This is a genomic window from Actinoplanes sp. NPDC049316 (assembly GCF_040677315.1).
In the GTDB taxonomy this organism is placed as follows: domain Bacteria; phylum Actinomycetota; class Actinomycetes; order Mycobacteriales; family Micromonosporaceae; genus Actinoplanes.
In genome coordinates, this window is the sequence record NZ_JBFAQM010000013.1 from 115023 (window position 1) to 172693 (window position 57671).

Consider the following 57671-nt stretch of genomic DNA (forward strand, 5'->3'; position numbering starts at 1 on the left):
CAGAGGTCATCGTCGAGCCGGTCGGCGAACGCGTCGAGCATCCGCCGGGTCAGCGCCGGCGCGATCACCGCGTCCCCGGCGGCGACGGCCCGGATGCCGGCGAGCACCTCCTCCGGGCGGATGTCCTTGAACAGGAAACCGCTCGCCCCGGCCCGCAGCGCGGCGAACGCGTACCGGTCCATGTCGACCGTCGTCAGCACCAGGATCCGCGAACGCCCACCGGCGGCGGCGATGCGCCGGGTGGCCTCGATCCCGTCGACGCCCGGCATGCGGATGTCCATCAGCACCACGTCGGGATGCAGCTCGCTGGTGCAGCGCACGGCCTCGGCGCCGTTCCCGGCCTCGCCGACGATCTCGGTGTCGGGGGTGCTCTCCAGCAGCATGCGAAACCCGAAGCGCTGCAGAGGCTGGGCGTCCACCACGAGCACGGAGATCATGAACGGCCGCCTTTCGAGGTTGCGCGGACGGTCCAGCCCTCTTCATAGCGAGCAAACCTGAGACGACCGTTAGATTGTTTGCCAGGGTCTCAGGGGCGAGTCGGGGTCTTACCTGATCCGCGGACGTGACACGTCTCCCTAGGCTGACCACCGTGAGCCTCATCGTTACCCAAGGGTTGACCAAGACGTACGGCGGGCGGGTGACCGCCCTGCACGACCTGACCGTCTCCGTCGAGCCCGGGATCATCGGACTGGTCGGCGCCAACGGCGCCGGCAAGTCGACCTTCATCAAGATCCTGCTGGGCCTGATCCCGCCGTCCGGCGGCGAGGTGCGGGTCTTCGGCATCGACCCCACGGTCGACCCGGACCGGGTACGGGCGAAGGTCGGCTACATGCCCGAGCACGACGCGCTGCCGCCGGACGTGTCCGCGGCCGAGTTCGTCACGCACCTCGGGCGGATCAGCGGCCTGCCGGCCACCGCCGCCCGCGAGCGGGCCTCCGAGGCGCTGCGCCACGTGGGCCTCTACGAGGAGCGGTACCGGCAGATCGGCGGCTACTCCACCGGCATGAAGCAGCGGGTGAAGCTGGCCCAGGCGCTGGTGCACGACCCCGACCTGCTGCTGCTGGACGAGCCGACGAACGGGCTGGACCCGGCGGGGCGGGACGCCATGCTCGCGCTCATCCACCGCATCGGCACCGAGTTCGGCATCTCGGTCGTGGTCTGTTCGCACCTGCTCGGCGAGGTCGAGCGGATCTGCGACTCGCTCGTCGCGATCGAGGGCGGCCGGCTGCTGCGCGCCGACCGGATCTCGGCCATGACGGAGGCCAGCGACGTGCTCGCGGTCGAGGTCTCGGAGGGTACGGAGGAGCTCGCCGAGGCGCTGACCCGGCTGGGCCTGACCGCGCAGTCCGACGGGCGGCTGCTGCTCGTGCCGCTGGACCACGAGGACACGTACGACCGGATCCTGCGGGCAGTCGCCGATCTCGACCTCCCGCTGCACCGCCTCGACCAGCGCCGCCACCGGGTGGCCGAACTCTTCGCACCGAGGGAGACCGCCGATGCCTGAGGCGAGCGTCATCCATGACATCGGTTACCAGCGTTACACCGGGCGCCGGCTGGGCCGCGGGGCGGTCTTCGGCGCGATCTACGTGCACGGTCTGCGGGCCGCGTTCGGCCTCGGCCGCTCCGCGAAGGCGAAGATCTTCCCCTGGCTGGTCGTCGGGATCGTCACGCTGGTCGCGGTGATCCTCGCGGCGGTCCGTTCCCAGACGGGCATCGTGCCGCTCACCTACATCGGGTTCGCCGACGCGATGAGCTGGCTGATCATCTTCTTCGCCGCCATCGTCGCGCCGGAGCTGGTCTCCCGCGACCTGCGTGCCGGGGTGCTGCCGCTGTACTTCAGCCGCCCGTTGCGCGCGGCGGACTACGTGGGGGCCAAGGTGGCCGCCATGGTGACCGCGATCTGGGCGCTGCTGGCCGTACCCCAGTTCATCATGTTCCTGGGCGCCGCCTTCACCACCAAGAAGGGCATGTCCGACGTCTGGAACGAGCTGGGCGACCTGGTGCCCGGGTGGGGCTACAGCCTGCTGTGGGCGTTGCTGTTCACCGGGATCGGCCTGCTCATCGCGTCGCTGACCGGCAAGCGGGCGTTCGCCGCCGGCGGCATCGTCGCGGTGTTCCTGATGACCACGCCGGTGGTGGGCGTGCTGTCCATCCTGCCGTCCTCGGACGCGCAGCAGCTTGCCGGGCTCGCCAGCCCGATGACGCTGATCAGCGGGATCGGCCAGTGGCTGATCCCGACCGCGAACACCGGCATGAACGTGGGCAACTTCGGCCCGGTGTACGCGATCGAGGCGGTCACGCTGATCGCGGCGTGCCTGCTGCTCCTACTGGCCCGCTACCGGAGGGTGGCCGCGCTGTGACCACAGTGGACCTGCAGAACGTGTCGCGCTGGTACGGCAACGTGGTCGCCGTCAACGACATCAGCATGAGCCTGGCCCCGGGCGTGACGGGCCTACTCGGCCCGAACGGCGCCGGCAAGACCACCGTGCTGCACATGATGGCCGGCTTCCTGGCGCCGTCGCGGGGCACGGTCACCATCGACGGCTCCCCCACCTGGCGCAACCCGGAGATCTACCGCCGGCTGGGCCTGGTGGCCGAACGCGAGGCCGTGCACGGCTTCCTGACCGCCCGCGAGTTCGTCATGGCCTCGGCCAAGATGCAGAAGCTGCCCGATCCGAAGGCGGCCACCGACTGGGCGCTGGAGATGGTCGAGATGGTCCCGGCCGCCGACCGCCGCATCGAGACGTACTCCAAGGGCATGCGGCAGCGCACCCGGGTCGCGGCCGCGCTGGTGCACAACCCGCAGGTGCTGCTGCTGGACGAGCCGTTCAACGGCATGGACCCGCGCCAGCGGATGCACATGATGGCGCTGCTGCACGACCTGGGCGACCGAGGCCACACGATCCTGTTCAGCTCGCACATCCTCGAGGAGGTCGAACAGGTCTCCGGCACGGTCCAGGTGATCGTCGCGGGCCGCCTCGCGGCGTCCGGCGACTACCGCAGGATCCGCCGGCTGATGACCAACCGGCCGCACGTCTTCGCGGTCCAGTCGTCCGACGACCGCCGGCTGGCGGTGGCGCTGATCGCGGAGAAGTCGGTCAGCGGCGTGGAGATCGACGCCACCGGCATGACGGTACGGGCCTCCGACTACGGCAGCTTCACCCGAGCCCTGCCCCGCATCGCCCTGGACTCGGGCATCCGCCTGCGCAAGCTGATCCCGTCCGACGAATCCCTGGAGAGCGTCTTCTCCTACCTGCTGGAGGCCTGACATGTCGACAGTCGCCTGGATCACGGCCCGGGGCCTGTTCGGCCGCCGCCGGGCCCTGCTCCTGCTGCCCCTGCCGCTGCTGCTGGTCGGGCTGGCCGCGCTCTGCCGCGCGTACGACGTCCGGCCGTCGGACTGGGGCACCCCGGTGATCGTCGGGCTGGGCCTGGCGGTCGTCCTGCCGGTGGTGTCGCTCATCGTCGGCACCGGCGTGCTCGGCTCGGAGATCGACGACGGCACGATCGTGCACATCCTCACCAAGCCGCTGCCCCGCCGCGACATCATCCTCGCGAAGCTGGGCGTGGCGGTCGTGGTCAGCGCGCTCACCGCGGCGGTGCCACTGTTCGTCGCCGGCCTGCTCGCGGACTCGGCACAGCTGGGCGCGGGCCTCGCGGTGGCGGCGGCGGTGGGCGCGGTCGCCTACTCGGCGCTGTTCCTGCTGCTGAGCCTGCTGACCCGGCGCCCGGTGCTGCTCGGGCTGGTCTACATCCTGGTGTGGGAGGGCCTGCTCGGCCAGTTCGTGAGCGGGACCCGGGTGCTCTCCATCCAGCAGTACGTGATCACGATCGCGGACAAGATCTCCCCGACCGGCCTGCTGGAGTCCAAGGTCTCCCTGACGGTGGCGGTGGTGATGGCGGTGATCTTCGCGCTGGGTTGCGCACTGGCGGCGGTGGACCGGCTGCGGTCGTTCTCCATGGCCGGCGAGACGAGTTGAGTGATCCGGGTGCCCGTCCCCCGATCGGGCGGGCACCCGGACGGGGCACCTCGAACGGACGGCCAATTACAGTCCGTGACTGAAGACTCTTATGCCTGCCTTTCGGACATAAACCCTGTAACGACGCATCGTTCCGTCACGTTCATGCGTTTTATGGCGAAAAGCGGCCCGCACTCCGCGGGCGGCGTCCGATGATGACCGGCGTCGTAAATCCGTTCGCCGTTCCGGGTCGTTCCCTCGTGGGCACGTCCTATTCTGAGAAGAGCTCCTTCGCGCGGCAATGTTTGCCACACAGACCTGACGACGGGATAATCCGCCCGCGGACGGGCGTCTGAGGCACCGGTCGTGTGACGCAGCTCGCCGAAGCCGGAGGATCCACAGTGACCCACCCCGCCGCACGACCACCCGCCGCGATCACCCCTGTGCTCTACGGCGGAGCCACCGTGCGGGACGTCGCCAACGCGGACTGCGACTGGGACCACTTCGACTCCGCCTCCTACTTCGAGCACAACTACTCGACGGCCCGCCAAGCCGACATCGAGATCGCCCGGATCATCGCGCGCCACTTCGCCGAAACGTGCCGGGTCTATCCGACGGGCGGTCGCGCCATTGACGCCGGCGCAGGGGCCAACCTCTATCCGGCGCTGGCCATGCTTCCGTTCGCCGAGGACGTCCTGCTGAGCGAACGGGCGGAGAGCAACCGGCTCTGGCTCAAGGACCAGATCGAGCATCCGGCCCCCTCGTGGACCGACTTCTGGCGGGTGATCAGCGGCGGCCGCAAGACCTATGAGGATGTCTCCGACTTCCGGCAGGCGCTGCGGCGCCGGGCCCACGTCGAGGAGGGCGACGTCTTCGCGCTACCGACCGCGGAGTACAACCTGGGGACGATGTTCTTCGTGGCGGAGTCGATCACCACGATGAACAAGGAGTTCCGCAGGGCGATCACCTCATTCGTCGGTTCGCTGAAGGTGAAGGCGCCGTTCGCCGCCGCGTTCATGAAGGACTCGTCGGGCTACCGGGTCGGTGGACGCGACTATCCGGCTTGCCCGGTCGATGAGTCGGATATCAGACGGAGCTTTGCCGAGATCGCGCACGATGTGAAGCTGGAGACCATCGAGGACACTGAGGTGCGGTCCGGTTACGCAGGGATGATCGTCGTCACCGGCCGCGCAGGGAAGAAGTAGCCTTCGCGACAGGCGGTGACAGCACACCCATGCAGCTTCAACCGCGTCAGCAGTTACTGGAGATCTGGCGGGCCATGGCCCGGTCGTCGTACACCGCACCGGACTGGCGGTGGGGCGGACGCGCTGAGAAGAACTCGATCAGCGATGCCGAGCAACTGCTCTGCCTGTTGAGCCCCGCGACCGAGGTACCGGTGTTCCGGCTGGACCGTCCGGATGAGACGGCCGATGACGTCATCGCCGCGTTGCAGCGCCTCGGCGACAGCGTCGAGATCCCCAAGCTCCTCATCCGGGTGCTCACCGGCTACATGCGCGAGTATTCCGCACCGGACGGCACCCCGATCTTCGCGGGCGCGTCCTACTACGCCGCACCCGACGGCCAGATTCTCGACGAGGACCAGCGCGGCCTCGACGTGGTCGATTCCTTCTCCATCTCGGTCACACTCACCGTCGCGGTCATCGGTTTCGTCCGCGTCTTCCGTACGGTGCTGACCCGGGAGAACCTGCGCGCCGAGGCCGACGAGCTGGAGCGGCTGGCCAGCCGCCGGCTCACCGCCGCGATGGTGGGGCTGCTGCGCAGCTTCGCCGTCAACGTGTTCAGCGCAGATTCCGACTTCGGCGTCGAGTTGTGCCGCATGGTCAACCAGGAGGGCCTGCCCACCCGGCAGATCGTGGAGGAGCTGCGCGAGGCGCTCCGTGAGATCAACGCCCGGCTGCGCGACGACGTCCAGATCGGATCCGGTGCTCGGGAGGGCTCGGAGCTGGACAACCCGAACCGGCTCTTCGAGTGCGGCTGGTCCTGGGGGGTCGTCAAGAACGCACCGGCGATCGAACTCATCGAGGACGTGGACGTCGGCGTCCAGCGCGAGGGGGTGGCGCAGGCCGCGCCGTACCTGTACTTCACTGTCGTCGCCCTTGACGCGATCCAGACGCTGTTCTCCGAGCGGACCCGGCTGCTCGGCCTACTCGACGAGACGCAGCTGAAGCTCGCGCAATCGCTGCAGCTGCGGTGGGAACTCACGCAGTCGTACTGGTCCACGGTTGCGACGTTCGGCAGCGGACGCTGGCCGCTGGAGGACCTTCCGTGGCGCACGACCGACGGCGTCGACTCCGATTACCTGTCGCTGCTCGTCAGCGGCATGGTGATCCAGGATCTGGTGACCAAGCGCGCCTCGGACGCGGAGCTCATCCGGGTCGGCGCGGTGCTCGAGGACCTGGCCGCCCGGGCCCGGATCACCCGCCGTCCGTTCGCCGGCGACCCCGCCCTGGAACTGCACCACCCCGGCTTCCGGCTGGGCCTGGAGCTGCAGGACCAGCCCGGCAAGGAGTTCCTGGTCTGGACCGCCGCCGACCTCTCGCCGCAGCTGCTGCGGCGGTCGCTGAACCTCGCCCGGCTCATCGCCGACAACACCGGACGCAGCCGCCTGCTCGACCTCTCCGACGAGCTCTGGGCGCACCTGTTCTCCCGGCGCATTCCCGACGGCGAGGCACGCGGCCTGTGGGACCAGCCGTCGCGGGCGTACCCGCAACTGGACGCCGATCCCGATCCGGCCGCGTCCTGGTACTTCACCAAGCGAGTCGTCGACTGCCTGGTGGCGGCCGCCCGGCTGATCGACAGCGCGCCACAGCCCAGCGAGCAGCTCACCCGGCTCGCCGCCGACCTCATCGTCGAGGCCGATCACCTCTTCGACCAGGAGATGCTGAACGGCTCGTCCGACAGCGGCCGGCCGCTGCAGGCCGAGCGGGAGCAGATCCAGGTGCTGCTGCAGCGGGCGCGGACCGTACGCCGCACGCAGCCGGGCACCGCCGTGTCGATCGCCCAGGCGGTACTGCGCCGGCTGGACAAACTCTCCGCCGCCCGCCGGCCCGCCAAGGGGATCACCTGACATGCTGGTCTTCGCCACCTCCGACAAGGGCGGTACGGGCCGGTCGGTCACCAGCAGCAACGTGCTCTACCGGTACGCGCTGCAGGGCCAGGACGGTTGCTACCTGGACTTCGACTTCGGCTCCCCGACCTCCGGCGCGATCTTCGACCTGCCGGGGGCGCTGGCAGGAGTGCCGGGCGGCGGCCTGCACTCGTACCTGCTCGGGTCCTCGCCGCAGGCGCAGGCGCTGGACGTGTGGACGGAATCGGAACGCGGATCCCTGCGCGGCCGGCCGGCGGGCGCGGGCCGGCTCGTGCTCTACCCGGGCGACGTCGGCGGCGGCGAGTTCCCGTCCAGCCCTGAGATCGTCGAACGGTGCATCACGCTGTTCCAACGCCTCGACGAGGAGTTCGACCTCTGCGTCGTCGATCTGAGCGCCGGCCGCTCGTACGCGACGGAAATCGTGCTGGCCGCCACCGCCTCGCCGCGGCTGGCCCACGTGGCCCGGCGCTGGCTGGTCTTCCACCGCTGGACCCGGCAGCACATCATCGCGGCGGGCGGCCTCGTCCACGGCGATCGCGGCATCCTGGCGGCCGGGCGTTCGCACGGCCACGATCCGCAGCAGCTACGCGACTCCATCCGGTTCGTCCGCACTGCCGTGCTGGACCTCAAGTCGTCCGAGATGGAGGGTCTGCGGCCGGAGCAGGCGACGTGGCTGGAGCTCTGCGACCGGCGGCTGCAGGAGCTGGCGAGCCGGCACCGGGTGGGTCGTACGTCGATGCTGGGTCAGATCCCGCTGGACCCGGTGCTGCAGTGGCAGGAGCAGCTGCTGTCCAACAACGACGTCTGGCTGCACCGTACGGCCAACGAGGCGACCGTGACGGCCTTCGAGAACCTCGCCAAGCAGATCATGAACGACGCGGCGTGGGAGGGCCTGTGACGTCGGTGGAGGGCGTGTTCACCGAGGCGACGGCCGTTCCCAAGGTGCGCTCGGTCAAGCTGTCGCACCTGTCGATCGAGCTCGGTCACCTCTACATGGACGACTTCAAGGCGGGCCGGGACCGGCTGGTGGACACCTTCCGCAGCGTCCGGCCCTGGGCCGCGACCGCCGCGGAGGCCTGCGGCAGCTCGGTACGCGGCCGCCCTCGAATCAGCACCTGCTTCCTCATCGACGACTACTTCACCCGGTTCAGTACGCCGGCCGAGGTCATTCCGGCTCTGCTCAGCGCCGCCGAGGAGACGGGCCTTCAGATCGACTACATCGCCCGTGAGTCCGCCTGCGCGCAGGCCGACGGCGTAGACCTGGCCCGGCTGGTGCAGCAACGGCTGGTCGAGGAGCCGCCGGTGGGCAGCAACGGGAGTCGGCCGTCGAGCGACGTGAGCGGCTGGTTGTGCAACGGCGAGCGCTCGCCGTCGGAGCGGCCGGCGGAGGCGATGGCCGCGCCGGAGCAGTGGCGGCCGCCGCGGCAGAGCGCCTTCCGCAACCACTCGATCTTCATCGACGTGGAGCTGTGGCGCGACGAGCCCGGGGGCCGGCTGTGGTCGTGCCCCTTCCTCGCCGCGGTGTGGCAGTTGCAGCGGCTGGGCCTGCTGCGCCACCACGGGGAGCCGGTCGGCGAGCCCCGCCCGATGACGGTCGCGGAGCTGCCGGCGGAGTGGGATGCGCTGCCGCCGGTGGTGCAGCTCAATCCCGGCGCCGCGGCGTTCCACGCGTACCGCACCTTCTCCGCGCTGGGGTCCCGGTTCCTCGGCGTCGAGGTCGCCGTCCGGACCATCCTCAGTCAGGTCTCGGTGGACGCCGCCGTCGCCGCCCAGGTCGCCACCCGCGCCGCCGGGGAGGGCTTCCCGCTCCCGGACGAGGTCGTCGAGCGGGTCGGCTACGCCTTCCTTTGAGCCGGCTCGCCGGGGTCGCCGGGCTCCCTGGCGGCTCCCCACAGGGCCTCGAAGACCCGGACGCGGTCGCGGACGCGCTGTTCCCGGAGCACGAGTTGGGTCTCGGCTACGGCGGGCCGGTCGGTGTCGGTGACTGCGGCGGCCGGCGTGGTCTCGTAACTGATCACCACATCGAAGATGATGAAGTCCAGCACCTGCACCTTCAGCGGCGCCGGGATGCGGCTGCGCTCGAGCACCCGGACCTTGATGCCGACCTTGCGCTGCTCGGCGCAGGCCCACTCGATGTCCGCGTCGTCGTCCGGCTCGAGGATGAAGATGCGGCGGACGGCGACCTCCCGCTCCACCGCCTGCCGCTGCGCCTCCATGTACCGCTGCCCGATCTCGCTGTACCACAGCCCGCGGTCGACGCTCGCCAGGCTGATCGCGTCGATCGAGCGGATGGCGTACGTCGTGAGCCCCAGCAGCCAGTCCCGGTCCTCCCCGTAGTAGGTGACCGTGCCGCCCTCGGCTAGCTGCTTGAGGCACTCGGACATGTCCTGAAGCTCGGCCTGCACGAACCGGTAGACGATGGACGGCGAGTGCGGCGTGATCTTCGTCGAGTGCCGGACCAGCCCTTCCACGAGCCCGTCCGGCAGCTTGGAGGCCTCGATGAGCCGGAACAGCTCGGTGGCGTCGTCGATCTTGGAGAAGGCCTCGCCGACGAGGTGTTCCATCCGCTTCTGCCCGGCCCGGGAGAGCGCCTCGACGACGGCCAGCCGGCGTTCGAAGTCGACGAGGAAGCGCACCATCAGCGCAATGCCGCCGATGAGGATCGACAGGGTCACGCTGGTGACCACCGGCTGCTCCAGCGCGTTGGTGATGAGGAACGTCAGCACCCCGGACGCAGCCGTGTAGAAGATCTTCCGGGAGACGGTGGACGGCGCGACCACCACCTCGCCCGTGGGCTTGCCGTCGGTCATCTCGCGTCCGCCTGCGCGGCCAGGGCGGTCACGGCCCCGACCGAGAGCTGGTCGCGGATGCGGCGGACCAGGGTCTCCCATTGCCGGGTGAACCCGGGGCGTTTCTCCAAGGCCTGCCAGATCCCGGACAGATCACCGGTGAGCCGGGTGCCCGGCATCCACAGGTGCAACAGGTAGTCGATCGCGGGCACCAACCGGTGGATGGCGGTCCGGCGGTCGGTGACGCCCAGGCCGCTCTTGCGTACCAGGTCGATGAGGACGCTGAGCAGCCAGTCGTGCACGGCGATGTCCTCGCACAGGGCTGCGACCTCCGCGACGGGCAGGCGGGGGGCGCGCAGGCGTAACGTCCGCAGCCCGCGCGGCTCGACCCGGAACTCGACCTCCGCGGGCGCGGACGGGTCGGCAGTCCACGCCGCCCAGCGCAGCCGAGTGCGCGCTGCCTTGACCGGCGAGCCGCGGACGAGCGAGTCGGACTGCTGGAGGCGGTCGACGACCCGGGCGGCGATCGCGCCCAGGTCGAGGGTGCCGCGGTCGCCGCCGCCGAGGAACGCCAGGGCGGCCTCCGGACCGGGCGTACGGCCGACGGCCTCCAGCGTGCCGGGCTGCGCGAGGTAGTGCGACCACGGGAGTCTGTGCGTACGGTCCGTCGAGGCGATCTGCGCGTGCGCCGAGCCCTGCACGACATGCCCACCGGTGAGCGTGGCACGTGCCGTCACGGCGCCGATGACCCGCGGGGAGCGGCCCGAGGCGGCCGGCAGGTCGCAGTCCACGCCGGTGAGCACGGGTGGCGACTGCACGAACGGCATCGGCCGCTCCGAGACGAGCACGGACTGACCCGGCACGAGCTCAAGCAGGCGCGCGGCCTGATCGGTCTCCAATGGGCTGCGGGTCTGCAACAGGCCGGTTTCCACCTCGCCCAGGATCACCATCGTTCTCCCCACCCCGTGGACGGGCTCATTCCAACGCATGAGCACGAAAACCGCAACGGTACGTGTTGGGCGCATAAGCCATGCGTCACTTCGGAACAACCCCCGCGCGTCCGGTCTTCGGATGCCGACCATTCACGTCTTTCACTGTCCTTCGACCTGTCAACCGCCGATAGCGTGCAGATCATGGCGACAGTCCGACCTGATGCGCTGATCATCGGGGCCGGCGTCTCCGGGCTGACGACGGCCGTCCGCCTCGCCGAGCGCGGCCTGACCGTCCACATCGTCTCGAAGGAGCTGACCGCCTGCACCACGTCTGCCAACGCCGGCGCGATCTGGGATCCGATCTACGCGACACACGAGGCCGTGCCGCGCTGGAGCGCCGAGACGTACGAGGTGCTCTCCGAGTTGGCCGGCGCGCCGGGCACAGGCGTACGGATGGTCAGCGGCGTCGAGGCGTCCCGCACGGTGATCCCCGCACCGGCCTGGGCCCGGCAGCTGCCCGGGTTCCGGGAATGCCGGGCGGACGAATTGCGCGAGCCGTTCGTGAGCGGGTGGCGCTACACGGCACCCATCGTCGACATGCCCGTCTACCTCGACCACCTGCTGCGCCGCCTGACCTCGATGGGGGTCACGCTCGCCGAAGGCGCGGTGTCGAGCCTCGACGAGGTCACCGGTCTTGCGGACGTCGTGGTGAACTGCACCGGCATCGGCGCCCGGGAGCTGCTCGGCGATCAGTCGGTGACCCCTGTGCGGGGCCAGCTGGTGGCGATGACCAATCCTGGGATCACGGAGTTCTTCGCCGAGCACACGGCCGAGTTGACCGAGGAGCCGGACATCACGTACATCCTTCCGCAGGGCCCGGATGTCGTGCTGCTGGGCGGCAGCGCCGAGGACCGCGTCGACTCGCTCATCCTGGACAAGACGGTTGCGGACGGCATCGTCGAACGGTGCGTGGCGGTGGAGCCCGCTCTGGCCGGCGCCGAGGTGCTGGGCCACCGGATCGGGCTGCGGCCGCACCGCGAGCCCGTCCGGGTCGAGCGGGAGGAGCGCGACGGCGCCACCGTGGTCCACAACTACGGCCACGGCGGCGCCGGCGTCAGCTTGTCCTGGGGTTGCGCGAGCGACGTCGCGAGGCTCGTCGCCGCGCCGTGACGGCCGGCTACGGCAGCGCCGGCGCCACCTGGACCTGGAAGATCGGCAGCTTGCCCAGCTTGCGGTACGCCCGCAGCGACTCCGGGGTCGCGTCCACCGACGAGTCGCGGCCCTCCTGGTTGTGCGGGGTGTCGAAGTGGACCATCGCTCGGATGCCCGGGAAGCGGCCGATCTGCCGGCCCACCTCGCGGTAGAACTCCGCCTTGTGGCCGGGGTTCTTCTTCGACGACCACACGCCCCATTCCGCCACCATCAGCGGCTTGCCGGGGTGGTTCTCGACCGCCCAGTTGTAGAAGCCGGGCCAGGTCGGGCGAGCCGACGACTGCCGGTTCAACAGCTCGGCGAAGTCGCCGTGGCCGTAGCCCGGATCGCTGTACGCGTACGTGTCGAAGCCGATCCAGTCCACGACGTCGTCGCCGGGGTACATGTCCGAGAACCACTTCTGGCTCGTGTGCGGGACGTACGCCATGTGCACCAGGACGGTCACGAGGTTGTCGACGCCGTGGGCGCGCAGCCGCTTCACGACGTAGCGGTACATGGCCGAGTAGTCCTTGGCCGTGTAGCCCGAACCCTTCTTCTCCTTGACGTTGTCCTCGGCCTCGTGGTGGACCGTGAAGAAGAACTGCTCCGGGAAGTCGCTCTTGATGTGGGCGGCGAGCCGGTCGAGGAACTTGTCGGTGGCCTTGTCGCCCTTGGCGATCTTCGCCCAGGAGGCGCCGCGCGGCTTCCAGTTGAGGAACAGGATGCGTTCGCGGCCCGGCTCGCGCGCGATCGCGATCTCCTCCTTCGTCGGGAAGAGCTGCGTGTTGCCGCGGTGGTACGCGTGGTAGATGTCCTGGTGCCGCTCCGTCTTCTCCTCGAAGCGGACCAGCGCCTGCTTGCCGCGGGTGTCCGTGAACGCCCCCGGCGCCACCCCCCAGAGGATGCCGCAGGTCGGGACGAGCTTCTTGCCCGTACGGCAGGGACCGCCGGCCGGTGCCGCGAGGGCGGGCGCACGTGTCGTGGTGGCCGTCGCCGAGGGAGCGCCCGGCGTCGACGGTGCCGCGGAGGCCGAGCCGGTGGGCATCGCGCCGCCGGGGAGCATCGGTACGCCGGGTTCCGCGACGGCCGGCGGCTCGGGGCGCGAGCCGGGTGCCGTCGACGCGGCCGGTCCCGGCAGGACGACCGGGCCGGGCCCGTACGGGAGGCCGATCTGGTCCACCCCGCCGGTCCAGGCCCACGAGAGCGTGGCCCCGGCCGAGATGGTGAAGACCGTGGTGATGGCGGCGATGTGCAGGAGCCGGCTGCGGTGCGAACGACGACGACGTGTCACGATCGCCCAGTATTCGACCTAAAGTCCCATTTGTCGACTACCCGACTGGGTTATCTGTGGCGATCAGGTAGACAAGCCACCCGGCTCGACCCCGTGGAGTCCGGCTGCGAAACTGTCCTCCAAGTCACTGCAGGGGGAGTCTTAGGTGAACGACGGTTCTGTGCTGCCCGAGGACGTGTTGCGTGACGCGCCGTCGTACACGCCGCGCGCACACGAACTGGCCGACCTCGAACTGCTGCTGTCGGGGGCGTACGCGCCGCTGACCGGCTTCCTGGGCCGGGCCGACCTGCAGGCGCTGCGCCGGCGCGGCCGCCTCGCCGACGGGACGGCGTGGCCGGTCGCGGTCACGCTGGAGATCCCGGCCGAGATGGCCGCCGCGCTCGACCTCGACGATCCGCTGCATCGGACGGTCGTGCTCACCGACCCCGAGGGTGCGCCCGTCGCGGCCATCGAGGTGAGCGACGCGTGGCCCACCACCGACGGCCTGTCCGCCGTCGGTGGCCCGGTGCGCCGGATGGGCGACGGCGGGCACGGGCCGTTCCAACGCCTGCGGCGTACCCCGGAAGAAGTGAAGGCCTTGCTGCCGCCCGGCCGCGTCCTGGGCGTGATCGCCGACCGGCCGCTGCACCGCCCGCAGCTCGCGCAGATCGCGCACGCCGCCCGCACGCTCGCCGCCCACCTGCTGATCTTCATCCCGGTGACCGGCCCCGGCCCCGACGGCCTGCCCCCGGAGGCGCTGGTCCGGTCGGTCTTCGCGGCGCGCGACCGGATGCCCCCGGCGACGATCGTCGCGGTGCCGCTGCTGCCCCGCGGCGACGAGATGCGCGACGCGCTGCTGCGGGCCCGGGTGGCCGCCGCCTACGGCGTGACCCACGTGCTGTCCACCGGGGACATGCTCTCCGGCGGCGGCCTGCGGGTGCTCGTTCCCCGGGAGCTCGCGTACGACAACCGCGACGGCCAGTGGCGCTGGCGCGACGACATCCCGCCCCGCAACCGGCGCCTCGCGATGTCCGTTGCCGAGATCAACGACCTGCTCGACCGCGGCTTCCCGCTGCCGGAGTGGCACACCCCGCCGGCCGTCGCCAAGGAGCTGGCCCGGGTCAGGCCGCCGCGCCGGCACCGCGGGCTCGTCGTGTTCTTCACCGGCTTCTCCGGCTCCGGCAAGTCCACGGTGGCCCGCGGGCTGGCCGACACGCTGCGCGAGAGCGGCGAGCGGACCATCACCTTCCTCGACGGTGACGTGGTGCGCCGCGAGCTCTCCGCCGGCCTGGGCTTCAGCCGCGCCGACCGGGACCGCAACGTCCGGCGGATCGGCTGGGTGGCGGCCGAGGTGGCGCGGCACCACGGCATGGCGATCGCGTGCCCGATCGCGCCGTACGCGAACGCCCGTGCCGCCGTCCGGCAGATGGCCACCGAGGCCGGGGCCGGTTTCATCCTCGTGCACGTCGCGACCCCGCTGGAGGTGTGCGAGCAGCGCGACCGCAAGGGCCTGTACGCGCGCGCCCGCGCGGGCCAGCTGCGCGGCATGACCGGCGTCGACGACCCGTACGAGGTACCCACCGACGCCGAGCTGGTGCTCGACACGACGGACATGTCGGTGCCGGAGGCGGTCGATCTGGTCCTGGCGTACCTGGTGAACAGCGGCTGGGTGGAGCCCGAGATGAAGTAACAGGTCGCGGCGGAGTAGTTACGCATCGGCGCACGGGCCGTTTACCCCTCGGGGGCGAGCCCCATGCCGTCATCCTCTACTCCGCCTGCGAAAGGGCCGCCGTACCGATGGAACCAACCCGCCCGGTGTCCGCCGACCTCTCGCACTATGTGGGCGTGTTCCGCCGGCATTGGTGGGTGGTGCTCGCCACGACCGCGGCCGGGGTCGGGATCGGCGCCGCGGTGACGCAGGCGCTGCCGCGGGTCTACGAGTCGTCCACGTCCGTGCTCGTGCAGGCCGTGGACCAGGACACGAACGTGTCCGGCGGCCGCACCAAGGGCGCGATCAACCTGGACACCGAGGCCCAGCTGGTGCCCTCCGGCGCGGTGGCCGCCAAGGCCGCGGCGCTGCTGCGCTCCCCCGTCTCGCCGATCGAGCTGGCGCACGACGTGTCGGTCGAGGTGCCCGCCAACACCACGGTGCTGGTCATCAGCTTCGAGGCGGACAACCCGAAGGACGCCCAGGCCGGGTCGCACGCGTTCGCGGAGGCGTACCTGCGCAACCGCGAGGAGGCCGCCCGCTCGGTGCTGGACCAGAAGATCAAGACGCTGAATCTCAAGGTCAAGCAGCTCACCACGAACCTGACCAGCATCAACAGCCGGCTCGCCAAGGCGCCCAGCGGGAGCTCGGACCGCAGCAACCTGGAGAGCCTGCGCAGCAACTCGCAGAACCAGCTGAACAACCTGACCGGCAAGCTCAACGAGCTGACCACGGCCACCGTCGACGCGGGCAGCATCATCAGCGACGCCCGCGAGCCGGAGGAGCCGACCAGCCCGAACGCGCTGCTCAACATCGCCGCGGGCGCGATGCTCGGCCTGCTCGCCGGGCTCGCGCTGGCGTTCATGCGGGAGCGCTTCGACCGGCGCCTGCGTACCGCTGCGGATGTGCGCGACCGGGGCCGCATCCCGGTGCTCGCCGCGCTGGACGAGCGGACCACGCCGCACTTCGACGACGTGCTGCAGCCGTACGGGCCGGGCGGGCGCGTCTTCAACCGGCTGCGCAACGAGATCCTGGCCAGCCTCAGCCCCGGCGACCAGATCATCGTCGTCACGGGCGCCAGCCGGGGCTCGTCGACCACGCTGGTCGCCGCCAACCTGGCCGCGGCGCTCGCGCGTACGGGCAGTGACGTGGTCCTGGTCGGCGCGCACCTGCCGGACAGCGTCGTGGACGCCGCGCCGCTGGCCCGGATGCTCGGTGTCTCGGCGATGCCGGGCCTGTCGGACCTGCTGGCCGGCCGGATCGGGCTGGAACGGGCGATGCAGCGCACCCCGCGGATCCCGTCGCTGCGGGTGATCACGACCGGCGGCGCCGCGACCGCGGCCGGGCTGATGCAGTCGCAGCGGCTGCGTGACACGCTGGACGCGCTGCGCCGCCAGACCGGGTACGTCGTCATCGAGGCCCCGTCGACCAGCAGCAGCGCGGACGCGCAGAGCCTGGCCAGCCTCGCCGACGCCGCGATCCTGGCGGTCGAGCTGCGCCGGGCCAAGCGGCCCGCGCTGCTGGACGCGGCCGAGCAGCTGAGCCGGGTCGGCACGCCGCTGCTGGGCGCCGTGGTGCTGCCCCACCTCACCGGGATGCCGCGCAGCGCCGCACAGGACAACCTCCCGGCGGTGGCGCTCAGCGCGCAGAAGCCGGACGAGACGGCCGTGCTCGACACCGACCGCACCCAGCCGATGCGGATCCCGACCGGCCCGCCGGCCCGCCCGCCGCGCCAGGGTGACGGCAGCGAGGAGGTCACCGCGGTGATCGACCTGACCACCGCGGCCAAGCCGGCCGGCCCGAAGCCCGCCACGAGCGCCGAGAAGCCGGACGAGAAGTGACCCTGGTCGTCCCCCGCACGCAGCGGGCGGCGCACAGCGCGGCAGCGGAACGACCCACCTGGCTCCCGGCCTGGCCGGTGGCGGGCATCCTGGCCCTCTACCCGCTGTGGTGGGCGCTCGGCCTCGGCGTGCTGATCTTCCCGATCATGGCCGCGCCGATGCTGGTGCTGCTGGTCCGGCGGCGCGCCGCCGGCCGGCCGCTGCGGCTGCCGCCCGGCTTCGGCTGGTGGGCGCTGTTCCTGGCCGCGGTCGTGATCAGCATCGCGGCGCTGGGCGCCGACCCGACCGGCACGGTGGTCGAGACGGCGACGGACCGGCTGGCCGCGGTGATCTACCGGCTCGTCATGTACGCGTCGCTGACCATCCTGCTCGTCTACACCGGCAACCTCACCGAGGGCGAGCTGCCCCGGCGCCGCCTGGTCAAGCTGCTCGGCTGGCTGTTCGTGGTGACCGTGGCGGGCGGGCTGCTGGGCATCCTCGCCGGCCGGTTCGAGTTCACCTCGCCCGTGGAGTGGCTGCTGCCGAGCGGCATCCGGGGCAAGGGCTTCGTGCAGTCGCTGGTGCATCCGTACGCGGCCCAGATCATGGACCTGGTCGGCGGCGAGAAGCCCCGGCCCGCCGCGCCGTGGGGCTACACGAACACCTGGGGCAACAACTTCTGCCTGCTCATGGGGTGGCTCGTGGTGGCCGCCTGGGCGACGCGCAGCGCCGGTAACAAGATCCTCGCCGTGCTCTGCCTGGCGGTCGCGGTGATCCCCGCGGTGGTCTCGCTCAACCGCGGCCTGTGGATCGGCATCGCGGTCGTCGTCGTCTACGTCGCCGCGCGGTACGTGCTGATGGGCCGGCTCTGGATCATCGCGGCGGTCGGGCTGGCCGGCATCGGCCTGGTCGTGGCGCTGGTCGCCACGCCGCTCGGCGACGTGGTCAGCGCCCGGCTCGACAACGGCAAGTCGAACGGCGTCCGCTCGTTCCTCGTGGAGCGCGCGATGGACGGCTTCGTCGACTCGCCGGTCATCGGGTACGGCTCCACCCGCAACACGATCGGCGGCCGCAACTCCATCACGGTCGGCGAGAGCGCGGGCTGCGAGCGCTGCGGCAACTTCACCGTCGGCGGCAACGGCCAGTTCTGGCAGCTGATGTACGCCCACGGCGCCGTCGGCACGGTCGCGTACCTCGGCTTCTTCGGCTACGGCCTGTGGCGCTTCCGGCGGGACCGTACGCCGATCGGCATCGCGGCCGGCGCCGCCATCGTCAGCTCGTTCACGGCGATGCTCTGGTACAACGCGATCCCCACCCCCTTGGCGTTCATGTTCCTGGCCTACGCGCTGCTGTGGCGCAACCAACTCGAGGGGGATGCTGATGCCCGTTAAGACCGCGCCGGCGGAGCTGACCGCCGGCGACTCGGCGCTGCGTACGCAGTATCTGGCCGAGGTGCTCGAGCTGCTCTACCCGGCCCCCTGCACCACCGAGGACCGGCGCGGCGAGGCGATCGCCGAATACCTGGTCGTCCCGGACGCGCGCCGGCCCCGGCTGCTGGTGCCGACCACGTCACGCCGGGTCGCCGCGGCCGCCGTACGCCGCTACGCCGAACCGCAGTCCCGCGCCGCCCGCCTCAAGCGGGACGCCGTCGTGGCCGCCCTGCGCACGGGCGCGTCCGGCGTGCTGCTGCGCGACCGGATCCGGGTCACCGGCCCGGCGGCGGAGAGCATCGACGGCTACCTGCGCGAGGCGCTCGGCCGCGACCTGTCGGTGAGCATCCACATCGGACCGGCGCGCGCCAACCGCAAGCCGGTACTGCAGCTCATCAGCCCGGAGGGCGAAACCTTCGGGTTCGGCAAGATGGGCACCGGGCCGCTGACCCAGCGACTGGTCAAGGCCGAGACCGCCGCGCTGACCGCGCTCGGCACCGTGGGCCTGAGCAAGCTGACCGTTCCGCGCGTGCTGCACGCCGGGCAGTGGCGAGGCTCGCAGGTGCTCATCCAGTCGGCGCTGCCGGTGTGGCTGCCGCGCGCGCCGCTCACCCCGCGCCGGCTCACCGCCGCCATGCTCGACATCGCCGGGTGCTGCGGCTACACGAGCGGGACGCTGACGGGCAGCGCGTACTGGGCCGAGCTGCGCGGGCGCCTCACCGCGGTGGCGGACCGGCCGGAGGGCGTCGCGCTCGCGTCGGCGGCCGAGCTGCTCGCGGCGCACGCCGGTCACACCACCCTGCGGTACGGCGCCTGGCACGGCGACTGGGCCCCGTGGAACATGGCGAACCTCGCGGACGCCCTGCTGGTGTGGGACTGGGAACGGTTCACCAAGGGCGTGCCGACCGGCTTCGACGCCGTCCACCACGAGCTGCAGCGCCGCATCCAGGCCTCCGGCGACGCCGCGGGCGCGGTGGAGGCGACCGTACGCCGCGCCGGCGAGCTCCTCCAGCCGTTCGGGGTCGCCCCGGAGGCGCGGGAGCTGACCGCGCTGCTGTACCTGGTCGACCTGGCCGTGCGCTATCTGACCGACCGGCAGGCCGAAGCCGGCGCGCGCCTGGGCGTGCTCGGCACGTGGCTGCTGCCCGTACTGATCCGAAGGGTCGAGCAACTCTGATGGACGTTCGCAAAGTTCCCGCGCCGGTCAAGCGCGTCGTGCACCTCGGGTCGCGGTCGTACGGCCGGCTCACCGCGCCCAGCCGGATGACACCCTCGTTCCTCATCTGCGGCGGCCAGCGCTGCGGCACCACGTCGCTGTACCGGGCGCTGTCGCAGCACCCGGCAGTGCTCAAGGCCGTGCTGCACAAGGGCGTGCACTACTTCGACGTCTCGTACGAGCGCGGGATGTCCTGGTACAAGGGCCACTTCCCGACGCAGCGCCAGGCCGACAAGGTGTACGAGCGTCACGGCGTGCCGGCGCAGACGTTCGAGTCGAGCCCGTACTACATGTACCACCCGCAGGCGGCCGCCCGGATCGCCGCGGACCTGCCCGGGGCCAAGCTGCTGGTGCTGGTCCGCGACCCGGTGGAGCGCGCGTACTCGCAGCACCACCACGAGGTGGCGCGGGACTTCGAACCGGAGCACGACTTCGGCAACGCGCTCGCGCTCGAACCGGCGCGGCTGCACCGCCAGGAGGACATGCTCGCGGCGGACCCGAAGTACTACTCGTTCGCCCATCAGCACCACGCGTACCGGGCCCGCGGCGAGTACGCCCGCTACCTGAGCGTCATGGCCCAGCACGTGGGCCGCGAACGCATCCACGTGGTGGAGAGCGAGCGGTTCTTCAGCCAGCCCGAAGAGGTGTACGACGAGGTCTGCGGGTTCCTCGGGCTGCCGGTCGACGTGGGGCACCCGGAGTTCGAGCGGCACAACGCGCGGCCACGACAGTCCGACATGGACCCGGGCATCCGCCGCGAGCTCACCAACCACTACGCCCCGCACGACGACGCGCTGATCACGTGGCTGGGCCGCGTACCCATCTGGCGCCAGGCGTGACGGCCACTCTCGAGGCCCCCGCCGCTTCCAAGACCCGGGGGGTCGCCCGCGGGGGTCTCGCCAACATGGTGGGGTCCGCCTTGGCCGGCGGCACCGGCGTCGTGGTCACCTGGGTGGTCGCGCGCGCCCTCGGCGCCGAGCAGGCCGGCGCGTTCTTCGCGGCGACCGCGGCGTTCGTGCTGGCCGGCGGCCTGGCGAAGCTCGGCACCCAGACCGGCCTGGTGTACTGGCCGGCGCGGCTGCGCGCCACCGGCCGCGACCACCTGCTCGGCGCATGCCTGCGTACGGGTCTGACCCCGGTGTTCGTGCTCGCGGTCGTCCTGGCCGCCGCCATGTGGTTCGCCGCGCCCGCGATCGCCGGCCTGACCGCGGCCGACTCGCCGCACGTACGCCACGAGCACATCGCCGGGCTGCGGGTGCTGGCGCTGTTCCTTCCGTTGCAGGCGATGACCGACGCCCTGCTGACCGCCACCCGCGGGTACCGGGCCATGCGGCCCACCGTCACCCTCGACCGCGTCCTGCGCAGCACGCTGCAGTTGCTGTGCATCGGCGCGGCGGGGGCGGCGGCGATGTGGACCAGCGCCTCGCTGCCCGCGTTCGCGCTCGCGTGGGCGGCGCCGTACCTGCCGGTCACGGTCCTGGCCGCGCTCGCTCTGCGCAAGATCTACCTGGCCGGCAAGCCGGAGCGGTTCCGGACCCGGCGCAGCGAACGCCTGGATCTGCGGCGGGACTTCTGGCGCTTCACCGGCCCCCGGGCGCTGGCCAGCGTCGCGCAGCTCGCGCTGCAGCGGGTGGACGTGCTGCTCGTGGCGGCGCTGGGCGGCCTGGTCCCGGCCGCCGTGTACGCGGTCGCCGGCCGCTTCGTGGTGCTCATCCAGTTCGCCAACCAGGGCATCTCCCAGTCCGTGCAGCCCCGCCTCGCCGAGGCCCTGGCCGTCGGGGACCGCGCGCAGGCGAATCACCTCTACCGGACCGCGACCGGCTGGCTGGTGCTGGTGACCTGGCCGATCAACCTGCTGGTGATCCTGTTCGCGCCGCTCTACCTGCGCCTGTTCGGCGAGTCGTACGTGGCCGGCACGCCCGTCGTCGTGGTGCTCGCCTGCGCGATGCTCGTCGCCACCGGCTGCGGCATGGTCGACATGGTGCTCGCCATGGCCGGGCGTACCTCGTGGAACCTCTACAACGTCCTGGTCGCCCTGGTCGTGACGGTCGGTCTCGACGTGCTGCTCATCCCCCGGTACGGCGCGCTCGGGGCGGCGATCGGGCTGGCCTGCGCCATGGTCGCCAACAACCTGCTGCCGCTCGTCCAGGTGGGCCGGATGGCACGGCTGCACCCGTTCGGCCGGGGGACGCTGACCGCCGGCGCGCTGTCCGTGGCGTGCTTCGGCGTGCTCCCCCGGGCCGTGACCGTGCTGACGGGGACCGGCACGACCGGCCTGGTGGCGGCGACCGCCGTGGCCGTGCCCGCTTTCGCCGCGGGCGCGTGGTTGCTGCGCCGCCCGCTCGCGCTCGACGCCTTCAAGCCTCGCAAGCTCATGTCAAGGAGGACCCGTTGACCACCGAATACACCAAGGTGTTCCAGGACGCCGACGCCGTCGCCAAGTACGAGCACGTCACGTACGCGCCGGACAGCTACGCCTCGCAGATCAACGAACGGCAGCAGGCGTACCTGCGCAAGCTCGTGCAGCGTGAGTTCGGGGCGAAGCAGCCCGTGCAGCACGACTTCGCCTGCGGGACGGGCCGGGCGATCCGGACGCTGCACGGGCTGGTCCGGGAGGCCCACGGCTACGACACGTCGGCCGAGATGATGGCGAAGGCCGCGGAGGTCGGGTCGCGGGCGCAGTGGCACCAGATCCCCGCGGACGGCCCGGTGCCGAACCCGGTACCGGCCGGCCACCCGGCGATCGTCACGATGTTCCGGCTGCTGCTCAATGTGGACGACACGGTCCGGGAGCGAGCGATCGCCTTCGCGGCCAAGGCGCTGCCGACGCGGGATGCGGGCGTGCTGGTGGTGGAGAACCACGGCAACGCGGGCTCGCTGCGCCACCTGCGGGCGCGCCGGCACTCCGGGCAGCGCTGGTTCGCCGAACTGTCGCACGCCGACGTCGAGGCGCTGCTGGCCCGGCACGACTTCGAGATCGTCGAGCGGCGGGGCTTCTCGATGCTGACCGAGTCGCTGAACAAGAACCCGCTCGCCCGGGCGGCGGACGCGGCGGCCCGGGCCCTGCCCGGCACCGACGGCTTCGCCGTGAACGTCGTCTACACGGCGCGCCGGAAGAAGTAGCCGTCGTGCGTCGCCCTGTCGCCCTGCTGGGCGTCGTCGCGCTCGTGCTCGCCGGCTGCACCTCGCACCGGCGGGCCGAGCCCGAGCCGACGCCGTCACCCGATCTGACCAGCCCGCCGGTCGCCGTCGCGGTGAATCCGGGACCGTTCGAGGCGGGGCCCTTCGAGGCGCCACCGGCGGGCGCGTACCTCGGCGCCTGGATCAAGCCGGACGAGCTGACCCACGTGGGCCGCATCGAGGCGGTCGACGGCCTGGAGCAGGACATCGGTCGGCCGCTGGACATCGTCAACACGTACCGCCGGTTCGAGCAGATGGTCGGCACCGAGTCCGACGCCGAGCTGCTGGACCAGGGCGCGACGCTGATGGTGAGCTGGGCGACGGGCGACAATCGCTCGATCACCGCAGGCGAGCACGACCGGCTGATCCGCCAGCAGGCCAAGGCGATCCGCAAGGTGAAGAAGCCGCTGCTGCTGCGGGTGCGCTGGGAGATGGACCGGCCCAACCTGCGAGCCACCATGTGGTCCGGCGAGGACTACATCGCCGCGTACAAGCACATCCGCGGCATCTTCGCGCAGGAGCGGGTGAAGAACGTCTCGTGGGTGTGGTGTCCCACCGCGGAGGGCTTCATCCGCGGCGACGCCCCCGCGTTCTACCCCGGCGACGACCAGGTCGACTGGACCTGCGTCGACGTGTACGCCGGCAACGCGTTCCAGCCGATCGGGCAGCTGATGGGCCCGTTCCTCACATGGGCGGCGCAGCGGCCGAAGCCGATCATCATCGGCGAGTTCGGCGTGGCCAAGGCGTGGGGCTCGGCCGGCCGGGCCGCGTGGCTGCAGGACGCGCAGCGCACGTTCAAGGTGAACCCGCAGATCAAGGCGGTGGTCTACTTCGAGTCCGACCCGGAGGGCAACGGGCCGAAGCAGCAGTTCCAGCTCGCCGGCGACCGGCCGGCGTTCAAGGCGTTCACCCGGCTGACGAAGGACCCGTACTTCAACCCGCGGTGACCGGCTCCAGGAACTCGAGGCGGTTGCCGTGCTCGTCGAACGAATAGAGCCGCCGGTGGCCGGGGAAGTCCGGATCCCAGTCCACCGGCCGTCCCGCGTCGCGCAGCACGGCGGCCAGGGCGTCGAGGTCGTCGACGAGGACGCCCGGGTGCGCCTTGCGCGCGGGCACGAACTCCTTCTCGACGCCGAGGTGCAGCTCCCAGCCGCCGCCGCGGAACCAGCAGCCGCCGCGATGCCGTAAGGACTCCGGCTTCTCCAGCTCGGTCATGCCGAGGACGCCGCCGTAGAAGGCACGGGCGACGTCCTCGCCACCGGGCGGGATGGCCAGCAGGACATGGTGAAGACGCTCGAACGCGAAGGCCATGCCGACAGCCTAACCCAAACCGTACGTCCGTCTTGTTAGCGTCGGCGGGCCTGGGCCAGCAGGCGCAGCGCGTACGGGGCGTCGTGCTTGAGGTAGCGGCCCGCGAGCCGCCGGGGCTCGGTGCCGAGCCGGTGCGCCCACTCGAGGCCCGTACGCTGCATCCACCGTGGCGCCCGGTCCACGTCGCCGGCGACGAAGTTCACCGCCGCCCCGCACCCGATGAACCAGGCACGCGGCATGAGCGCGCGCAGCCGCGTGATGACGGCCTCCTGCTTGGGAAAGCCCAGCCCGACGTAAACCATGTCCGGTTCGGCGCCGGCGACCTTGGCGCAGAAGTCCGCGTACGTCTGCTCGTCCTGCTCGAAGCCGAAGTCCGGGCACAGCGTGCCGGCGACGCGGAGCCCGGCACACTCGGCGGCGAGCCGATCCGCGGCGCGGGTGGCACCGTCCTTGACCCCGTCGGCGGCCGGCGAGCCCCCGACCACGAAGACCGACCGGCCGTCGTGCCCGAGCCCGCGCGACAGCGACCAGACCAGGCTGCTCCCCGCGACCCGCTCGGGCAGCGGGGTGCCGCTCAGCCGGCTGGCCCAGACCAGCGGCATGCCGTCGGCGACGATCAGGTCCGCGTCGGCGAGGTACCCGCGCACCTCCGGATCGCCCTGCGCCTGCCGCATGATGTCGATGTTCGGGGTGAGGATCCGGCCCCCGCGCCCGGCCGCGATCGCCTCGCGGACCAGCGCGACCACCTCCCCCTCGGTGATCGGGTCGAACCCCGTCCCGTCGAGATGGACGCGGTCGAAAGCCTCGATGGACATCGCGCCTCCTTCCAGCTCGTTCGCTCGTTATAGGAGCGAAACGAGCGAAGGTGGGCAGAAGTGGCACGCGTTGTATATCTGGGCGGATTAGGGCGAAGCGGAACGACACTCGTCGAGCGCCTGCTCGGTCAGCTGCCCTCGGTGTGCGCGCTCGGCGAGATCGTCCACCTCTGGCAGCGCGACATCCGGGACAACGAGCGGTGCGGCTGCGGCGCACGGTTCGCGGCCTGCACGTTCTGGCGGCGGGTCGGGGAACGGGCGTACGGCGGCTGGCACAACGTCGACGTCGACCGCATCCACGCCCTGCGCGACACGGTGGAACGCACCCGCTTCATCCCCCGCCTCGCCGCCGCGAGCCTTCCGGCGGCCCAGCTCGCCGACGTCCGCGAGTACGCCGGCTTCTACGCCCGCGTGTACGCCGCCGCCGCCGAGGTCTCCGGCGCCGAGGTGGTCGTCGACTCCTCGAAGCACAGCGCGCTCGCCCACGTGCTGCGCTGGGCGGAGGACGTGGACCTGCGGGTGGTGCACGTGGTGCGGGACGCCCGCGGGGTCGCGTACTCGTGGACCAAGACGATCTCCCGGCCGGAGACCGACGGCAGCGACGAGATGACCCGCTACTCCCCCGGCCGCTCGGCCCTGCTGTGGAACGCGCACAACGCGGCCTTCGGCCTGCTGGCCCGCCGCGGCGTGCCGGTGCGGCGGATCCGCTACGAGCAGTTCCTCACCGACCCGCGCGGCGCGCTGCGGGAACTCGCCGACTACGCCGGCGTCCCGGTCGGCGACGCCGACCTCGGCTTCCTCGGCGACGGGTACGCGGACCTCGGCGTGGGCCACAGCGCCGCCGGCAACCCCATGCGGTTCACGGTCGGCCGGCTGCCGCTGCGCCGCGACGACGCCTGGGTGCGCTCGCTCCCCAGCAACCAGCGGCGGCTCGTCGGCGCGGTGTGCGCGCCGATGCTGCGCGCGTACGGCTACCCGCTCAACCCCGCAGAAGCACCCCAGGAGGCGTGATGAACTGGCCGTCCGTCGGCGTCGTGATCCCCACCCGCAACCGACCCGAGCTGGTCCGCAAGGCGATCGCCTCGGTACGCGGCCAGCGCTACCCCGGCGAGGTCAAGGTCGTGGTCGTGTACGACCAGACCGAGCCCGACTACCTGCTCGCCTCCACCGAGGGCGTCCAGGTCCTCGTGCTGACGAACTGGCGTACCTCCGGGCTGGCCGGCGCGCGCAACACCGGCATCCTGTCGCTGGACACCGAGCTCGTGGCGTTCTGCGACGACGACGACCGCTGGGCCCCCGACAAGCTGCGCCGCCAGGTCGCCGCGCTGGTGGCCGAGCCCGATGCCGAGTTCGCCACCTGTGCGATCGAGGTGGAGTACGAGGGCAAATGCACGCCACGGCTGGCCGGACGCAGCCGGGTCACGGTCGACGAGCTGGCCCGCTCCCGGATGGCGATGCTGCACTCCTCGTCGTTCCTGGTCCGCCGGGAGGCGCTGCACGAGGACGCGATCGGGCTGGTGGCCGAGGATGCGCCCGGCAGCCAGAACGAGGACTGGGACCTGCTGCTGCGGGCGGCCCGGCGCTCCCCGATCGTGCACCTGGACGAGCCGCTGGTGCGGGTGCTGTGGGGCCGGACCTCGCACTATGCGTACGAATACGCCACGAAGATCTCCTCGCTGCGCTGGATGATGCAACGTCATCCGGAGATCAGCGGCTGCCGGCCCGGCGCGGCCCGCGTGTACGGCCAGCTCGCCTGCTGGTCCGCGGCCACCGGCAACCGGTCGCAGGCCTGGCAGTTCAGCAAGGAGGCGGTACGCGCGAACTGGAAGGAACCGCGTACGGCGATCGCGCTCGCGGCCATGACCGGCGCGGTGAAGGTCGAGAATGTGCTCTCCGCCCTGCACAAACGCGGACGAGGTATCTAACACACTCTTTTGCGCACACCCGATCGGCGGGTAGTGTTCGCACGTGTTCGAAATAGTGCGGTTAACCGCGCCGACGGCGGCGGGTCTCTGATGCTGGCCCAGCAGCGCCAGGCGGCGATCCTCGATCGGGTCCGGGCGGCCGGCGGCGTCCGGGTCAGCGAGCTGGCCGCCGAATACGGCGTCTCCGACATGACCATCCGCCGCGACCTCGAGTCGCTGGCGGACCGGGGCCTTCTCGCGAAGGTACACGGCGGCGCGACCACGGTGAGCCCTGGTTCGACGCACGAGCCGGGCTTCGCGGCCAAGTCGGTGCGCCAGCGCACCGAGAAGGCGGCCATGGCCATGCGCGCGGCAGCGCTGGTCTCCCCCGGCGACGCGATCGCGCTGTCGGCCGGCACCACGACCGCGGGCCTCGCCCAGCGCCTCGTCGACGTGCCGGCGCTGACCGTGGTCACCAACTCGATCCCGGTGGCGGACGTCTTCTACCGCGCCGGGCGCCCCGACCAGACGGTCGTGCTCACCGGCGGCACGCGGACGCCGTCGGACGCGCTGGTCGGGCCGGTCGCGGTCGCCGCGATCGGCACGCTGCACCTCGACATGCTCTTCCTCGGCGTGCACGGCATGAGCGAACGGGCCGGGTACACGACGCCGAACCTCATGGAGGCGGACGTCAACCGGGCCCTCGTGGAGGCGGCGGAGCGGCTCGTCGTGCTCGCCGACCACACCAAGTGGGGCACCGTCGGCATCTCCTCCATCGTGCCGCTGGACCGCGCCGACGTGGTGATCACGGACGACCAGCTCGACGAGAGCGCACGCACGATCCTCGCGGAACAGGTGAACGAACTCATGGTGGTGAGCGCCCAGTGATCTCGCAGCGGACGGCGATCGAGCTGTCGGACGGCCGCGAGCTGATCTACTTCGACGAGTCGACGGACACGGACCGCATCAAGTGGCCGGACACCCGCCACCTGCCGCCCCCGCCGCCGACCTCGCAGCTGCGCTACGACCCGCTGGTCGACGAATGGGTCGCGGTCGCGGCACACCGCCAGACCCGGACGTTCCTCCCGCCCAGCGACAAGTGCCCGCTGTGCCCGTCCACACCGGACTTCGCCAGCGAGATCCCGGCGCCCGACTACGACGTCGTCGTCTTCGAGAACCAGTTCCCGTCGTTCAGCGACCGGGTCCAGCCCGGCGAGATCACCGAGCTGACCGACATGGTCCCGGTACGCCCCGGCGTGGGCCGCGCCGAGGTGGTCTGCTTCACCAGCGACCACACCAGCTCCTTCGGCGCCCTCTCACCCGGCCGGGTCCGCACGGTCGTCGACGCGCTCGCGGACCGCACCACCGAGATGTCCGCGCTGCCGGGCGTCGCGCAGGTCTTCCCGTTCGAGAACCGTGGCATCGAGATCGGCGTGACGCTGAGCCATCCGCACGGCCAGATCTACGCGTACCCGATGGTCCCGCCCCGCACCACGGCGATGCTGGCCGCGGCCCGCCACCACGCCGACCGCACCGGCGGCCGCAACCTGTACGCGGACGTCCTCGCCGCCGAGCAGCAGGCCGGGATCCGCGTCGTGGGCGCCAACGAGCACTGGACCGCATACGTGCCGGCGGCCGCACGCTGGCCGTTCGAGGTGCAGCTGGCCCCCAACCGCCACGTCCTGGACATCCCGGCGCTGACGGACGTGGAACGCGATGCGTTCGCGCCGCTGTATCTGGACATCTTGAAGCGCTTCGACGCGCTGTTCGACAAGCCGATGCCGTACATCGCGGCGTGGCATCAAGCGGTCACCGGGGAAGGGCGCGAGCTGGGCTATCTGCACCTGCAGCTGTTCAGCATCCGGCGGGCGGCGGACAAGCTGAAGTTCCTGGCCGGGTCGGAGTCGGCGATGGGCGCCTTCATCAACGACATCGTGCCGGAGAAGGCGGCGCAGCTGCTCCGCGACGCGATCTGACACCACCCGGCTTTCGCAGCGCGGGCCCGGCCCGGCTTTCGCAGCGCGGGCCCGGCCCGGCTTTCGCAGCGCGAGCCCGGCCCGGCTTTCGCAGCGCGAGCCCGGCCCGGCTTTCGCAGCGCGAGCCCGGCCCGGCTTTCGCAGCGCGAGCCCGGCTCGGGTTCGTGATGCGGGTCCGGCCCGGCTTTCGCGGCGGTGGTTTGTGTGAGTTAGGGGGCGGGGGGCCCGGGACAAGGCCCCCCGCAGGGAAGGGACGGCAGGCGTGCCGCCTACTGGTCGGCACCGCGTGCGGAGAACCGATCGGCGCCCGGGACAAGGCGGCCAGATCGGCGGGCGACCTCCGTCATGCGGCGGACCGTCATCCGTTCTGTCAAGAGAAACGAACGGCCTACCCCTCGGTTACGCATCCTAAACACGGCTTCTGATGCATTCTTACTTTTCGTCGACACCCGTCCCGAAATAAGCGTCACGCATGATGCGCTGCAGGTCGGCCAGCATCGGCATCCGCGGGTTGGCGGGTGCGCACTGGTCCAGGTAGGCGTTCATGGCCTGCTGCGGGAGGGCGTCCACGAACTCCCGCTCCGGGATGCCGAGCGCCTGGAACGACGGTTCGATGCCCACGGCCGTACGGAGCCGCTCCACCGCTGCCGCGTACGACTCCACGCCCTGCTCCGGGGTCTCCGCCGGCAGGCCGAGCATCCGGGCGATGTCCTGGAACCGTTCCGGCGCCACGTACCGCTCGTACTTCGGCCAGCCGGTCAGCTTCGCCGGCACCGTACCGTTGTGCCGGATCACGTGCGGCAGCAGAACAGCATTGGTACGCCCGTGCGCGATGTGGAACGTCGCGCCCAGCGTGTGCGCCATGGCGTGCACGATGCCGAGGAACGCGTTGCCGAACGCCATGCCGGCGATGGTGGCCGCGTTGTGCATCTTCTCCCGGGCCACCGGGTCGGCCGCGCCGGCCACGGTCGCGCGCTCCAGGTTGCCGAAGATCAGCTTGATGGCGTGCAGCGCGAGGCCGTCGGTGTAGTCGTTCGCGTAGACCGAGACGTACGCCTCCGTCGCGTGGGTGAGCGCGTCGAAGCCGCTGTCCGCGGTGACCGCCGGCGGCAGCGCGGCGGCGAGCTCCGGGTCGACGATCGCGACCGTCGGGGTCAGCGCGTAGTCGGCGAGCGGGTACTTCTGACCCGTGGCGGTGTCGGTGATGACCGCGAACGGGGTCACCTCCGCGCCGGTGCCCGAGGTGGTCGGTACGCACACCAGCTGCGCCAACCGCCCGAGCGTCGGGAAGCGGAAGGCGCGCTTGCGCACGTCGACGAACTTCTCGCGCATGTCGGCGAAGTTGACGTCCGGGTGCTCGTACAGCAGCCACATGACCTTGGCGGCGTCGATCGGTGAGCCGCCGCCCAGCGCGATGATGGTGTCCGGCCGGAACGAGCGCATCACCGCGGCGCCTCGCTGCACCGTGTCGATGCTCGGCTCCGGCTCGACGTCGTCGATCACCTGGACGGTCACCGCCGTGGCGCGCTGGCGCAACACCTGCTGGATCCGGTCCACATAGCCCAGTCGCGTCATCGTCGGGTCGGCCACGATCGTCACCCGCTCCACGCCCGGCATGTCGCGCAGGTAGCGGATCGCGTGCGGCTCGAAGAACGTCTTCGACGGCACTTTGAACCACTGCAGGTTGTTGGTGCGCCGCGCGATCCGCTTGATGTTGAGCAGGTTCACGGCCGAGACGTTGTCCGACACCGACGTACGCCCGTAACTGCCGCAGCCCAGGGTCAGCGAGGGCACGTACGCGTTGTAAATGTCGCCGATCCCGCCCTGCGACGCGGGGGCGTTCCAGATCACGCGTACGGCCTTGACCCGGCTGCCGAACTCCTCGACCACGCGGGGTTCACGGGCGTGGATGACGGCGCTGTGCCCCAGGCCGTGGAACGCGACCATCTGCTCGGCGTACCGGATGCCCCGCTCGTCGCCGTCGGCCCGCAGAACGGCCAGGACCGGGCAGAGCTTCTCCCGGCTGAGCGGCTCGGCGGGGCCGACGGCGCCGATCTCGGCGAGGATCAGCGAGGTGTCCTCGGGTACGGCGAAGCCGGCCCGCTCGGCGATCCACGCCGCGGACTGCCCGACGACGTCGCTGTTGAGCCGCCCCTTGTCCGGCGGGAACAGGAACCTTTCCAGCAGAGCCTTCTCGTCGGCACTCGCCACGTACGCGTGCAGCCGCCGGAACTCGGCCAGCGCCGCGCCGGCGATCTGGTCGTCGAGGATGACGGCCTGCTCGGAGGCGCAGATCATGCCGTTGTCGAAGGTCTTCGACAGCACGATGTCGTTGACGGCCCGCCCGACGTCCGCGGTCGCGTGCACGTACGCCGGAACGTTCCCGGCGCCGACGCCGAGCGCGGGCTTCCCGGCGGAGTACGCGGCCCGGACCATGGCGTTCCCGCCGGTCGCGAGGATCACGGACACCCCGTCGTGGTGCATCAGCGCCGCGGTCGCCTCGAGCGACGGCTCGTCGATCCAGCCCACGCAGTGCTCCGGTGCCCCGGCGGCGATCGCGGCGTCCCGGACCACCCGGGCGGCCGCGGCACTGCAGCGCTGCGCACTCGGGTGGAAGGCGAACACGATCGGGTTGCGGGTCTTCAGCGCGAGCAACGCCTTGAAGATCACGGTGGCGGTCGGGTTCGTCACCGGCGTCACCCCGCACACCACTCCGACGGGATCGGCGATCTCGACGATCCCCTCGATCTCGTGGCGCGCGATCACCCCGACGGTCTTGAGGCCGGCCATGTGGTGGGTGACATGCTCGGAGGCGAACATGTTCTTCACGGCCTTGTCCTCGAAGACCCCCCGTCCGGTCTCCTCGACGGCCAACCGGGCCAGCTCGCCGTGCTCGTGCAGGGCGGCGACGGACGCCTTCGCGACGATGTGGTCGATCTGCTCCTGCGTGTACGAGGCGTAATCGGCCAGAGCCTTCTCCGCGGCGGCCACGAGGGCACTCACGGCCTGATCCACCGCTGTCGGGGTGACCGGAGCCGTCTTGGTGGCAGCCTTCTCGGCATTGCGCGGGGCCGCGACGGCCGTCTTGGCGACATCTGCGGCCGCCGGGGCCGCCGCCGTCTTCGCGGCGGCTGTGGTCGCCTTCCCCGGGGCCGCTGCTGCGGCGGCTTCGCTCGGAGCGCCGGCGCCGCCGTCTGCGGCGTCGCGCGGCGCGGCCGGTGCGGCGGCCTCGGCCGGCGCCTCCGGTGCCGGAACTCGTGTGGCATTCCTGTGGCTCATCGTCGGCCCCTCGTGATCGGCTGGGCGGCCCGTTCCGCCGAGATCATCATCGATCGGCGGCCCGGTGCGGCGATGCTGCGCAAGGGCACGACCACCCGGGCCGAAGGTCCCGGCTGAAAGCGGCCCTCCGGCCGCACGACGACCCACCGGCGCGACGCCCAGCAGGCCACGAAGCCCCCGGACGCACGACAGCCCGCCGGCGTGGTGCCGGCGGGCCGTCGTCGGAGCTGAAGGATCAGGCGGCGAGCTTGCGCGCCAGGTTCTCGTCCAGCGCGTTCATGAACTCGTCCGTGGTCAGCCACGGCGCGTCCTTGCTGATCAGCAGCGCCAGGTCCTTGGTCATCTGGCCGCCCTCGACGGTGTCGATGCAGACCCGCTCGAGGGTCTCCGCGAACTGCGTGACCTCCGGGGTGCCGTCGAGCTTGCCGCGGTGCTTGAGGCCGCCGGTCCAGGCGAAGATCGACGCGATCGGGTTGGTCGACGTCTTCTCGCCCTTCTGCCACTGGCGGTAGTGCCGGGTGACCGTGCCGTGCGCCGCCTCGGCCTCGACCGTGCTGCCGTCCGGGGTCATCAGCACCGAGGTCATCAGGCCGAGGGAGCCGAAGCCCTGCGCCACCGTGTCGGACTGCACGTCGCCGTCGTAGTTCTTGCAGGCCCAGACGTACCCGCCCTCCCACTTCAGGGCGGCGGCGACCATGTCGTCGATGAGGCGGTGCTCGTACGTGAGGCCGGCCTTCTTGAAGTCCTCGGCGAACTCGGTCTCGAAGATCTCCGCGAACAGGTCCTTGAAGCGCCCGTCGTACGCCTTGAGGATCGTGTTCTTGGTCGACAGGTAGACCGGGTAGTTGCGGGCGAGGCCGTACCGGAACGACGCGCGCGCGAAGTCACGGATCGACTCGTCGTAGTTGTACATGCCCATGGCGACGCCACCGGCCGGGAAGTCCGTGACCAGGAACTCCATGGGCTGCGAGCCGTCCTCCGGGGTGAAGGTCAGCGTCAGCTTGCCCGGGCCGGGCGCCACGAAGTCGGTGGCCTTGTACTGGTCGCCGTGGGCGTGCCGGCCGATGATGATCGGCTTGGTCCAGCCCGGCACCAGCCGCGGGACGTTCGACATGATGATCGGCTCGCGGAAGACCACGCCGCCGAGGATGTTGCGGATCGTGCCGTTGGGCGACCGCCACATCTTCTTCAGGCCGAACTCCTCCACGCGGGCCTCGTCCGGGGTGATCGTCGCGCACTTGACGCCCACGCCGTGGCGCTTGATGGCGTTGGCCGCGTCGATGGTCACCTGGTCGTCGGTCTCGTCGCGGTACTGGATCGACAGGTCGTAGTACTCGAGGTTGACGTCGAGGTAGGGCAGGATCAGCTGCTCACGGATCTGCTTCCAGATGATCCGGGTCATCTCGTCGCCGTCGAGCTCCACGACCGGGTTGTTGACCTTGATTTTCGCCACCATCGGCCGGCGCTCCTCTCCCGGGACACATGCTTTAGCAGTACGAGCGTACTGCCTGCCACTTGATGATCGCCGCCGGGCCTGACCTGGCGCGGGGGTTCTACGCTTTCTCCCGATGACCAGCACGCAGCCCCAGCTCCCGCCCCGCCGGACCAGAACGATCCTGGTCACGGTGGTTCTGGCGGCCCTCGTGCTGGCCGTGACGGCGAACACCCTCTGGCTGGTGGCGGCCGCGGTCGTGCCGGTCGCGGCGCTCGTGCTGCAGGAGACGACGTCCGAGCGCTCCGCGACCTCGACCGTGGCGACCCTGGCGGCCGCAACGGGGCTCATCCTGCTGGGCCTCGGCGTCGCGCACAGCTGACGCTCCCCGGGCCGGCACCGCTCGCTCATCGATGGTCATGCCCGCGAGCCTGCCCTTTCGCCCTCGGCCACGGCAACGCCGGACCGCCCTGCCTGTGGACAGAGCCCTGATGTGGATAACCCGAGCCGGACCGGCCGCCGTCGATAGAGTCCCGGCCATGACCGAAGCCACCCGCACGATCGGGCCCGTGACCGTCATCGCCCTCGACGACGCGCAGGGCCCACACTTCGATCGGCGCGAGGACGCCTTCCCCGCGGCGACCGCCCAGGACTGGGCAGCCGCCGACGTGCTCGACCCGGGCGCGCTGACCGCCGACGGCCGCTGGTGGCTGCGCTTCCGGAGCTTTGCGATCGCGTACGCGGACGGCTCGGTCACCCTCGTCGACGCGGGCATCGGGCCGGCCGGCTCCCTGGCCGCCGATTGGGCGCCGGTGCCGGGGCGGCTGCCGTCCGCACTTCTCGAGGCGGGCCTCGACCCGGACGCTGTCGACGCGATCGTGCTGACCCACCTGCACACCGATCACATCGGCTGGGCGGTGCCCGCGGACTCGCCGTTCGTCAACGCCCGGGTGATCGTGCAGCGGGCGGACGCGGAGGCCTTCGCCGCCCGGCCGCAGGAGGACGAGCTGTTGCGGCCGTTGCGCGAGCAGGGCCGGCTGCAGGTGATCGACGGGGACACCGCGCTGTCGCCCGACGTACGGGTCGTCGCGACGCCTGGTCACACGCCGGGGCATCAGTCGGTGCTGGTGGAGTCGGGTGACGAGTCGCTGCTCGTGACCGGAGATCTGCTGGTCCACGCCGTGCAACTGGTCCGGCCCGACCTGGCGTACGGCCATGACATGGATCCGGAGTCGGCGCGGCGCTCACGGACGGCGGCGCTGGAGCGGGCCGCCTCCCGTGGCTCGTCGCTGGCGGTGTCGCACCTGTCAACGGCGTGGGGCCGCACCGGAAAAGGATGAAGGCCGAGCCGTACGGCCCGGCCTTCATCACAGGGTTTCTCAGAGGTCGGCGACGTCCGCCTGCTTGGCGCGGACGGCCTCGGCGGCCTCCTTGAGGCCCGCCAGCTCGGAGTCGGTGAGCTCGGTCTCCACGACGCGGCGCACGCCGGTCGCGCCGATCTCGGCCTCGACGCCCAGGTAGACGCCCGAGATGCCGTATTCGCCGTCGACCCACGCGCACACCGGCATGACCGCGCCGGAGTCCTCGGCGACGGCCTTGGCCATGCGGGCCGCGGCGGCCGACGGGGCGTAGAACGCCGAGCCGGTCTTCAGCAGCGCGACGACCTCGGCGCCGCCGTTGCGGGTACGGGTGACGAGCTCCTCGACCTTGTCGGCGGGCAGCAGGTCGGTGAGGGGCTTGCCGTTGACCGTGGACTTCGACGGCACCGGCACCATCGTGTCGCCGTGCGAGCCCAGCGTCAGCGTGCTGACGGAGCCGACCGGGACCTTGAGCTCCTCGGCGACGAAGTTGGTGAAGCGGGCCGAGTCGAGCATGCCGGCCTGGCCGAGCACCCGGTTCTTCGGGAACTGGGTGGCGATCTGGGCCAGCGCGGTCATCTCGTCCAGCGGGTTGGAGACGACGATGACGACGGCGTTCGGGGCGTACTTGGCGACGTTCTCGGCAACCTGACGGACGATCTTGGCGTTGACGCCGAGCAGGTCCATGCGGCTCATGCCGGGCTTGCGCGGCAGGCCGGCGGTGATCACGACGACGTCGGAGCCCTCGATGGCCTCGTAGCCCTCGCCGTTCGGGCCGGTGGTGACGCCGACGACCTTGGTCTCGAAGCCCTCGATCGGGCGCGACTGGTTGAGGTCCAGCGCGAGTCCCTCGGGCCGGCCCTCGAGGATGTCGGTGAGGACCACGGTCTCGAAGACGTCGTACTCGGCCAGACGCTGTGCGGTCGTGGACCCGTAGAAACCGGCGCCTACGACGGTGACCTTCTTGCCCATGCTTCTCACTCCCAGTCCGCGGGACGGTTTTTCCGGACCGTATCAGTCGGTTAACGGCGCATTACCCGGCAGGTCCGAACAGGGGGAGATAAGCCACTCACATTCAGCCCGAGACTCGGAGCGCTCAGCCCAGGATCGCCCCGTACGCCTGGGCGACCAGCCCGGCCTGGGAGATGTCGATCTTCGCCCCGGTCAGATCCACCTCGCGCAACGCCACCCCGTCCAGATCCGCCCCGCGCAGATCCGCGCCCTTGAGCACCGCGTCCTTCAGCCGGGCGTACGACAGGTCCGCCCCGCGCAGGTCGACCCGCGTCAGGTTGGCGCCCTCGAGGTCCGCCTCACGCAGCCGCAGCCCGCCGAGCTTGGCCGCGGTCAGGTTCTGCCCGCGCAGCGACACGAAACCCCAGTCGCCGCCGTCGACGGTCAGCGGCCGCAGCGCGCAGTCGAGGAACTGGGTGCCGGTGAGCTTGCAGCCGGCCAGCGTCGCGTCGAAGAACGAGCAGCGGCGCAGGCGGGACTGGATGATCGCGCAGGTGCTCAGCTCGGCGGCGTTGAAGCGGACGTTGCCGAACTCGCAGTGCCGGAACGTGCAGCCGGTCAGCCGCGCCTCCGACCAGTCGACGTCGTGGAACGCGCAGTCCTCGTAGACCGCGCGTTCCACCTCCGCGAGCGCCCAGTCCTTGCCGGAGAAGGTCTCGTTGCGGACGAGCTCGCTGTCGGACACGTCAGTGGTAGAAGTGCCGCGTACCGGTCAGGTAGACGGTCAGGCCCGCCTTCTCCGCGGCCTCGATCACGAGGTTGTCGCGGATCGAGCCGCCCGGCTGGACCACGGCCTTCACCCCGGCCGCGATCAGCACCTCGAGGCCGTCGGGGAACGGGAAGAACGCGTCGGAGGCCGCCACGCTGCCCTTGGCCCGGTCCGCGCCGGCGCGGTTGACCGCCAGGTGGGCCGAGTCGACGCGGTTGACCTGGCCCATGCCGACGCCGACCGTGGCGCCGTCGTGGGCGAGCAGGATCGCGTTGCTCTTCACCGAGCGGATCGCCCGCCAGGCGAACGCCAGGTCGCGCAGGTCCTCGGGCGAGGCCGCCGGGCCGGTGGCGAGGGTCCAGTTGGCGGGGTCGTCGCCCTCCGCGTCGATCCGGTCGGCCATCTGCACCAGCACGCCGCCGCCGATCTGCTTCACCTCGGCGGCCGGCGGGTTCCAGCCCGGCGCCACGAGCACGCGCAGGTTCTTCTTCTCCTGGAAGACCGCCAGCGCGTCCGGCGCGTACGACGGGGCCACGATGACCTCGGTGAAGATGCCGTCGAGCTGCTGAGCCAGCTCGAGCGTCACCTCACGGTTGACCGCGATGACGCCGCCGAACGCCGACACCGGGTCGCACGCGTGCGCCTTGCGGTGCGCCTCGGCCACGTCCGCGCCGATCGCGATGCCGCACGGGTTGGCGTGCTTGATGATCGCGACGCAGGGGTCGGTGAAGTCGTTGGCGCTGCGCCACGCGGCGTCCGCGTCGACGTAGTTGTTGTACGACATCTCCTTGCCGTGCAGCTGCTGCGCCTGGGCGAGACCGGCCGGCGCGTTCGGGTCCACGTACAGGGCCGCCTGCTGGTGCGGGTTCTCGCCGTACCGCAGGGCGTTCTCGCGCTTGAGCGCCAGGCCGGTGAACTCCGGCCACTCGGCTGCGCCATCACCGACGCCTGGTCCTTCGGACGGCGCGGAGAACCCGAGCGACGATGGAGCCAGGGTCGTGGCGCACCAGTTGGCCACCGCGACGTCGTACTCGGCGATGTCGGCGAAGGCGCGGGCGGCGAGCAGCTTGCGCTGCGTCAGCGTGAAACCGCCGTCCTTCACGGCCTCCAGGATCAGCGGGTACGCCGAGACCGACGTGACCACCGCGACGGAGGGGTGGTTCTTCGCGGCCGCCCGTACCATCGCGGGGCCGCCGATGTCGATCTGCTCGACGCACTCGTCCACGCTCGCGCCCGACGCGACCGTCTGGGTGAACGGGTAGAGGTTGCTGACGAGCAGGTCGAACGGCTGCACCTCGAGCTCGGCCAGCTGCTGCTCGTGCGCGGGCAGCCGCAGGTCGGCGAGCAGGCCCGCGTGCACCTTCGGGTGCAGCGTCTTCACCCGGCCGTCGAGGCACTCCGGGAAGCCGGTGAGCTCCTCGACGCGGGTCACCGGCACGCCGGCGCCCTCGACGGTCGACGCGGTCGAACCGGTGGAGACGATCTGCACCCCGGCGGCGTGCAGGGCCTGGGCCAGCTCGACCAGCCCCGTCTTGTCGTACACGCTGAGCAGTGCCCGCTTGACCGGACGACGACCGTCGGTGCTCATGGGATGGTGACCTTCCTGTCCGTGATGGTCCAGCCTTCGCGGACCAGCCGGCCGACCTGCTCGACGAGCTGCCGGCGCTCGGCTTCCTTGATCCGCTCGGTCAGCGTCTCCTCCGTGTCGTCGTCGAGCACGGGAACGCTGACCTGGGCGATGATGGGTCCGGTGTCGACACCGGCGTCGACGAAGAACAGCGTCGCGCCGGCGACCTTGACCCCGTACGCGAGGGCGTCGCGCGGGCCGTGGATGCCCGGGAACGCCGGCAGCAGCGCGTTGTGGGTGTTGACGTAGCGGTCGCCGAACGCGTCGAGGAACTGCTTGCCGACGAGCTTGAGGAACCCGGCCGAGATGACCAGGTCCGGCTCGTGCTCGGCGACGTGCGCGGTGAGGGCGGCGTCCCAGTCGTCACGGGTCGGGTACGCCTTGACGGAGTCCACGAACGTGGGAACTCCGGCCGCGGCGGCACGGTCGAGGCCGGCGATGCCGTCCCGGTCGGCCCCGACGGCGACGACCTTCGCGCCGTACGCGGGATCCGCGGCGGCGTCGAGCAGGGCCTGCAGGTTGCTGCCGGAGCCGGAGACGAGGACGACCAGGCGGGCGGGCGCGGGGTCTGTCACCCGAGCACCCTATCGTCGCGCCCGAGCCCGGCCGCACGCGGGCTGAACGGCCCCGGCGGCCCGTTCCGCGCCGAGCCCGACGCGCCGCCGCCCCGAACAGAAACGCGGTCCGGGCGGCCCCTGCGCCGCCAAAGCCGCGCACACAACGCGGGGCCGCGCGTCCCCGCGCGGCCGGGGCCGCGCACACAACGCGGGGGCGGCTGCCTCCCGAACGAGGCCGGGGCCGCGCCGGGAGGACACGGCCCGTTCCGTGGACAGCGAAAACACCTGATCATCGGTTAGGCTGCGGGCCGCTCACGCGATGGTCCGCGTGCGCACGGATTGCACACCCCCGCCTGAGCGCGGAATTATCTGGAGGATTCGCCCGTGACGCCACCGCCCTACTACGGACAGCAGCCGCCGCCCGCCGCGGGCAACGACAAGACGACGCTCTGGGGAGTCCTCGGCATCGTCTTCGCGTTCTGCTGCTGGCCGCTCGCCATCGTCTTCGGTGTGCTGAGCCTGCTCGAGGCCCGCAAGGTCGGCAAGCAGCCGACCCTGGCCTACGTGACCTTCGGCCTCATCGTGCTGGCCCTGATCGTGAACATCGTCCTGGCCGCGACGGGCGCGCTGTCGAACCTGACCTCGCCCTGATCCGACGAGGGCCCACGACGGGCGTCCCGGCTCCGGCCGGGGCGCCCGTCGCCCGTTCGGCGACACTCCCGGCCGGATTCGCCGCGGCCTTGTTCCCCGCGGACTTACTTGTGGTGGACCGGCGCCCGGAAGGCTCGCCCGGCCGCCGCGCCGATGCACGCCGACACCGTCACCACGACGGTCGCGATGAACGCCACCTGCCACGGCACCGGCCCGATCTCGGCCATCCGGCCGTTGCCCAGCGGCCCGCCGGACAGCCAGGACAAGATCCCCAGCACGAGGCCCGCCACCGGACCGGCCAGCGCCGCGGAGGCGAGCACCAGGTGCCACGCCGGTTCCGCCGGCGGGGAATCGCCCGATCGTGACGGGTGGCGGCCGTCGACGAGGTGACCGTCGACGACGTGGTGCACGCCCATCAGGCGGCGGGTCAGGAGCCAGCCCGCGGCCATCGCCGCCAGCACCGGCACGGCGAGCAGGGCGGCGCCGCTGGCACCCATCGGGCCGTTGGGCAGCCCCGCCAGCAACGGCAGCGTGGGCAGCGGGCCGACGGTCAGCTCGGTCAGGCGTACGGCCGAGTCGGTGCCGAGCAGGAAGCCCGGTCCGAGCAGGTACGCGGCCGCCCACACCACGCCGTTGGCGCCGTACGCGAGGCTGACCAGGGTGATGCCCGCCTGCCCCGCCACGCCGGTGCGGTACGCGCCGATCATGTCGGCCGCCTGGCCACCGCCGACCGCCACGGACAGGCCGGCGAACGCGGCCCCGGCGGCGAGGATCAGCAGGGCCGCCACGACCCCCGTACGCAGCCCGTGGCGCAGCGGTGGCGGGATCCGGCGGGCCACCACGACCAGGGCCTCCGTGCTGCGCAGGGAGCCGATGAGCGAGAAGACGAGCCCGGCGGCGAAGAGATGGACCGCGGCCAGGGCGGGGGTGACGTCGGTGCCGCGGCCGTCGACCACGAGGGCCGCCAGCAAGCCGAGAGTCCCGTACGCGATCCCGATCGTGGCCGCGACCAGCAGCGCAGCCCGCGGCGAACCGCTGCGCCGGGCCCCGATGGCGCGGGTGACGTGCAGCCCGGCGCGGTTCAGCCGCCACCCGGCGAGCAGGGTGAGCAGCAGCGGCGCGAGCCCGAGCGGGCCGATCGACGTGCCGATCGGTACGCCGTGCCCGAGCAGCCACCCCGCGAGCCCGGCATGCGCCGCCCCGCCGAGCCCGCCCTGTCCCTCCAGCGTGCGGGCGAGCCCGATGACCGCCGCGACGGGCACGTACGACAGCAGCGCCGCCCACCCCGTCGCGAAGGCCGCGGCCACCGGCAGCGGCGCGCGCCGGACCCGGGAATCGGCGGGCCGGCGCTGACCGGGGAGCTTGACCGTCTCGTGGTTGCGGGCGTCGACGCGGACCGTCGGCCGGTTCCGCGGATCGATCCCGACCGTGGCGCGGTCGCCGTCCCTGCCGGAGTCGGCCGGAGCGCCACCGGCGGCGGGGCCGGGCGCGGCCGGGCGCACACCGATCGACACGGTCTCCCGTGCGATGGCGAAGTCGTCGTCGGCGGCGTCGTCCCCGCGCAGCGGGGCGGGTCGCGGAGCGCGGGCAGCGTCGTCGGTGGCCTCGGCGGCCTCGACGGGGTCCCCCGAGCCGGCAGGTCGACCGTCGGGACGGTCGGGTGTGGTCGGCATCGCCGACTACTTTTCCACGCCGGGCGGCCTGCGGCGACGCGAAAACCGCGACGCGCCGCCACCTCGGGACGAAAAAGGCGACGCGCCGCCGAGCGGACCCGGCAGGTCCGTGCGGCGGCGCGTCCGTGGCCGTACCAAATCAGCTCATGACCTCGCGCATGAGGCGCGCGGTCTCGCTCGGCGTCTTGCCGACCTTGACGCCGGCGGCCTCGAGGGCCGCCTTCTTGGCGTCCGCCGTGCCGGCCGAGCCGGAGATGATCGCGCCCGCGTGGCCCATGGTCTTGCCGGGCGGGGCGGTGAAGCCGGCGATGTAACCGATGACGGGCTTGGTCACGTTCGCCTTGATGAACTCGGCCGCACGCTCCTCGGCGTCGCCGCCGATCTCGCCGATCATCACGATCGCGTCGGTCTCCGGGTCGTCCTGGAACGCCTTGAGCGCGTCGATGTGGGTGGTGCCGATGATCGGGTCGCCGCCGATGCCCACGCACGTCGAGAAGCCGAAGTCGCGCAGCTCGTACATGAGCTGGTAGGTCAGCGTGCCGCTCTTCGAGACCAGGCCGATGCGGCCGGCCGGGGTGATGTCGGCCGGGATGATGCCGGCGTTGGACGCGCCGGGCGATGCGATGCCGGGGCAGTTCGGGCCGATGATGCGGGTCTTCTCGCCCTGCGCGACGTTGTGCGCCCAGAACGCGGCGGAGTCCTGCACCGGCACGCCCTCGGTGATCACCACGGCGAGCGGGATCTCGGCGTCGATGGCCTCGAGCACGGCGGCCTTGGTGAACGCGGGCGGCACGAAGATGACCGACACGTCGGCGCCGGTCTCCTTCATGGCCTCGCCCACGGAGGCGAACACGGGCAGCTCGGTGCCGTCGAAGTCCACCGTCGTGCCGGCCTTGCGCGGGTTCACGCCGCCGACCACGTTGGTGCCGGCGGCGAGCATGCGGCGGGTGTGCTTCGAACCCTCCGAGCCGGTCATGCCCTGGACGATGACCTTGGAGTCCTTGGTGAGCCAGATAGCCATGTCGTCACTTCCCCGCAGCCGCGAGCTCGGCGGCACGCTCGGCCGCACCGTCCATCGTGTCGACCCGCTCCACGAGCGGGTTGTTCGCCGAGTCCAAGATCGCCCGGCCGGCCTCGGCGTTGTTGCCGTCGAGGCGGACCACGAGCGGCTTGGAGACGGCCTCGCCGCGCTCGCCGAGCAGGGCGAGGGCCTGGATGATGCCGTTGGCGACCTCGTCGCAGGCGGTGATGCCGCCGAAGACGTTGACGAACACCGACTTGACCGACGGGTCGCCCAGCACGATCTCGAGACCGTTCGCCATGACCTGGGCGCTGGCGCCACCGCCGATGTCGAGGAAGTTGGCCGGCTTGACGCCGCCGTGCGCCTCACCGGCGTACGCGACCACGTCGAGCGTGGACATGACCAGGCCCGCGCCGTTGCCGATGATGCCGACCTCGCCGTCGAGCTTGACGTAGTTGAGGTTCTTCTCCTTGGCGGCCTGCTCCAGCGGGTCGACCGCGGACTGGTCCACCAGCGCCTCGTGGTCGGGGTGGCGGAACCCGGCGTTCTCGTCCAGGGTGATCTTCGCGTCGAGCAGCAGCACCCGGCCGTCGCCGACCTTGGCGAGCGGGTTGACCTCGACGAGCGTGGCGTCCTCGGCCACGAAGGCCTGCCACAGCTTCTGCGCGATCTCGACGATCTGCTCGGAGACCTCGGCCGGGAACTGCGCCGCGGCGACGATCTGGCGCGCGACGGCCTCGTCCACGCCCTTCACGGCGTCGATCGCGATCTTGGCAACCTTGTCCGGCTGCTCCTCGGCGACCGTCTCGATCTCCATGCCGCCGGCGACGCTCGCGATGCAGAGGAACGTGCGGTTGGCCCGGTCCAGCAGGTAGGAGAAGTAGTACTCCTCCTTGATGTCCGCGGTCTCCGCGAGCATCACCTTGTGCACCGTGTGGCCCTTGATGTCCATGCCCAGGATGTCGGTCGCGCGGGCCTCGGCCTCGTCCGCGCCGTCGGCCAGCTTGACGCCGCCGGCCTTGCCGCGGCCGCCGACCTTGACCTGCGCCTTCACGACGACCTTGCCGCCCAGGCGCTCGGCGATCGCACGCGCCTCCTGCGGGGTCTCGGCGACGCCGCCGCCCAGCACGGGCAGCCCGTGCCGTTCGAACAGGTCGCGCCCCTGATACTCGAACAGGTCCACGTGTCTCCTTTCGCTCGCGACGCTTGCCCCGGCAAGCCGCGTACCTGCGTCCCGACCTGTGTGCGCGGCGCGTCGTTGCGTCGCCGCCAGCGTGAGAAGAAATGTCGGCCCGATGGTGCAGCGGACCTCGTTTCGCAGCCTAGCCATCGCCCTCGTGCGCGCAGCCGGGCGGGTGCGCGGTGTGCAAGAACCCACAGTCAAAACCGTTCATGGGTACGCAGGACGGGGTCCGGCAACCGCAGCACCGTGGCCGGACCGCCTCCGGCGGCTACCGCAACGAGGCCGCAACCCCTCCCGGCCGTCCCCCGCCCCCGGCTCCCCGGCACCTGCAGCCGGCCTCCGGCGGCGACTCTCGGCCGGCCACTCCCCGCCGGTGGGCCACTCTCGGCCGGCGGCTGGGGACGGCTCGGACCACCGTCCCGCCTGACCGCGGTAGCCGCCGGAGGCGGTCCGGCCCCGCTGCTGCGGTCGGGTGCCCCGCTCGGCGTACTTGTGGCTTCGAAGTCAGCGGTCCCAACCTCGTGAAAATGCCTGAAGATTTCCGCGTAACCCGTCGGAGAGGGTGTCGTTGAGTGTGGTGTCGGAGCGCTGAGCGACGACGAAAGCGGCCGATGCCCTGTCGGTCGAGGGGTGGCGGCGGGGCATCGTGCATGAGGGGCCGGACGTGTGAGGGGTGCGTCCGGCCTCTCCCCTTAACTCTTCGCAGTTATTCAGTGACTATTCGCGTCAGGAAACGGGCGTCGCCACATTGGCGCGTACCCATTCGATGATGGAAGCCGTGGTCGCGCCCGGGGTGAATATGCGGGCGACGCCGAGCTTCTCGAGTTCGGCTATGTCGTCGGCCGGAATGATGCCGCCGCCGAATACCACGATGTCTGATGCGTCACGTTCGGCCAGCAGTTCCATGACCCGGCGGAAGAGCGTCATGTGCGCGCCGGAGAGCACGGACAGGCCGATCGCGTCGGCGTCCTCCTGGATGGCGGTCTCGACGATCTGCTCGGGCGTCTGGTGCAGCCCGGTGTAGACGACCTCCATGCCGGCGTCCCGCAGCGCGCGGGCCACGACCTTCGCGCCCCTGTCGTGCCCGTCCAGGCCCGGCTTGGCCACCACGACCCTGATCCGTGCTTCCATCTGCGACCCCTTCGGCGCGCGACGACTGACGACCTTAACGAACGGTAACCCGGCATCGTTGAACCGTGGTAGCCGCCGCCCCGTACTACCGCCCGGCATCACACGACCCTGGCGATCGAGCGCAAGCACCGTTTACCGTATTCCACGTCACATGACTTTCCGTTTCGGGTGCCGTTACTCACAGGCATCACTGCGCGACCTCCGAAAAGATGACCAACTCGGACATTAGCCCCCGAATGCCCTGACAGAACTGTCAGGGAATTGGCGGTGCGACTTGTGACCGGCGTTGCGTTTCGTTACCGTGGCTCCCGGCTGTCAACCGGTTAACGCCGGACCGACCGCCCGGCAAACCACCGTTCAGCACCAGTTCCCCCGCGGTGGGAGCCGTTCTTTGTCTTCGACGGAGGGTTGTTCGTGCGTCAGCGCTTGTCGTCTGAGCCCGACCGCTATCGCGGCCGTCGTCGCGTCCCCACACCTCCGCGCAGCCGCTACGCGGCCGTCGTCACGTCGGCCTTCGTCGGCGCCGGAGTGGTGGCCCTCGGAGCCGCCTCGCAGCTCCCGGACGCCAAGGCAGTCAGCCCCACGGTCCTGCAGAACCTGGAAGAGGCCTCGGTCGCCCAGGACGCGCTCGCGGACCGCTCCGCCGACAACGACCGCGCCTCCCGCAGCGAGGACCGCGGCGCCAGCACCAAGGTCAGCGAGGAGGAGGCCGCCGAGCAGGCCTGGCTCCTCCCGCTGCAGGACTACGAGTTCACCTCGCCGTACGGCGTCCGCTTCGGCAAGCTGCACGCCGGCATCGACCTGGCGGCCCCGGAAGGCACCCCGTACAAGGCGATCCACGCGGGCACGGTGACGTCGGCCGGCTACGCGGGCGGCTACGGCTACGCGGTCACGGTCAAGCACGACGACGGCTCCGAGATCATCTACGCCCACTCCCGCCGCCTCTTCGTGAAGGCCGGCGACACGGTCAAGGCGGGCCAGGTCCTCGGCCAGGTCGGCAACACGGGCTACTCGTACGGCACCCACCTCCACGTCGAGGTCCACGTCAACGGCGCCCCCACCGACCCGATCGTCTTCCTCCGCAACCACGGCGTCGACATCAAGCTCAAGATCGAGTCCGTGCTCGGCACGCTCGCCGCTTCCTGAACCTTTCTTCCTCTCCCCACTCCGGCGGCCTCTCCGGGCGTCGGCCCTCGCCTGCCGCCTGGGCGGTTACTGCCCGCGCTGCTGCCGCCCCGCGTGCCGCTACCCCGGCGTGCTGGCCTCCCCGCGCCGCCTCTCCGCGCCGCCTCTCCGCGCCGCCTCTCCGCGCCGCCTCCCCGCGCTTGCTTTCGTCGGCGTGCTGCCGCGCCGCCATCACCCGATCGCCATCCGCCGTGAGTCGCCGTTCCCCTCTGTCTGAGGCCCGCGAACCCCGCTCTGATACCTCCCCGCAACCGTCCCGGTAGCAGCTGCCCCGCCGCGCTCATCATCAGCCGGCCGGTGCCGACAGGCAGACGTCGGACGATGTCGCAGCCTGGAGGAACAGCCCGCCGTGCAGCACCGAGCCCCCCGGAACGTCCACGGTCGCCACCGCCGTACGACGCCGCTGCACAGCCACCGTGCCCCGCGCGAGCCGATCGCCGATAAGGGCCGCTACGCCGTGGCCGCCGCGCTGGTCGCCGGAGTCGGCGTCGCGGGTGTGTCCGCCACCGGCGACAGCACCTCCCCCGCCGGGGCCGTCGCGAAGAGCTCGGCCCAGACCTCCGCCACCGCCCCCGCGAGTCCCGCAGCGACCACCTCCGCGACCACGACGGCCTCCGCCGCACCGACGCCGAGCGCGTCCCCCAGCGCAGCGATCACCTCAGCGGCCGGCGCCGCAGCGGGCTCGGCCACCGGGTCTGTCGCCACGGGCCCGGGCGCATCCGCCGCGGACACGGGTACGGCACCCGGCGACGCCCTCTCCTTCATCCCGCAGCTGCGCAAGGCCAAGCCGCTCCCCCAGTGGGTCAACCCGATGCCGGAGGGCACGGTCACCTCGTGCTTCGGCCAGCGCTGGGGCCGCCTGCACGCCGGGGTCGACATCGCCACGGCGAGCGGCACCCCGATCCGCGCGGCGGGTGCGGGCATCGTCGTGTCGGCCGGCCCCGAGCAGGGCTACGGCAACGCGGTCCTGATCGACCACGGGAACGGCTACCTCACGCACTACGGCCACATGTCCGAGATCACGGCGAAGCTCGGCCAGCGCATCAAGCCCGGCGACGAGATCGGCAAGGAGGGTTCGACGGGGCACTCGACGGGCCCGCACCTGCACTTCGAGGTGCACCAGGGCAGCTACAAGAACCCGATCGAGCCGACGCAGTGGATGCACGAGCACGGCGTCGACATCCCGGGCTGCGTGAGCTTCTAGCGGCCGACCGGCCGCAACACCCCGCGGCCTACAGTTTCTCGATCGGGGCGTGGCGCAGGACGAGCCACATTACCTGGTCGCCGAAGTCGATCTGCGCCCGCGCGCCCGGTCCGTGGCCCTCCACCGTCACGACGCGGCCGAGACCGTACCGCTGGTGGTTGACGCGGTCGCCCGCCGCCACCTTGGGGGCCTGCTTCATCTCGCTCGCGGTGGTCAGCTTGCTGGCGTCCACCCCGAGGCGTTCGGCGAGCCGCTGTGCTTTGGGCGTACCTCCGGCGAAGCCTCCGCCGCGACCGTAGTCGCGGCCGCTGTCGCCGCCGCGACCGCCCACGCCGCCGCCCGTGCCGGACCATGACGTGTACGAGCCGGCCGTACGCTCCCAGCGCACCAGCTCCGACGGCAGTTCGTCGGTGAACCGCGACGGCGGGTTGTACTGGGGCTGGCCCCACGCGGATCGGGTGACCGCGCGGGACAGGTAGAGGCGCTGGCGGGCGCGGGTGATGCCCACGTACGCCAGGCGGCGCTCCTCCTCGAGCTCGGTGTTGTCGCCGAGCGCCCGCATGTGCGGGAAGACGCCGTCCTCCAGGCCGGTCAGGAAGACCACCGGGAACTCGAGGCCCTTCGCGGTGTGCAGCGTCATCAACGTGACCACGCCCTGGTGGTCGGGGTCGTCGCTGGGGATCTGGTCGGCGTCGGCGACGAGGGCGACCTGCTCGAGGAACCCGGCCAGCGTCGCGGCCTGCGTGTCGTCCTCCTCGGCCTGCGCCTCGACGCGTTCGGTGTACTCGCGGGCGACGCTCACGAGCTCCTGGAGGTTCTCGACGCGGCCCTGGTCCTGCGGGTCGAGGCTGTCCTCCAACTCGGACAGCAGTCCGGAACGCTGGAGCACCGACTCCAGAACCTCCTCGGGCGGCGCCGTGCGGGACAGCTCGCGCAGGTCGTCGAGGAGCTGGACGAAGTCGGCGATGCTGTTGGCGGCGCGGGTGGAGATGCCCGGCGCCTCCTTGGCGCGGCGCAGGGCCTGGCCGAAGGAGATGCGGTCGCGTGTGGACAGCGCCTCCACGCACGCCTCGGCGCGGTCGCCGATGCCGCGCTTGGGAGTGTTCAGCACCCGGCGAATGCTCACCGTGTCGTCGTCGTTGACCACCGCGCGCAGGTACGCGAGAGCGTCGCGAACCTCCTTGCGCTCGTAGAAGCGGACGCCACCGACCACCTTGTACGGCAGCCCGACCCGGATGAACACTTCCTCGAAGACCCGCGACTGGGCGTTCGTACGGTAGAAGACCGCGACGTCCCCGGGGCGCACCTCGTGGTTGTCGCAGAGCCGGTCGATCTCGCGGGCGACCCAGTCGGCCTCGGCGTGCTCGGTGTCGGCGACGTAGCCGACGATCTGCTCGCCGGCGCCCTGGTCGCTCCACAACCGCTTGGGCTTGCGGCTGGTGTTGCGGTCGATGACCGCGTTGGCCGCCGAGAGGATCGTCTGGGTGGAGCGGTAGTTCTGCTCGAGCAGGATCGTGCGCGCGTCGGGGTAGTCACGCTCGAACTCGAGGATGTTGCGGATGGTGGCGCCTCGGAAGGCGTAGATCGACTGGTCGGCGTCGCCCACCACGCACAGCTCGGCCGGGGGCACCTCCCCGCCGGCCGTGCCGACGAGCTCGCGGACCAGCGTGTACTGCGCGTGGTTGGTGTCCTGGTACTCGTCGACGAGCACGTGGCGGAACCGGCGCCGGTACGCCTCCGCGACGTGCGGGTGCGACTGGAACAGGTGCACCGTCGCCATGATGATGTCGTCGAAGTCCAGCGCGTGAGCCTCGAGCAGCCGGCGCTGATACAGCTCGTACGCCTCGGCGACGGCGCGCTCGTTGGGGCCCTTCGCCTTCTCCTTGAAGTCGGCCGGGTCGACGAGCTCGTTCTTGAGGTTGGAGACCTGGGCCGCGAGCCCGCGCGCGGTGTAGCGCTTCGGGTCCAGGTCGAGCTCGCGGGCGACGAGCTGCATCAGCCGCCGCGAGTCGTCGGCGTCGTAGATGGAGAAGGTGCTCTTGAGGCCGGCGTGCTCGTGCTCGGCGCGCAGGATCCGGACACAGGCCGAGTGGAAGGTCGAAACCCACATCAGCCGGGCGCGCGGGCCGACGAGCGCGGCGACGCGCTCCTTCATCTCCCCGGCCGCCTTGTTGGTGAACGTGATCGCGATGATCTCGCCGGGGTGCACGTCGCGCTCGGCCAGCAGGTAGGCGATCCGGTGAGTCAGCACCCGGGTCTTGCCCGATCCCGCGCCGGCCACGATGAGCAGCGGCGACCCGGCATGGGTCACCGCGTCGCGCTGCGGCCCGTTGAGGCCGGTCAGCAGCGTCTCGGGATCGAGGCGCCGGGCGGCCGGCCGCCGCGGCGGCTCCTGCTGGACCGGGGGCACCGCGAACAGGGGCTGGGAATTTTCCGGAAGGACTCGCATCGCGCGGACAAGTGTATGCCCGGGGTCCGACAATCCGAGGAGGGCTTCACCTCGGGGAGGATCCGGGGCGCACCTGGACCAAATCACCGTCCGCCGTCCGAGGCGCAACCAAGCTGTCACTCGGAAGTAGTAGCGCTGACCAGCGTCGATACACCAGGCTGTCGAGGTTGGTTGAACCGTAACCCGACCGGGAGACCGAATACTATGGACCACCCCCGCCGTCGCGGCCGGGCTGTGCTGCGCCACCTCGCCGTACCAGCCCTCGCACTGGCTGTCGTCGCCACCCTGCCGATGACGCGCTCCGAGCAGGCTCAAGCCGCTCCGCAGTACCAGCCCGGCATGGCGCCCGCCGCCGTGTCCTACGGTCTGCCCGCCGGGCAGACCGTCAAGGGACAGTTCCTCAGCTACAACGACTTCCACGGCGCCATCGACCCGCCCGCCGGGTCCGGCGCCGTCGTGAACGGCACGCCCGCGGGCGGTGTCGAATACCTCGCCACGTACCTGCGCAACCTGCGCGCCGAGGCCGCCGGTGAGGGCCGCTCCACGCTGACCGTCGGCGCCGGCGACCTGATCGGCGCGAGCCCGCTGGTCAGCGCCGCGTTCCACGACGAGCCGACGATCGAGCTCATGAACGAGGTCGGCCTGCAGGTGTCCTCCGTGGGCAACCACGAGTTCGACGAGGGTGTCGACGAGCTGATCCGCATGCAGCGCGGCGGCTGCCACCCCGTGGACGGATGCCAGGACGGCGACGGGTTCGGCGGCGCGAAGTTCAGCTACCTCGCCGCCAACACCATCAACAAGAAGACCGGCCTGCCGATCCTGCCGCCCATCGACATCAAGTTCGTCAAGGGCGAACCGGTCGGCTTCGTCGGCCTCACCCTCGAGGGCACCGCCGGCATCGTCAACCCGGCCGGCATCAAGAACGTACGCTTCGCCGACGAGGTGCAGACCGCCAACAAGTGGGGCAGCCTCCTGAAGCTCTTCGGCGTGAAGGCTCAGGTGCTGCTCGTGCACCAGGGCGGCCAGCAGAGCGCGTCGGAGCAGGTGCCGGTCCCCGGTGTCTCGGACTGCAACAACTTCACCGGCCCGGTCGTCGACATCGTCAAGGGCCTGAACCCCGAGTTCGGCGTGGTGGTCTCCGGCCACACGCACCGGTTCTACTCGTGCACGCTGCCCAACGCGAAGGGCACCTCGGTGGTCACCAGTGCCGGCACCAACGGCCAGCTGATCACCGACATCGACTACAGCATCGACCGGCGCACCGGCCGGTTCGCCGAGATCTCGGCGAAGAACGTCGTGGTCCAGAACGGCGTCCCGGACGGCAAGGGCGGATGGCTGAAGGACGCCAACGGCGTCTTCCTCAAGAACCCCGACACGGTCGACCCCGCTGCCAAGAAGGTCGCCGACAAATATCGTACGGCGGTAGCGCCGATCGCCAACCGCGTGGTCGGCACGATCACGGGTGACATCGTGCGGACCGCCGGCGCCAACGGCGAGTCCCCGCTGGGCGACGTCATCGCGGACGCGCAGCTCGCGTGGACGAAGAACGACGGGGCGCAGCTCGCGCTGATGAACCCGGGCGGCATCCGCGCCGACTTCGACGCCGAGGCGTCCGCGGGCGGCGAGGCCGACGGCAAGGTCACGTACGGCGAGGCCTTCACCGTCCAGCCGTTCAACAACCTGGTGGTCACGCAGACGTTCACCGGAGCGCAGCTCAAGGACGTGCTGGAGCAGCAGTTCGTCGGCTTCGGCGGGCAGACCACCCAGCGCATCCTGCAGGTGTCGGCGGGCCTGACGTACACGTGGACCAGCACGGCGGCGCCCGGCTCCAAGGTCACCGCGCTGGCCCTCAACGGCACGCCGATCGACCCCGCCGCCACGTACCGGGTGACGACGAACGACTTCCTGGCCAACGGCGGCGACGGCTTCACCAACCTGTCGCTGGGCACGAGCCGTACGACCGCCCCGGGCTTCGACATCGACGCCCTGGTCGGCTACCTGGGCGCGGGCGCGCCGGTCGCGCCCGGTCCCGCCGACCGCATCACCAAGGCGGGCTGAACGCCCTGATCCCACGCTTGCGGCCGCTCCTCTCGTGGAGCGGCCCAAGCCGAGATCACCCGCCCCGGGCCGCCCCCTCACGGAGCGGCCCGGGGCGCGATCCCACGCTTCGGGCCGTTTCCTTGCGGGGCGGCCCGGGCCGGGGGCATACTCGGTCCGTGATTCAGACCGCGCGATTTTTTTACTACGGCACCGGAGGTCCGGCGGCCGTAGGACGCGTCTGAACGACATTCCTACATCAAGCCCCGGGCTTCCCAGCCCGGGGCTTGATGCTGTCCGGGCCGGACCGACCGAGGCGTCAGCACCCGAGGAGCACGACATGACCGCCGATGTGATGGACCAGTCCACCGGTGCCGGAGCGCCCCCCGCCGCCGAGGAGATCAAGGCGATGCGGGAGCGGATCGACGAGATCGACCAGGCCATCATCGACCTGTGGCTGGAACGCGCCCGGCTCTCCCAGGAGGTCGGCAAGACCCGCATGGCGTCCGGCGGCACCCGCCTGGTGCTCTCCCGCGAACGCGAGATCGTGGAACGCTTCCGCGAGGCTCTGGGCGCCGACGGCACCCAGGTCGCCCTGATGATCCTCCGCGCCGGCCGCGGCCCGCTCTAGCAGGCCCTCCCGGCCTGTGGCCGGGCGATCGCCCGCCGCGGGTGCGCACCGGTCCCGCAGCCGGACACGCACCCGCAGCGGGCCGCGCCTCCCTCAGCGGCCGGGCCACTCACCGCGCTTGCCGCCCCTCAGCGGCCGGGCCACTCACCGCGCTTGCCGCCCCTCAGCGGCCGGGCCACCCGCCGCGCTTGCCGACCCTCAGCGGCCGGGCCACCCGCCGCGCTTGCGCCCACAAGCCGAACGGCCCGCCCCCCGTCTCCGGGATGGCGGGCCGCTCGAGCCGTACGGTCAGACCGTCCTCGCGTCGTGGGACACCACGACCTCGCGCGGCTCGGCGAAGTGGCAGGCGCTCGGGTGGTCGCTGCCTCGCCGTTCGACGAGCTCGGGCACGTCCGTCGCGCAGACGTCCTGCGCCTTCCAGCACCGCGTACGGAAGCGGCAGCCGGAGGGCGGGTTCACCGGGCTGGGGACGTCGCCGGTGAGGCGGATGATCTGCTTGGTGTGCCGGACCGTCGGGTCCGGCACCGGCACGGCCGACAGCAGCGCCTGCGTGTACGGGTGGGTGGGCCGCTCGTAGATCTCGTCCTCGGTGCCGATCTCGACGATCTTGCCGAGGTACATGACCGCCACCCGGTCCGACAGGTGCCGGACCACCGACAGGTCGTGGGCGATGAAGACGTACGCCAGCCCGAACTCCTTCTGGAGCGAGTCGAGCAGGTTCATCACCTGGGCCTGGATGGAGACGTCCAGCGCGCTGACCGGCTCGTCGCAGACGATGATCTCCGGCCGCAGGGCCAGCGCGCGGGCGATGCCGATGCGCTGGCGCTGACCGCCGGAGAACTGGTGCGGGTAGCGGTTGATGTGCTCGGGGTTGAGCCCGACCACCTCGAGCAGTTCCTGCACCTTGCGCCGGCGGCCGCTCTTGGGCGCCACCTCGGGGTGGATCTCGAAGGGCTCGCCGATGAGGTCACCGACGGTCATCCGGGGGTCCAGCGAGGTGTACGGGTCCTGCATGACGAGCTGGATCTGCCGGCGCATCCGGCGCAGCTCCGCGCCCCGGAGCCCGGAGAGCTCCTGGCCGCGGTAGTGCACCGAACCGCTGGTCGGCTTCTCCAGGTTCATCAGCACCCGGGACAGGGTCGACTTGCCGCAGCCCGACTCGCCGACCACGCCGAGGGTCTCGCCGGCCTTGAGGTCGAACGACACCCCGTCCACCGCGTGCACCTGGCCGATGGTGCGCCGGAAGACCACGCCCCGGGTCACGGGGTAGTGCTTCACCAGGTTGTTGACGGTCAGGATGGTCTCAGTCACGGTTCACCAGGTCCTCGGCGAAGTGGCAGGCGCTGGCCCGGGTGGCGCCGATCTGCAGCAGCGGCGGCACGTTCGGGATGCAGATGTCGTCCACCCGCATCGGGCAGCGGGGGTGGAAGGGGCACCCGGAGGGGATCCGCATGAGGTTCGGCGGCAGGCCCTTGATGGTGCGCAGCTCCTGGCCCTTCTCGTCGAGCCGCGGGATCGACTGGAGCAGGCCGATCGTGTACGGGTGCGCGGGCTTGGCGTACAGCTCGTAGACCGTCGCCTCCTCCACGATGCGCCCGGCGTACATGACGGCGATCCGGTCGGCGACGTCGGCGACGACACCGAGGTCGTGGGTGATCAGGATCAGCCCCATCTGCCGTTCGCGCTGCAGCTCGCCGAGCAGATCCATGATCTGGGCCTGCACCGTCACGTCGAGCGCCGTGGTGGGCTCGTCGGCGATCAGCACCTCCGGGTCGAGCGCCAGCGACATCGCGATCATGACGCGCTGTCGCATACCGCCGGAGAACTGGTGCGGGTACTCGTTCACCCGCTGCCTCGCATGCGGGATCTTGACCTGGTCCAGCATCTCGATCGCGCGCTTCTTGGCGTCGCCGCGGCTGAGCCCCTGCCGTACGCGGAACTGCTCGGCGATCTGGAAGCCGACGGTGAAGACCGGGTTGAGCGCGGACAGCGCGTCCTGGAACACCATGGCGATGCCGTTGCCCCGGATCCGGCGGCGCTGCTCGGCGCTCATCTTGAGCATGTCGTCGCCGTGGAACCGGATCTGGCCGCCGGTGACGAAGCCGGGCGGGGTGTCCAGGATGCCCATGATCGCCTGGGCGGTCACGCTCTTGCCGGAGCCGGACTCGCCGAGCACCGCCAGCGTCTCGCCGGCGTTGACGTGGTAGGTGACACCGTTGATGACCTTCGCGACGCCGTCCCGGGTACGGAACTCGACACGCAGATCCTCGACCTCGAGCAGCCTGCCGGAGGGTTTGCCCGCACTGGCGTACCGGGGGTCGGTGATAACAACTTCGGACAAGGGGATCTCCTACCGGAGTTTCGGGTCGAGGGCCTCGCGGACGGCCTCGCCCAGCATGACGAACGCCAGAACCGCCGTCACCAGGAAAGCCGACGGGAAGAACAGGAGGAAGGGCGAGACCCGGATGTAGTTCTGCGCCTCGTTGATCATGATGCCCCAGGAGACCACGGGGGTCCGCAGGCCGACGCCGAGGAACGAGAGGGTGGCCTCCGCGCCGACGAAGGAGCCGATCAGGATCGTGGAGTACACCAGCAGCGGCGCCAGGCAGTTCGGGATCAGGTGCTTGAAGATGATCCGCCCCGGGCCGGCGCCCATCGCGCGGGCCGCCACGATGTAGTCGGCGTCCCGGACGGCCAGCACCGAGGAGCGCATGATGCGCATCGACACCGGCCAGGTGAGGATCACCAGCGACACCACGACGATCGCCATGATGGCCCAGGGGCCGCGGTTGGTGCCGGGGCCGTTGAACGTGAAGAGGATGACGATCGCGCCGAGCACGAACGGGATGCCGGAGAAGACCTCGCCGAGCCGGGACACGAGGCCGTCCAGCCAGCCGCCGCGGTATCCGGCGATGACTCCCATCATGCCGCCGAAGAGCACGGTGCCGAACGTGGAGGCGAGCGAGACGACGATTGACGCCCGCGCGCCGTAGATGACACGGGCGTAGACGTCGCGGCCCTGCACGTCGTAGCCGAACCAGGCGTCCGCTGACGGGCTGACCCGGCTGCGGGCGAGCACGCCCTCGGAAGGGCTAGCCGACGTGAACAGGAACGGCATGGCGGCCATCAGCACGAACAGCAGGATCAGCGCGGCGGAGATCCAGAACAGCGGCTTGCGGCGCAGGTCACGCCAGGCGTCGCCGAGCAGCCCGCGGGGCTTGTCGCGGGACTTCTTCTCCTGCGCGTCCGCCTCGAGCGCGTTCCCCACGGTCGGTTCGGTGGTCGGCGGCGACGTCACCAGCGACGGGGGCATGGGCTCACTCATAGCGGATCCTCGGGTCGAGCGCGGCGTACAGAAGGTCGACGAGCAGGTTCGAGATCAGGTACACGAGCACGAGGATCACGACGATCGACACGACGGTCGCGCCCTCCTTCGTGACGATCGCACGGTAGACCTGCCGGCCGATACCGTTGATGTTGAAGATGCCCTCGGTCACGATGGCGCCACCCATCAGCGCGCCCAGGTCGGTGCCCAGGTAGGTGACCACCGGAATGAGCGAGTTGCGCAGCAGGTGCACACCCACGACCCGCTTCATCGGCAGACCCTTGGCGATCGCCGTACGGACGTAGTCGGAGCGCCGGTTCTCGGCGATGCTGGTCCGCGCGAGCCGGGCGATGTACGCCATCGACGCGCTCCCCAGCACGAAGCCCGGCATGATCAGCTCGCCGATGCTGGGCGGGTTGGAGACCGTCGGCTTGACGATGCCGAGGTCGACGCCGAGCCACTTCTGCAGCAGGAAGCCGAGCACGAAGATCGGCAGCGCGATCATGAAGAGCGTGGAGACCAGGACGAGGTTGTCCAGGAAGCCGTTGCGGCGCAGGCCGGTGATCACGCCGGCGGTCAGGCCGATGACGGCCTCGATGACCAGCGCGACGATCGCCAGCTTGATCGTGTTCGGGTACGCGTCCGCGATCAGGTCGCTGATCTGCCGGCCGCCGAAGGTCTGCCCGAAGTCGCCCTGCAGCAGATTCTTCATGTACGTGCCGTACTGCACGATGATCGGCTTGTCGAGGTTGAACTTCTCGGTCATGAAGTCGACGTACGACTGCGGGCACGGCCGCTCGCCGCACTTGCCGGCGAAGGGGTCACCGGGCACGGCCCAGACCAGGTAATAGATGAGGAACGTGGTCCCGAAGAAAACGGGTATCAGCTGGAGCAGCCGCCTCAGCACGTATCGGCCCATGGATGTTTCTCCTAGAACGGGCGTTGGTGACGCCCATGACGAAACCGGAGCCGTGCGGGGGTCGGCAGGACTCCGGGCGTGGGAAGAACTCAGGTCCGGCCCACCCCTCGCAGGGTAGACCGGACCTGAGATTCGCGCCTTACTTGAGCTGGACCGAAGAGAGGTCGATCTCTCCCACGTTGGTCGTCTTCACACCGGTGACGCGGTCCGAGACACCCGACTGCTGGGTGACCTCGAACATCGGGATCGCCGGCACCTCCTGGTCGATGATCTTGGTCGCCTCGGCGAACTTGGCGTGCGCCGCGTCGACGGAGGGAGCCGCGGTGCCCTCCTTGTAGAGCTTGTCCACCTGGGCGTTGCTGAACAGGCCGTCGTTCGAGGAACCGCCGGTCACGTACAGCGGACCGATCCAGTTCTCGACGTCGGGGTAGTCCTGCTGCCAGCCGGCGCGGTAGATGCCCTTCATCTTGTGGTCGTTGATCGTCTGGCGGAAGACCGCGAAGGTCGGCACACCCTCGGCCCGGGCGTTGATGCCCAGGTTGGTCTTGATGCTCTGCGCGGTCGCCTCCATCCACTCCTTGTGGCTGGCGTCGGCGTTGTAGTAGAGCACCAGCTCACCGGTGAAGCCACCGGCCGCCTGCAGCGCCGCCTTGGCGGCCGCCGGGTCGAACTTGCAGACCGTGCAGTCACCGTCCGTGTGACCGGGCGCCAGCGGGCTGGACCAGCTGGTGGCGGCCTTACGGGTGTTGAAGAAGATCTTGTCGGCGATCTCCTGGCGGTTGATCGACATCGAGATGGCCTTGCGCAGGTTCGCGTTCTGGAAGCGCTTGTCGTAGATCGGGATGCCCAGGATCTGCATGACCGGGATCTGCGCCTCGATCGCGCGGTCGGCCAGGTCGGCCTTCCACTTGTCGCCGGCCAGCGAGGAGACCGGGACCTGCTGCTGGAAGTCCAGCGTGCCGGACACCAGGTCGTTGTACGCCGCGGTGTCCTCCTGGTACATCTTGACCGTGACGTCCTTGATCTTGACCTTGTCGTCAAGGTTGTAGTCGTCGAAGCGGGTCAGCTTGATCTCGACGTTGTCCTGCCACGAGACGAACTTGACCGGGCCGTTGCCGATCGGCTTCTTGCCGAAGGCCTCCGGGGTCTCGGAGAAGAACGCGTCGGGCAGCGGCATGAAGGCGCTGTAGCCGAGCTTGGTCGGGAAGATCGAGAACGGCGCGTTGAGGGTGACCTCGAACGTCGTGTCGTCGATGACCTTCAGGCCGGACATCGTCTTGGCCTTGGGCTCGGGCGCCTTCTTCGGGCCGTCGCCGTCCGGGTCCTCGGTGTGCACGTCGGCGAAGCCGGCGATGTCACTGAAGAAGCTGCCGTTCTGCGCACCGTTCGGCGAGTAGGCCGCCCAGTTCCACGCGTCCACGAAGTTCTTCGCCTTGACGACGGTGCCGTCGTGGAACTTGGTGTCCGGCTTGATCTTGATCGTGTAGACCTTGGAGTCCGTGGTCTTGATGTCCTGAGCGACGGCGTTCACCGGAGCGCCACCGTCGTTCGGGTACGAGACCAGGCCCGTCCACATGAAGTCGATGATCTTGCCGCCACCGGTCTCGGTGGTGTTGGCGGGAACCAGACCGACCTCGGGCTGAGTGCCGTCGATGGTGATCGCACCGTTTGCGGTATCG

The 57671-nt window shown here is 71.0% G+C and carries 50 protein-coding genes (2 of these 50 cut by a window edge); 28 read left to right on the forward strand and 22 right to left on the reverse strand.

The annotated features are described in order from the left end of the window. Positions 1-437: the 5' portion of a response regulator transcription factor gene (locus tag AB0K03_RS21055; protein ID WP_364687327.1), read on the reverse strand. It extends 247 nt beyond the left edge of the window; the window shows 437 of its 684 coding nt (coding positions 1-437); it begins with the start codon at positions 435-437; the stop codon falls past the left edge of the window. A 152-nt stretch (positions 438-589) separates the two neighbouring features. Between AB0K03_RS21055 and AB0K03_RS21060 the strand changes: the two genes are divergently transcribed. From AB0K03_RS21060 to AB0K03_RS21095, 8 genes are all read left to right on the forward strand, one after another. After that, entirely contained in the window at positions 590-1504 is a 915-nt protein-coding gene (locus AB0K03_RS21060; protein ID WP_364687329.1) for an ABC transporter ATP-binding protein, read from the forward strand. Beyond that, positions 1497-2360 (forward strand): ABC transporter permease, encoded by an 864-nt coding sequence (locus AB0K03_RS21065; protein WP_364687331.1) that lies wholly within the window; start codon positions 1497-1499, stop codon positions 2358-2360. The genes AB0K03_RS21060 and AB0K03_RS21065 overlap by 8 nt, the downstream gene beginning before the upstream one ends. Then, positions 2357-3268: an ABC transporter ATP-binding protein gene (locus AB0K03_RS21070; protein WP_364687333.1), complete on the forward strand. Its 912-nt coding sequence runs from the start codon at positions 2357-2359 to the stop codon at positions 3266-3268. Before AB0K03_RS21065 ends, AB0K03_RS21070 begins: the two co-directional genes overlap by 4 nt. A gap of 1 nt (position 3269) precedes the next feature. Then, entirely contained in the window at positions 3270-3980 is a 711-nt protein-coding gene (locus AB0K03_RS21075) for an ABC transporter permease (protein WP_364687335.1), read from the forward strand. A gap of 380 nt (positions 3981-4360) precedes the next feature. After that, a complete protein-coding gene (locus AB0K03_RS21080; protein WP_364687337.1) occupies positions 4361-5164 on the forward strand; it encodes an SCO2525 family SAM-dependent methyltransferase in 804 nt (267 codons plus the stop codon). 29 nt (positions 5165-5193) lie between these two features. Then, complete coding sequence (locus AB0K03_RS21085; RefSeq protein ID WP_364687339.1) at positions 5194-7047, forward strand: SCO2524 family protein; 1854 nt, start codon at positions 5194-5196, stop codon at positions 7045-7047. A gap of 1 nt (position 7048) precedes the next feature. Beyond that, entirely contained in the window at positions 7049-7966 is a 918-nt protein-coding gene (locus tag AB0K03_RS21090) for an SCO2523 family variant P-loop protein (RefSeq protein ID WP_364687341.1), read from the forward strand. Further along, on the forward strand, positions 7963-8919 hold the full coding sequence (locus AB0K03_RS21095; RefSeq protein WP_364687343.1) for an SCO2522 family protein: 957 nt from the start codon (positions 7963-7965) through the stop codon (positions 8917-8919). Before AB0K03_RS21090 ends, AB0K03_RS21095 begins: the two co-directional genes overlap by 4 nt. Here AB0K03_RS21095 and AB0K03_RS21100 read toward each other — a convergent pair. Then, positions 8904-9878: a hypothetical protein gene (locus AB0K03_RS21100; RefSeq protein ID WP_364687345.1), complete on the reverse strand. Its 975-nt coding sequence runs from the start codon at positions 9876-9878 to the stop codon at positions 8904-8906. The two genes, AB0K03_RS21095 and AB0K03_RS21100, sit on opposite strands and share 16 nt — an antisense overlap. Further along, complete coding sequence (locus AB0K03_RS21105) at positions 9875-10807, reverse strand: SCO2521 family protein (RefSeq protein WP_364687347.1); 933 nt, start codon at positions 10805-10807, stop codon at positions 9875-9877. Before AB0K03_RS21105 ends, AB0K03_RS21100 begins: the two co-directional genes overlap by 4 nt. A 183-nt stretch (positions 10808-10990) precedes the next feature. Here AB0K03_RS21105 and AB0K03_RS21110 point away from each other — a divergent pair, with 183 nt between their 5' ends. After that, the gene (locus AB0K03_RS21110; protein ID WP_364687349.1) at positions 10991-11959 is read left to right on the forward strand and encodes an FAD-dependent oxidoreductase; all 969 of its coding nucleotides are present in this window, start codon (positions 10991-10993) and stop codon (positions 11957-11959) included. A 7-nt stretch (positions 11960-11966) separates the two neighbouring features. Here the strand turns inward: AB0K03_RS21110 and AB0K03_RS21115 are convergent, their stop codons facing one another. Next, positions 11967-13271 (reverse strand): glycosyl hydrolase, encoded by a 1305-nt coding sequence (locus tag AB0K03_RS21115; protein WP_364687351.1) that lies wholly within the window; start codon positions 13269-13271, stop codon positions 11967-11969. 145 nt (positions 13272-13416) lie between these two features. On the opposite strand from AB0K03_RS21115, the gene cysC reads away from it, so the two are divergent. The 8 genes from cysC to AB0K03_RS21155 all read left to right on the forward strand — a co-directional run bounded on the left by cysC (position 13417) and on the right by AB0K03_RS21155 (position 23551). Continuing rightward, positions 13417-14940 (forward strand): adenylyl-sulfate kinase, encoded by a 1524-nt coding sequence (cysC, locus tag AB0K03_RS21120; RefSeq protein ID WP_364687353.1) that lies wholly within the window; start codon positions 13417-13419, stop codon positions 14938-14940. Between the two features lie 107 nt (positions 14941-15047). Next, positions 15048-16799 carry a Wzz/FepE/Etk N-terminal domain-containing protein gene (locus AB0K03_RS21125; RefSeq protein ID WP_364687355.1) on the forward strand — a complete coding sequence of 584 codons (1752 nt, stop codon included), beginning with the start codon at positions 15048-15050 and terminating at the stop codon, positions 16797-16799. Continuing rightward, positions 16796-18169 carry a hypothetical protein gene (locus tag AB0K03_RS21130; protein WP_364687357.1) on the forward strand — a complete coding sequence of 458 codons (1374 nt, stop codon included), beginning with the start codon at positions 16796-16798 and terminating at the stop codon, positions 18167-18169. Before AB0K03_RS21125 ends, AB0K03_RS21130 begins: the two co-directional genes overlap by 4 nt. Beyond that, the gene (locus AB0K03_RS21135; RefSeq protein ID WP_364687359.1) at positions 18159-19385 is read left to right on the forward strand and encodes a hypothetical protein; all 1227 of its coding nucleotides are present in this window, start codon (positions 18159-18161) and stop codon (positions 19383-19385) included. Before AB0K03_RS21130 ends, AB0K03_RS21135 begins: the two co-directional genes overlap by 11 nt. After that, the gene (locus AB0K03_RS21140; RefSeq protein WP_364687361.1) at positions 19385-20263 is read left to right on the forward strand and encodes a sulfotransferase; all 879 of its coding nucleotides are present in this window, start codon (positions 19385-19387) and stop codon (positions 20261-20263) included. The genes AB0K03_RS21135 and AB0K03_RS21140 overlap by 1 nt, the downstream gene beginning before the upstream one ends. After that, entirely contained in the window at positions 20260-21819 is a 1560-nt protein-coding gene (locus tag AB0K03_RS21145; RefSeq protein ID WP_364687363.1) for a polysaccharide biosynthesis C-terminal domain-containing protein, read from the forward strand. Before AB0K03_RS21140 ends, AB0K03_RS21145 begins: the two co-directional genes overlap by 4 nt. After that, entirely contained in the window at positions 21816-22547 is a 732-nt protein-coding gene (locus AB0K03_RS21150; RefSeq protein ID WP_364687365.1) for a methyltransferase domain-containing protein, read from the forward strand. Before AB0K03_RS21145 ends, AB0K03_RS21150 begins: the two co-directional genes overlap by 4 nt. Before the next feature lie 5 nt (positions 22548-22552). Next, complete coding sequence (locus AB0K03_RS21155) at positions 22553-23551, forward strand: glycosyl hydrolase (protein ID WP_364687367.1); 999 nt, start codon at positions 22553-22555, stop codon at positions 23549-23551. Here the strand turns inward: AB0K03_RS21155 and AB0K03_RS21160 are convergent. Further along, positions 23538-23915, reverse strand: a complete 378-nt coding sequence (locus AB0K03_RS21160) for a VOC family protein (RefSeq protein WP_364687369.1) — start codon at positions 23913-23915, stop codon at positions 23538-23540. The two genes, AB0K03_RS21155 and AB0K03_RS21160, sit on opposite strands and share 14 nt — an antisense overlap. Before the next feature lie 35 nt (positions 23916-23950). Beyond that, positions 23951-24730 (reverse strand): WecB/TagA/CpsF family glycosyltransferase, encoded by a 780-nt coding sequence (locus tag AB0K03_RS21165; protein WP_364687371.1) that lies wholly within the window; start codon positions 24728-24730, stop codon positions 23951-23953. A 60-nt stretch (positions 24731-24790) separates the two neighbouring features. Here AB0K03_RS21165 and AB0K03_RS21170 point away from each other — a divergent pair, with 60 nt between their 5' ends. The 4 genes from AB0K03_RS21170 to galT all read left to right on the forward strand — a co-directional run bounded on the left by AB0K03_RS21170 (position 24791) and on the right by galT (position 28610). Continuing rightward, positions 24791-25741, forward strand: a complete 951-nt coding sequence (locus tag AB0K03_RS21170) for a sulfotransferase (RefSeq protein ID WP_364687373.1) — start codon at positions 24791-24793, stop codon at positions 25739-25741. Then, a complete protein-coding gene (locus AB0K03_RS21175; RefSeq protein ID WP_364687375.1) occupies positions 25741-26655 on the forward strand; it encodes a glycosyltransferase family A protein in 915 nt (304 codons plus the stop codon). Before AB0K03_RS21170 ends, AB0K03_RS21175 begins: the two co-directional genes overlap by 1 nt. Before the next feature lie 90 nt (positions 26656-26745). Beyond that, positions 26746-27522 carry a DeoR/GlpR family DNA-binding transcription regulator gene (locus tag AB0K03_RS21180; RefSeq protein WP_364687377.1) on the forward strand — a complete coding sequence of 259 codons (777 nt, stop codon included), beginning with the start codon at positions 26746-26748 and terminating at the stop codon, positions 27520-27522. After that, positions 27519-28610 carry a galactose-1-phosphate uridylyltransferase gene (gene galT / locus AB0K03_RS21185; protein ID WP_364687379.1) on the forward strand — a complete coding sequence of 364 codons (1092 nt, stop codon included), beginning with the start codon at positions 27519-27521 and terminating at the stop codon, positions 28608-28610. The genes AB0K03_RS21180 and galT overlap by 4 nt, the downstream gene beginning before the upstream one ends. 432 nt (positions 28611-29042) lie before the next feature. Here the strand turns inward: galT and adhE are convergent, their stop codons facing one another. Continuing rightward, complete coding sequence (gene adhE, locus AB0K03_RS21190; protein ID WP_364687381.1) at positions 29043-31889, reverse strand: bifunctional acetaldehyde-CoA/alcohol dehydrogenase; 2847 nt, start codon at positions 31887-31889, stop codon at positions 29043-29045. Between the two features lie 235 nt (positions 31890-32124). Further along, positions 32125-33342, reverse strand: a complete 1218-nt coding sequence (locus AB0K03_RS21195) for an NADP-dependent isocitrate dehydrogenase (RefSeq protein WP_364687476.1) — start codon at positions 33340-33342, stop codon at positions 32125-32127. A gap of 115 nt (positions 33343-33457) precedes the next feature. Here AB0K03_RS21195 and AB0K03_RS21200 point away from each other — a divergent pair, with 115 nt between their 5' ends. Both AB0K03_RS21200 and AB0K03_RS21205 read left to right on the forward strand, forming a co-directional pair. Further along, on the forward strand, positions 33458-33703 hold the full coding sequence (locus AB0K03_RS21200) for a hypothetical protein (protein WP_364687383.1): 246 nt from the start codon (positions 33458-33460) through the stop codon (positions 33701-33703). Between the two features lie 157 nt (positions 33704-33860). Continuing rightward, a complete protein-coding gene (locus AB0K03_RS21205; protein WP_364687385.1) occupies positions 33861-34661 on the forward strand; it encodes an MBL fold metallo-hydrolase in 801 nt (266 codons plus the stop codon). A gap of 39 nt (positions 34662-34700) precedes the next feature. Here the strand turns inward: AB0K03_RS21205 and mdh are convergent, their stop codons facing one another. The 4 genes from mdh to purN all read right to left on the reverse strand — a co-directional run bounded on the left by mdh (position 34701) and on the right by purN (position 38601). Beyond that, positions 34701-35651, reverse strand: coding sequence for a malate dehydrogenase (gene mdh, locus AB0K03_RS21210; RefSeq protein WP_364687387.1), 951 nt, complete (start codon positions 35649-35651; stop codon positions 34701-34703). A gap of 124 nt (positions 35652-35775) precedes the next feature. Then, the gene (locus AB0K03_RS21215; protein ID WP_364687389.1) at positions 35776-36375 is read right to left on the reverse strand and encodes a pentapeptide repeat-containing protein; all 600 of its coding nucleotides are present in this window, start codon (positions 36373-36375) and stop codon (positions 35776-35778) included. A 1-nt stretch (position 36376) separates the two neighbouring features. Continuing rightward, the gene (gene purH / locus AB0K03_RS21220) at positions 36377-37987 is read right to left on the reverse strand and encodes a bifunctional phosphoribosylaminoimidazolecarboxamide formyltransferase/IMP cyclohydrolase (protein WP_364687391.1); all 1611 of its coding nucleotides are present in this window, start codon (positions 37985-37987) and stop codon (positions 36377-36379) included. Then, positions 37984-38601 (reverse strand): phosphoribosylglycinamide formyltransferase, encoded by a 618-nt coding sequence (gene purN / locus AB0K03_RS21225; RefSeq protein ID WP_364687393.1) that lies wholly within the window; start codon positions 38599-38601, stop codon positions 37984-37986. Before purN ends, purH begins: the two co-directional genes overlap by 4 nt. Before the next feature lie 366 nt (positions 38602-38967). On the opposite strand from purN, the gene AB0K03_RS21230 reads away from it, so the two are divergent. Next, complete coding sequence (locus tag AB0K03_RS21230; protein WP_364687395.1) at positions 38968-39234, forward strand: DUF4190 domain-containing protein; 267 nt, start codon at positions 38968-38970, stop codon at positions 39232-39234. Positions 39235-39338: 104 nt separating this feature from the next. On the opposite strand, the gene AB0K03_RS21235 is transcribed toward AB0K03_RS21230, so the two are convergent. The 4 genes from AB0K03_RS21235 to AB0K03_RS21250 form a co-directional block, all read right to left on the reverse strand. Further along, a complete protein-coding gene (locus tag AB0K03_RS21235) occupies positions 39339-40907 on the reverse strand; it encodes a DUF6350 family protein (RefSeq protein WP_364687397.1) in 1569 nt (522 codons plus the stop codon). A gap of 139 nt (positions 40908-41046) precedes the next feature. Further along, entirely contained in the window at positions 41047-41928 is an 882-nt protein-coding gene (gene sucD, locus AB0K03_RS21240) for a succinate--CoA ligase subunit alpha (RefSeq protein ID WP_364687398.1), read from the reverse strand. 4 nt (positions 41929-41932) lie between these two features. Further along, on the reverse strand, positions 41933-43111 hold the full coding sequence (sucC, locus tag AB0K03_RS21245; RefSeq protein WP_364687400.1) for an ADP-forming succinate--CoA ligase subunit beta: 1179 nt from the start codon (positions 43109-43111) through the stop codon (positions 41933-41935). A 726-nt stretch (positions 43112-43837) separates the two neighbouring features. Then, positions 43838-44242, reverse strand: a complete 405-nt coding sequence (locus tag AB0K03_RS21250) for a cobalamin B12-binding domain-containing protein (RefSeq protein ID WP_364687478.1) — start codon at positions 44240-44242, stop codon at positions 43838-43840. Between the two features lie 414 nt (positions 44243-44656). Between AB0K03_RS21250 and AB0K03_RS21255 the strand changes: the two genes are divergently transcribed. Together AB0K03_RS21255 and AB0K03_RS21260 are read left to right on the forward strand one after the other, a co-directional pair. Next, positions 44657-45388, forward strand: coding sequence for a M23 family metallopeptidase (locus AB0K03_RS21255; protein WP_364687402.1), 732 nt, complete (start codon positions 44657-44659; stop codon positions 45386-45388). Positions 45389-45776: 388 nt separating this feature from the next. Continuing rightward, a complete protein-coding gene (locus tag AB0K03_RS21260; RefSeq protein WP_364687404.1) occupies positions 45777-46631 on the forward strand; it encodes a M23 family metallopeptidase in 855 nt (284 codons plus the stop codon). Between the two features lie 28 nt (positions 46632-46659). On the opposite strand, the gene pcrA is transcribed toward AB0K03_RS21260, so the two are convergent. Next, positions 46660-49080, reverse strand: a complete 2421-nt coding sequence (gene pcrA / locus AB0K03_RS21265) for a DNA helicase PcrA (protein ID WP_364687406.1) — start codon at positions 49078-49080, stop codon at positions 46660-46662. 204 nt (positions 49081-49284) lie between these two features. Between pcrA and AB0K03_RS21270 the strand changes: the two genes are divergently transcribed. Together AB0K03_RS21270 and AB0K03_RS21275 are read left to right on the forward strand one after the other, a co-directional pair. Continuing rightward, the gene (locus AB0K03_RS21270) at positions 49285-51138 is read left to right on the forward strand and encodes a bifunctional metallophosphatase/5'-nucleotidase (RefSeq protein ID WP_364687408.1); all 1854 of its coding nucleotides are present in this window, start codon (positions 49285-49287) and stop codon (positions 51136-51138) included. A 319-nt stretch (positions 51139-51457) separates the two neighbouring features. Beyond that, positions 51458-51748 (forward strand): chorismate mutase, encoded by a 291-nt coding sequence (locus tag AB0K03_RS21275; protein ID WP_364687410.1) that lies wholly within the window; start codon positions 51458-51460, stop codon positions 51746-51748. 288 nt (positions 51749-52036) lie between these two features. Here AB0K03_RS21275 and AB0K03_RS21280 read toward each other — a convergent pair whose 3' ends face one another. The 5 genes from AB0K03_RS21280 to AB0K03_RS21300 form a co-directional block, all read right to left on the reverse strand. Continuing rightward, entirely contained in the window at positions 52037-53059 is a 1023-nt protein-coding gene (locus AB0K03_RS21280; RefSeq protein WP_364687412.1) for a dipeptide ABC transporter ATP-binding protein, read from the reverse strand. Next, the gene (locus AB0K03_RS21285) at positions 53052-54089 is read right to left on the reverse strand and encodes an ABC transporter ATP-binding protein (protein WP_364687414.1); all 1038 of its coding nucleotides are present in this window, start codon (positions 54087-54089) and stop codon (positions 53052-53054) included. Before AB0K03_RS21285 ends, AB0K03_RS21280 begins: the two co-directional genes overlap by 8 nt. A gap of 9 nt (positions 54090-54098) precedes the next feature. Then, positions 54099-55073 (reverse strand): ABC transporter permease, encoded by a 975-nt coding sequence (locus AB0K03_RS21290; protein WP_364687416.1) that lies wholly within the window; start codon positions 55071-55073, stop codon positions 54099-54101. After that, entirely contained in the window at positions 55066-55992 is a 927-nt protein-coding gene (locus tag AB0K03_RS21295) for an ABC transporter permease (protein WP_364687418.1), read from the reverse strand. The genes AB0K03_RS21290 and AB0K03_RS21295 overlap by 8 nt, the downstream gene beginning before the upstream one ends. A 139-nt stretch (positions 55993-56131) precedes the next feature. Beyond that, positions 56132-57671: the 3' portion of an ABC transporter substrate-binding protein gene (locus AB0K03_RS21300; RefSeq protein WP_364687420.1), read on the reverse strand. It continues 107 nt past the right edge of the window; the window shows 1540 of its 1647 coding nt (coding positions 108-1647); its start codon lies beyond the right edge, outside the window — the gene reads right to left on this strand; the stop codon is at positions 56132-56134.

Excerpts from the sequence above, each read along its gene's own strand:
- AB0K03_RS21065 (WP_364687331.1), top strand. The coding sequence starts at position 1,497 with ATGCCTGAGGCGAGCGTCATCCATGACATCGGTTACCAGCGTTACACC.
- AB0K03_RS21075 (WP_364687335.1), top strand. The coding sequence starts at position 3,270 with ATGTCGACAGTCGCCTGGATCACGGCCCGGGGCCTGTTCGGCCGCCGC.
- AB0K03_RS21085 (WP_364687339.1), top strand. The coding sequence starts at position 5,194 with ATGCAGCTTCAACCGCGTCAGCAGTTACTGGAGATCTGGCGGGCCATG.
- AB0K03_RS21090 (WP_364687341.1), top strand. The coding sequence starts at position 7,049 with ATGCTGGTCTTCGCCACCTCCGACAAGGGCGGTACGGGCCGGTCGGTC.
- AB0K03_RS21100 (WP_364687345.1), bottom strand. The coding sequence starts at position 9,878 with ATGACCGACGGCAAGCCCACGGGCGAGGTGGTGGTCGCGCCGTCCACC.
- AB0K03_RS21105 (WP_364687347.1), bottom strand. The coding sequence starts at position 10,807 with ATGGTGATCCTGGGCGAGGTGGAAACCGGCCTGTTGCAGACCCGCAGC.
- AB0K03_RS21110 (WP_364687349.1), top strand. The coding sequence starts at position 10,991 with ATGGCGACAGTCCGACCTGATGCGCTGATCATCGGGGCCGGCGTCTCC.
- AB0K03_RS21125 (WP_364687355.1), top strand. The coding sequence starts at position 15,048 with ATGGAACCAACCCGCCCGGTGTCCGCCGACCTCTCGCACTATGTGGGC.
- AB0K03_RS21135 (WP_364687359.1), top strand. The coding sequence starts at position 18,159 with ATGCCCGTTAAGACCGCGCCGGCGGAGCTGACCGCCGGCGACTCGGCG.
- AB0K03_RS21140 (WP_364687361.1), top strand. The coding sequence starts at position 19,385 with ATGGACGTTCGCAAAGTTCCCGCGCCGGTCAAGCGCGTCGTGCACCTC.
- AB0K03_RS21160 (WP_364687369.1), bottom strand. The coding sequence starts at position 23,915 with ATGGCCTTCGCGTTCGAGCGTCTTCACCATGTCCTGCTGGCCATCCCG.
- AB0K03_RS21165 (WP_364687371.1), bottom strand. The coding sequence starts at position 24,730 with ATGTCCATCGAGGCTTTCGACCGCGTCCATCTCGACGGGACGGGGTTC.
- AB0K03_RS21175 (WP_364687375.1), top strand. The coding sequence starts at position 25,741 with ATGAACTGGCCGTCCGTCGGCGTCGTGATCCCCACCCGCAACCGACCC.
- AB0K03_RS21180 (WP_364687377.1), top strand. The coding sequence starts at position 26,746 with ATGCTGGCCCAGCAGCGCCAGGCGGCGATCCTCGATCGGGTCCGGGCG.
- adhE (WP_364687381.1), bottom strand. The coding sequence starts at position 31,889 with ATGAGCCACAGGAATGCCACACGAGTTCCGGCACCGGAGGCGCCGGCC.
- AB0K03_RS21200 (WP_364687383.1), top strand. The coding sequence starts at position 33,458 with ATGACCAGCACGCAGCCCCAGCTCCCGCCCCGCCGGACCAGAACGATC.
- AB0K03_RS21205 (WP_364687385.1), top strand. The coding sequence starts at position 33,861 with ATGACCGAAGCCACCCGCACGATCGGGCCCGTGACCGTCATCGCCCTC.
- mdh (WP_364687387.1), bottom strand. The coding sequence starts at position 35,651 with ATGGGCAAGAAGGTCACCGTCGTAGGCGCCGGTTTCTACGGGTCCACG.
- purH (WP_364687391.1), bottom strand. The coding sequence starts at position 37,987 with ATGAGCACCGACGGTCGTCGTCCGGTCAAGCGGGCACTGCTCAGCGTG.
- AB0K03_RS21235 (WP_364687397.1), bottom strand. The coding sequence starts at position 40,907 with ATGCCGACCACACCCGACCGTCCCGACGGTCGACCTGCCGGCTCGGGG.
- sucD (WP_364687398.1), bottom strand. The coding sequence starts at position 41,928 with ATGGCTATCTGGCTCACCAAGGACTCCAAGGTCATCGTCCAGGGCATG.
- AB0K03_RS21250 (WP_364687478.1), bottom strand. The coding sequence starts at position 44,242 with ATGGAAGCACGGATCAGGGTCGTGGTGGCCAAGCCGGGCCTGGACGGG.
- pcrA (WP_364687406.1), bottom strand. The coding sequence starts at position 49,080 with ATGCGAGTCCTTCCGGAAAATTCCCAGCCCCTGTTCGCGGTGCCCCCG.
- AB0K03_RS21270 (WP_364687408.1), top strand. The coding sequence starts at position 49,285 with ATGGACCACCCCCGCCGTCGCGGCCGGGCTGTGCTGCGCCACCTCGCC.
- AB0K03_RS21275 (WP_364687410.1), top strand. The coding sequence starts at position 51,458 with ATGACCGCCGATGTGATGGACCAGTCCACCGGTGCCGGAGCGCCCCCC.
- AB0K03_RS21290 (WP_364687416.1), bottom strand. The coding sequence starts at position 55,073 with ATGAGTGAGCCCATGCCCCCGTCGCTGGTGACGTCGCCGCCGACCACC.
- AB0K03_RS21295 (WP_364687418.1), bottom strand. The coding sequence starts at position 55,992 with ATGGGCCGATACGTGCTGAGGCGGCTGCTCCAGCTGATACCCGTTTTC.